At 40.0% G+C, this 57,671-nt stretch carries 52 protein-coding genes, 1 pseudogene and 1 riboswitch (2 of these 54 running past the window's edge); of the genes and pseudogenes, 40 read left to right on the top strand and 13 right to left on the bottom strand.

The features are described 5' to 3' along the window. The 4 genes from HMPREF1517_RS08255 to HMPREF1517_RS08240 form a co-directional block, all read left to right on the top strand. A protein-coding gene (locus HMPREF1517_RS08255) for a TetR/AcrR family transcriptional regulator (protein WP_037601042.1) crosses the window boundary here: on the top strand, positions 1 to 443 show its 3' portion. Its footprint begins 133 nt before the window's first position; only the last 443 of its 576 coding nucleotides appear in the window; the start codon falls outside the window, past its left edge; its stop codon occupies positions 441 to 443. Further along, complete coding sequence (locus tag HMPREF1517_RS08250) at positions 440 to 1,120, top strand: ABC transporter ATP-binding protein (protein WP_037601040.1); 681 nt, start codon at positions 440 to 442, stop codon at positions 1,118 to 1,120. The genes HMPREF1517_RS08255 and HMPREF1517_RS08250 overlap by 4 nt, the downstream gene beginning before the upstream one ends. A gap of 3 nt (positions 1,121 to 1,123) precedes the next feature. Beyond that, positions 1,124 to 2,269 carry an FtsX-like permease family protein gene (locus HMPREF1517_RS08245; protein WP_037601037.1) on the top strand — a complete coding sequence of 382 codons (1,146 nt, stop codon included), beginning with the start codon at positions 1,124 to 1,126 and terminating at the stop codon, positions 2,267 to 2,269. Positions 2,270 to 2,564: 295 nt separating this feature from the next. Beyond that, the gene (locus tag HMPREF1517_RS08240) at positions 2,565 to 2,825 is read left to right on the top strand and encodes a SemiSWEET family transporter (protein ID WP_002888017.1); all 261 of its coding nucleotides are present in this window, start codon (positions 2,565 to 2,567) and stop codon (positions 2,823 to 2,825) included. A gap of 107 nt (positions 2,826 to 2,932) precedes the next feature. Here HMPREF1517_RS08240 and HMPREF1517_RS08235 read toward each other — a convergent pair whose 3' ends face one another. Both HMPREF1517_RS08235 and HMPREF1517_RS08230 read right to left on the bottom strand, forming a co-directional pair. Next, positions 2,933 to 3,415, bottom strand: a complete 483-nt coding sequence (locus HMPREF1517_RS08235) for a glutathione peroxidase (RefSeq protein WP_014634708.1) — start codon at positions 3,413 to 3,415, stop codon at positions 2,933 to 2,935. A gap of 138 nt (positions 3,416 to 3,553) precedes the next feature. Beyond that, positions 3,554 to 6,697 (bottom strand): KxYKxGKxW signal peptide domain-containing protein, encoded by a 3,144-nt coding sequence (locus HMPREF1517_RS08230; RefSeq protein ID WP_014634707.1) that lies wholly within the window; start codon positions 6,695 to 6,697, stop codon positions 3,554 to 3,556. A 325-nt stretch (positions 6,698 to 7,022) separates the two neighbouring features. On the opposite strand from HMPREF1517_RS08230, the gene HMPREF1517_RS08225 reads away from it, so the two are divergent. The 3 genes from HMPREF1517_RS08225 (at position 7,023) to HMPREF1517_RS08215 (ending at position 11,702) form a co-directional block, all read left to right on the top strand. Then, a complete protein-coding gene (locus HMPREF1517_RS08225; RefSeq protein ID WP_037601034.1) occupies positions 7,023 to 8,408 on the top strand; it encodes an amino acid permease in 1,386 nt (461 codons plus the stop codon). A 74-nt stretch (positions 8,409 to 8,482) separates the two neighbouring features. Continuing rightward, positions 8,483 to 8,926, top strand: a complete 444-nt coding sequence (locus HMPREF1517_RS08220) for an ASCH domain-containing protein (RefSeq protein ID WP_037601031.1) — start codon at positions 8,483 to 8,485, stop codon at positions 8,924 to 8,926. 121 nt (positions 8,927 to 9,047) lie between these two features. Next, positions 9,048 to 11,702: a carbohydrate-binding domain-containing protein gene (locus HMPREF1517_RS08215; RefSeq protein WP_037601028.1), complete on the top strand. Its 2,655-nt coding sequence runs from the start codon at positions 9,048 to 9,050 to the stop codon at positions 11,700 to 11,702. 71 nt (positions 11,703 to 11,773) lie between these two features. On the opposite strand, the gene HMPREF1517_RS08210 is transcribed toward HMPREF1517_RS08215, so the two are convergent. The 3 genes from HMPREF1517_RS08210 to HMPREF1517_RS08200 all read right to left on the bottom strand — a co-directional run bounded on the left by HMPREF1517_RS08210 (position 11,774) and on the right by HMPREF1517_RS08200 (position 13,119). Next, entirely contained in the window at positions 11,774 to 11,971 is a 198-nt protein-coding gene (locus HMPREF1517_RS08210) for a CsbD family protein (RefSeq protein WP_008534959.1), read from the bottom strand. Positions 11,972 to 12,037: 66 nt separating this feature from the next. After that, entirely contained in the window at positions 12,038 to 12,670 is a 633-nt protein-coding gene (locus HMPREF1517_RS08205; RefSeq protein WP_037601025.1) for a DUF421 domain-containing protein, read from the bottom strand. After that, positions 12,667 to 13,119 (bottom strand): DUF3290 family protein, encoded by a 453-nt coding sequence (locus HMPREF1517_RS08200; protein WP_037601022.1) that lies wholly within the window; start codon positions 13,117 to 13,119, stop codon positions 12,667 to 12,669. Before HMPREF1517_RS08200 ends, HMPREF1517_RS08205 begins: the two co-directional genes overlap by 4 nt. 377 nt (positions 13,120 to 13,496) lie before the next feature. Between HMPREF1517_RS08200 and manA the strand changes: the two genes are divergently transcribed. The 3 genes from manA (at position 13,497) to msrB (ending at position 17,059) form a co-directional block, all read left to right on the top strand. Continuing rightward, positions 13,497 to 14,438: a mannose-6-phosphate isomerase, class I gene (gene manA / locus HMPREF1517_RS08195; RefSeq protein WP_037601019.1), complete on the top strand. Its 942-nt coding sequence runs from the start codon at positions 13,497 to 13,499 to the stop codon at positions 14,436 to 14,438. A 215-nt stretch (positions 14,439 to 14,653) separates the two neighbouring features. After that, a complete protein-coding gene (gene brnQ / locus HMPREF1517_RS08190) occupies positions 14,654 to 15,982 on the top strand; it encodes a branched-chain amino acid transport system II carrier protein (protein WP_037601016.1) in 1,329 nt (442 codons plus the stop codon). A 126-nt stretch (positions 15,983 to 16,108) separates the two neighbouring features. Beyond that, a complete protein-coding gene (msrB, locus tag HMPREF1517_RS08185) occupies positions 16,109 to 17,059 on the top strand; it encodes a peptide-methionine (R)-S-oxide reductase MsrB (RefSeq protein WP_037601012.1) in 951 nt (316 codons plus the stop codon). Positions 17,060 to 17,941: 882 nt separating this feature from the next. Here msrB and HMPREF1517_RS08175 read toward each other — a convergent pair. Together HMPREF1517_RS08175 and HMPREF1517_RS08170 are read right to left on the bottom strand one after the other, a co-directional pair. Next, positions 17,942 to 19,291, bottom strand: a complete 1,350-nt coding sequence (locus tag HMPREF1517_RS08175) for an MATE family efflux transporter (protein WP_037601008.1) — start codon at positions 19,289 to 19,291, stop codon at positions 17,942 to 17,944. Between the two features lie 63 nt (positions 19,292 to 19,354). Then, the gene (locus tag HMPREF1517_RS08170) at positions 19,355 to 20,188 is read right to left on the bottom strand and encodes a helix-turn-helix domain-containing protein (protein WP_037601006.1); all 834 of its coding nucleotides are present in this window, start codon (positions 20,186 to 20,188) and stop codon (positions 19,355 to 19,357) included. Between the two features lie 91 nt (positions 20,189 to 20,279). On the opposite strand from HMPREF1517_RS08170, the gene HMPREF1517_RS08165 reads away from it, so the two are divergent. Further along, positions 20,280 to 21,881 carry an ATP-binding cassette domain-containing protein gene (locus HMPREF1517_RS08165; protein ID WP_051412007.1) on the top strand — a complete coding sequence of 534 codons (1,602 nt, stop codon included), beginning with the start codon at positions 20,280 to 20,282 and terminating at the stop codon, positions 21,879 to 21,881. 122 nt (positions 21,882 to 22,003) lie between these two features. On the opposite strand, the gene HMPREF1517_RS08160 is transcribed toward HMPREF1517_RS08165, so the two are convergent. Continuing rightward, complete coding sequence (locus HMPREF1517_RS08160; RefSeq protein ID WP_014634693.1) at positions 22,004 to 23,272, bottom strand: nucleobase:cation symporter-2 family protein; 1,269 nt, start codon at positions 23,270 to 23,272, stop codon at positions 22,004 to 22,006. After that, entirely contained in the window at positions 23,272 to 23,853 is a 582-nt protein-coding gene (locus tag HMPREF1517_RS08155; protein WP_037601003.1) for a xanthine phosphoribosyltransferase, read from the bottom strand. Before HMPREF1517_RS08155 ends, HMPREF1517_RS08160 begins: the two co-directional genes overlap by 1 nt. Before the next feature lie 148 nt (positions 23,854 to 24,001). Then, positions 24,002 to 24,097, bottom strand: a riboswitch (purine riboswitch). 205 nt (positions 24,098 to 24,302) lie between these two features. On the opposite strand from HMPREF1517_RS08155, the gene HMPREF1517_RS08150 reads away from it, so the two are divergent. The 14 genes from HMPREF1517_RS08150 to HMPREF1517_RS08085 all read left to right on the top strand — a co-directional run bounded on the left by HMPREF1517_RS08150 (position 24,303) and on the right by HMPREF1517_RS08085 (position 38,124). Continuing rightward, complete coding sequence (locus HMPREF1517_RS08150; RefSeq protein ID WP_004182305.1) at positions 24,303 to 24,983, top strand: response regulator transcription factor; 681 nt, start codon at positions 24,303 to 24,305, stop codon at positions 24,981 to 24,983. After that, on the top strand, positions 24,973 to 25,950 hold the full coding sequence (locus HMPREF1517_RS08145) for a sensor histidine kinase (protein ID WP_156921852.1): 978 nt from the start codon (positions 24,973 to 24,975) through the stop codon (positions 25,948 to 25,950). Before HMPREF1517_RS08150 ends, HMPREF1517_RS08145 begins: the two co-directional genes overlap by 11 nt. Positions 25,951 to 26,091: 141 nt before the next feature. After that, entirely contained in the window at positions 26,092 to 26,850 is a 759-nt protein-coding gene (locus HMPREF1517_RS08140; protein WP_037600996.1) for an ABC transporter ATP-binding protein, read from the top strand. 1 nt (position 26,851) lies between these two features. After that, on the top strand, positions 26,852 to 28,852 hold the full coding sequence (locus HMPREF1517_RS08135; RefSeq protein ID WP_037600994.1) for an ABC transporter permease: 2,001 nt from the start codon (positions 26,852 to 26,854) through the stop codon (positions 28,850 to 28,852). A gap of 84 nt (positions 28,853 to 28,936) precedes the next feature. Then, the gene (locus HMPREF1517_RS08130; protein WP_037600991.1) at positions 28,937 to 29,431 is read left to right on the top strand and encodes a YkgJ family cysteine cluster protein; all 495 of its coding nucleotides are present in this window, start codon (positions 28,937 to 28,939) and stop codon (positions 29,429 to 29,431) included. Between the two features lie 12 nt (positions 29,432 to 29,443). Beyond that, positions 29,444 to 30,109 carry a hypothetical protein gene (locus HMPREF1517_RS08125; RefSeq protein WP_037600987.1) on the top strand — a complete coding sequence of 222 codons (666 nt, stop codon included), beginning with the start codon at positions 29,444 to 29,446 and terminating at the stop codon, positions 30,107 to 30,109. A 137-nt stretch (positions 30,110 to 30,246) separates the two neighbouring features. Then, the gene (locus tag HMPREF1517_RS08120) at positions 30,247 to 30,924 is read left to right on the top strand and encodes a hypothetical protein (protein ID WP_037600984.1); all 678 of its coding nucleotides are present in this window, start codon (positions 30,247 to 30,249) and stop codon (positions 30,922 to 30,924) included. A gap of 70 nt (positions 30,925 to 30,994) precedes the next feature. Beyond that, a complete protein-coding gene (locus HMPREF1517_RS08115) occupies positions 30,995 to 31,876 on the top strand; it encodes an ABC transporter ATP-binding protein (protein WP_037600980.1) in 882 nt (293 codons plus the stop codon). Then, entirely contained in the window at positions 31,873 to 32,610 is a 738-nt protein-coding gene (locus tag HMPREF1517_RS08110; protein WP_004182313.1) for an ABC transporter permease, read from the top strand. The genes HMPREF1517_RS08115 and HMPREF1517_RS08110 overlap by 4 nt, the downstream gene beginning before the upstream one ends. Before the next feature lie 10 nt (positions 32,611 to 32,620). Then, on the top strand, positions 32,621 to 33,070 hold the full coding sequence (locus tag HMPREF1517_RS08105) for a cytidine deaminase family protein (protein ID WP_037600976.1): 450 nt from the start codon (positions 32,621 to 32,623) through the stop codon (positions 33,068 to 33,070). Between the two features lie 142 nt (positions 33,071 to 33,212). Further along, complete coding sequence (locus tag HMPREF1517_RS08100) at positions 33,213 to 34,148, top strand: bile acid:sodium symporter family protein (RefSeq protein WP_013990402.1); 936 nt, start codon at positions 33,213 to 33,215, stop codon at positions 34,146 to 34,148. 351 nt (positions 34,149 to 34,499) lie between these two features. Further along, positions 34,500 to 36,269 (top strand): Hsp70 family protein, encoded by a 1,770-nt coding sequence (locus tag HMPREF1517_RS08095; protein ID WP_037600971.1) that lies wholly within the window; start codon positions 34,500 to 34,502, stop codon positions 36,267 to 36,269. A 10-nt stretch (positions 36,270 to 36,279) separates the two neighbouring features. Continuing rightward, positions 36,280 to 37,635 (top strand): J domain-containing protein, encoded by a 1,356-nt coding sequence (locus HMPREF1517_RS08090; RefSeq protein ID WP_037600968.1) that lies wholly within the window; start codon positions 36,280 to 36,282, stop codon positions 37,633 to 37,635. A gap of 3 nt (positions 37,636 to 37,638) precedes the next feature. After that, positions 37,639 to 38,124, top strand: a complete 486-nt coding sequence (locus HMPREF1517_RS08085; RefSeq protein WP_014634679.1) for a hypothetical protein — start codon at positions 37,639 to 37,641, stop codon at positions 38,122 to 38,124. A gap of 90 nt (positions 38,125 to 38,214) precedes the next feature. On the opposite strand, the gene HMPREF1517_RS08080 is transcribed toward HMPREF1517_RS08085, so the two are convergent. Genes HMPREF1517_RS08080 through HMPREF1517_RS08065 form a run of 4 tightly spaced genes read right to left on the bottom strand, consistent with a single transcriptional unit; the run spans position 38,215 to position 42,025 of the window. Further along, the gene (locus HMPREF1517_RS08080) at positions 38,215 to 39,498 is read right to left on the bottom strand and encodes a glycosyltransferase (protein WP_037600963.1); all 1,284 of its coding nucleotides are present in this window, start codon (positions 39,496 to 39,498) and stop codon (positions 38,215 to 38,217) included. After that, positions 39,458 to 40,114, bottom strand: coding sequence for a hypothetical protein (locus HMPREF1517_RS08075; RefSeq protein ID WP_037600960.1), 657 nt, complete (start codon positions 40,112 to 40,114; stop codon positions 39,458 to 39,460). Before HMPREF1517_RS08075 ends, HMPREF1517_RS08080 begins: the two co-directional genes overlap by 41 nt. Then, positions 40,107 to 41,249 (bottom strand): glycosyltransferase, encoded by a 1,143-nt coding sequence (locus HMPREF1517_RS08070; protein ID WP_037600957.1) that lies wholly within the window; start codon positions 41,247 to 41,249, stop codon positions 40,107 to 40,109. Before HMPREF1517_RS08070 ends, HMPREF1517_RS08075 begins: the two co-directional genes overlap by 8 nt. Beyond that, on the bottom strand, positions 41,246 to 42,025 hold the full coding sequence (locus HMPREF1517_RS08065; protein ID WP_037600954.1) for an SDR family NAD(P)-dependent oxidoreductase: 780 nt from the start codon (positions 42,023 to 42,025) through the stop codon (positions 41,246 to 41,248). The genes HMPREF1517_RS08070 and HMPREF1517_RS08065 overlap by 4 nt, the downstream gene beginning before the upstream one ends. A 261-nt stretch (positions 42,026 to 42,286) precedes the next feature. Between HMPREF1517_RS08065 and HMPREF1517_RS08060 the strand changes: the two genes are divergently transcribed. The 15 genes and pseudogenes from HMPREF1517_RS08060 to HMPREF1517_RS07995 all read left to right on the top strand — a co-directional run. After that, on the top strand, positions 42,287 to 43,561 hold the full coding sequence (locus HMPREF1517_RS08060; RefSeq protein ID WP_037600950.1) for a glycosyltransferase: 1,275 nt from the start codon (positions 42,287 to 42,289) through the stop codon (positions 43,559 to 43,561). Then, a complete protein-coding gene (locus tag HMPREF1517_RS08055; RefSeq protein ID WP_037600947.1) occupies positions 43,558 to 44,538 on the top strand; it encodes an NAD-dependent epimerase/dehydratase family protein in 981 nt (326 codons plus the stop codon). Before HMPREF1517_RS08060 ends, HMPREF1517_RS08055 begins: the two co-directional genes overlap by 4 nt. Continuing rightward, on the top strand, positions 44,513 to 45,328 hold the full coding sequence (locus tag HMPREF1517_RS08050; protein WP_037600944.1) for an MBL fold metallo-hydrolase: 816 nt from the start codon (positions 44,513 to 44,515) through the stop codon (positions 45,326 to 45,328). Before HMPREF1517_RS08055 ends, HMPREF1517_RS08050 begins: the two co-directional genes overlap by 26 nt. Beyond that, positions 45,306 to 46,568: a F390 synthetase-related protein gene (locus tag HMPREF1517_RS08045; RefSeq protein WP_037600941.1), complete on the top strand. Its 1,263-nt coding sequence runs from the start codon at positions 45,306 to 45,308 to the stop codon at positions 46,566 to 46,568. The genes HMPREF1517_RS08050 and HMPREF1517_RS08045 overlap by 23 nt, the downstream gene beginning before the upstream one ends. A 14-nt stretch (positions 46,569 to 46,582) precedes the next feature. Beyond that, on the top strand, positions 46,583 to 47,527 hold the full coding sequence (locus tag HMPREF1517_RS08040) for a 3-oxoacyl-[acyl-carrier-protein] synthase III C-terminal domain-containing protein (protein ID WP_037600938.1): 945 nt from the start codon (positions 46,583 to 46,585) through the stop codon (positions 47,525 to 47,527). Between the two features lie 206 nt (positions 47,528 to 47,733). Next, a complete protein-coding gene (locus HMPREF1517_RS08035; RefSeq protein ID WP_014632978.1) occupies positions 47,734 to 47,943 on the top strand; it encodes a hypothetical protein in 210 nt (69 codons plus the stop codon). A 10-nt stretch (positions 47,944 to 47,953) separates the two neighbouring features. Next, the gene (locus HMPREF1517_RS08030) at positions 47,954 to 48,133 is read left to right on the top strand and encodes a hypothetical protein (RefSeq protein ID WP_037600935.1); all 180 of its coding nucleotides are present in this window, start codon (positions 47,954 to 47,956) and stop codon (positions 48,131 to 48,133) included. Beyond that, entirely contained in the window at positions 48,126 to 49,007 is an 882-nt protein-coding gene (locus HMPREF1517_RS08025) for an ABC transporter ATP-binding protein (RefSeq protein ID WP_037600931.1), read from the top strand. The genes HMPREF1517_RS08030 and HMPREF1517_RS08025 overlap by 8 nt, the downstream gene beginning before the upstream one ends. Continuing rightward, positions 49,004 to 49,741 (top strand): ABC transporter permease, encoded by a 738-nt coding sequence (locus tag HMPREF1517_RS08020; protein ID WP_037600926.1) that lies wholly within the window; start codon positions 49,004 to 49,006, stop codon positions 49,739 to 49,741. The genes HMPREF1517_RS08025 and HMPREF1517_RS08020 overlap by 4 nt, the downstream gene beginning before the upstream one ends. Then, the gene (locus HMPREF1517_RS08015; RefSeq protein ID WP_037600924.1) at positions 49,734 to 50,828 is read left to right on the top strand and encodes a sensor histidine kinase; all 1,095 of its coding nucleotides are present in this window, start codon (positions 49,734 to 49,736) and stop codon (positions 50,826 to 50,828) included. Before HMPREF1517_RS08020 ends, HMPREF1517_RS08015 begins: the two co-directional genes overlap by 8 nt. Beyond that, positions 50,825 to 51,427, top strand: a complete 603-nt coding sequence (locus HMPREF1517_RS08010) for a response regulator transcription factor (protein WP_037600919.1) — start codon at positions 50,825 to 50,827, stop codon at positions 51,425 to 51,427. The genes HMPREF1517_RS08015 and HMPREF1517_RS08010 overlap by 4 nt, the downstream gene beginning before the upstream one ends. 135 nt (positions 51,428 to 51,562) lie before the next feature. Continuing rightward, positions 51,563 to 51,865, top strand: a pseudogene (locus HMPREF1517_RS10360) (transposase); the annotation flags it as partial. A 565-nt stretch (positions 51,866 to 52,430) separates the two neighbouring features. Beyond that, on the top strand, positions 52,431 to 55,178 hold the full coding sequence (locus tag HMPREF1517_RS08005) for a class I SAM-dependent DNA methyltransferase (RefSeq protein WP_037600915.1): 2,748 nt from the start codon (positions 52,431 to 52,433) through the stop codon (positions 55,176 to 55,178). Then, entirely contained in the window at positions 55,171 to 57,126 is a 1,956-nt protein-coding gene (locus HMPREF1517_RS08000; RefSeq protein ID WP_037600912.1) for a DEAD/DEAH box helicase, read from the top strand. Before HMPREF1517_RS08005 ends, HMPREF1517_RS08000 begins: the two co-directional genes overlap by 8 nt. Continuing rightward, positions 57,116 to 57,671: the start of a GIY-YIG nuclease family protein gene (locus tag HMPREF1517_RS07995; RefSeq protein WP_037600909.1), read on the top strand. The gene runs 581 nt beyond the window's last position; 556 of the gene's 1,137 nt are visible here — the first part of the coding sequence; it begins with the start codon at positions 57,116 to 57,118; its stop codon lies beyond the right edge, outside the window. Before HMPREF1517_RS08000 ends, HMPREF1517_RS07995 begins: the two co-directional genes overlap by 11 nt.

Below are 57,671 nucleotides of genomic sequence, written 5' to 3'. Positions count from 1 at the left end.
TTGGGCAATTTGCTAATATGGCTGAGTTACAAGCAGAGGTTATTGTTGCTGCAGAGATGGTAGTGGTGGAGTATATTCGCAAGGCTTTAGAAGATGAGAAGCCTTTTCGATCTGTCGGGGTTGCTTATATCCTTTTCGCCTCAAAAGAGCCCCAACTCTTTCAATTGCTTTTCCAAAATCCTAGCAAAGATCCGATTCGTCGTTTTCAAGATTTTCTTCCCATGAAGGATTATAGTTACCAATTGGTTCTTGATTCGATTGTTGCAGACTACCCTTTGACTGTAGAGGAGGCTGGTCGCTTGTACCAGCATCTATTTATCTACTCACACGGGATGGCCTCTATGGTTGCTTCTGGTATTTACCAGTTCAGCATGGAAGAAGTGATTGGATTACTGACAGAGGTTTGTCAATCTCTCATCAAAGAAATGGTAGGAAAGAAATGATTCAACTAGAAAATGTGCACAAAAGCTATGGCCAAACCAAGGTTTTAAAAGGGATTGATTTGCAAATTCAAGACCAGGATGATGTGGTTATACTAGGTCCTTCTGGATCAGGGAAATCGACTCTCCTAAACGTGTTATCAGGCTTAGAAAAGGTAGACGAAGGGCATATCCTCATTCAAGGACAAGATTTATCACATCTCACGGATGCTCAATTGACGGCTTTTAGACGTGAGAAGATTGCCTTTATTTTCCAGCAGTATTATCTATTGCCGAATCTAACGGTCAGACAGAATGTAAAGATGGGAGCTGATTTGGCAAACAATCATGATTTTTTGCAGATCATCGAGGATTTGGGGCTTGGCGATAAGCTGGACAAGTATCCGAGTGAATTGTCTGGTGGGGAACAGCAGAGAGTCTCCATTGCTCGGGCCTTGGCTAAAAAGCCAGAGATTCTCTTCTTAGATGAGCCAACGGGAGCCCTCGATGAAGAAACAGGGCGCAAGATTCTGGACTATATCTGGAAATTGAAGGAAAAGCTAGGCTTTACCTTGATCATGGTGACGCACAACCAAAATATTGCGGATATGGCTAGAGCCATCATTCGTGTCAATAGTGGCAAGATTACCGAAGTTGTGACCAATGATCAGCCTCAGACTGCCTATGAGATTGGATGGTAAGCCATGTTTTCAGTAAAAGATATTCGAAAATTAGTTGTCGTTAGTATCATTGGGGCTTGTGCGGTCTTTGTAGCCAATCTCTTCTTGAATTTTTACTTGGACATCGAGCAGTTGGAGATTTCGAAAACCAATCCCATCATTCAGACCTACTATGATGCCCAGGTTTCGCTTTCCTGGATGGTGGCCATGGTCAGTGGAGTCGTCTTGTCCTTGACGTCGGTCCTTCTCATGTGTTTTTATATCAAACAATTTGTCGACGACCACAAGGAACAATTAGGAATTTTAAAGGCTTTGGGCTATAGCAATGGCCAGTTGGCTAAACGATTTTGGGCCTTTGGACTCAGTTTTGGAGCTGGAGCGCTTCTTGGCTATTTTGCTTCATTTCTCATGATGGGACATTTTTATGACTTCCGTAATGAGAAGGGGATTTTGCCAGAAATCACCATTCATTTTCACTGGCAGCTCTTGCTTGCTTTGGTGATCCTGCCAACGACCTTCTTTATGGTTCTCGCGATTGGGTATGCTAGAAGACAACTACAAACACCGGCTCTTCGCTTATTGAAAAAGTCTCCAAGTCCGATCAAGGTCAAAAGGAGAAAGAGGGCTCCCAAGAAAGATAAATCCTTCCTAAAAGAGCTGTCCTCGTCACTGATATGGGGGAGAAAATCTATCTTGTTTTTTGTAGTCTTTGGCTCCATGTGTTTTGCGGCCATGGTTCAATTGTCCTTTGGCCTCAGGGATTACACAGATGATATCATCCAAACCATGATGATCATGATTGGCTTGATCCTTTCTTTCTCGATTCTCTTTTTGTCATTGGGGATTGTCGTCTCAGAAAGTCGTGAAACCTTGGCCCTCATGAAGGCATTTGGCTACACCAATCGTGAATGCCAAGGTCATATTCTCGCTCCCTATCGTTTTTGGGCTTATCTAGGATTTGTTCTTGGGACGGTTTATCAATACGGTATCATGGAAATCTTGATTGGTGTAATCAAAGATACAGTTCCTGAAAAGATTGAGCATAGCTTTGATTGGAATGTTTGCTTCTGGACCTTGCTTGGCTTTGCTGTGGTTTATGAAAGCCTGTTTTATCTATCCAACAGAAAACTCCAAAAGCAAACTATCAAAGAAGTACTCTTAGCTGAATGATTTATGACAGTAATCCTTAATATCAGTGCTTTTTGATGAGAAAAAATAGAAGATTCATTGACTTTAGACCTCTTAAAGAGGTCTTTTTCTCTGATGAAAACGCTACATAAGAGACTAAATGCACTATCACAATCTTGTGATAGTTTACATCTTCTTAACATTGTCCCGAAATTCTTGCATTCTCTATTGTTAAAGCGTAAGATAGACACTGTTTTAATTTTAGTGCATTAAAACATGTCTTGAAATATTTCTAGATGTACAAGGCAAACAGATTTTTATGAAAGAGGAGTCTCGAATGTCAGATAAACAAATGAAAACCCTTGGTTGGGTAGCGACTTTCATGTCAGTTATGATGTATGTATCATACGTACCACAAATCATGGACAATTTGTCTGGTCATAAAGGAAACTTTATCCAACCATTGGTAGCTGCAATCAACTGTAGCCTTTGGGTTTACTATGGTCTCTTTAAAAAAGAACGTGACCTTCCCCTTGCTGCGGCCAATGCACCAGGTATTATCTTTGGTTTAATTACAGCATTGACAGCTTTGTTCTAAAATAAAGCAAAATTTCTTTATATACTATTTTTCTTAACGCAGAAAACGAGAGCAGAACTAGCGACAGTCAGTGTTTGTCGTTCTAGTTTTACTCTCGTTTTTTGTTTTTAGTTATTAAGAAGAGTATTGATAGCTTCTTCCAATTTCAGTGGATCAGTTTTGGAAGAAAAGCGTTCGACGACTTTACCTTCACGGTTAATCAAAAACTTAGCAAAATTCCACTCAATTCTTGCCCCAAGTGGCCCAGATTTTTCTTTTTTTAGCCAATCAAAAAGTGGCTCAGCTTCCTTACCATTGACCTTGATTTTGGCAAATCGAGGGAAGGTTGTCTGGTAATTGAGGGTGCAGAAAGTATTGATTTCCTCAGCACTACCTGGTGCCTGACCCATAAACTGATTACAAGGAAAATCAAGAATCTCGAATCCTTGGTCTTTGTATTTGTCATAAAGTTCCTGCAAGCCCTGATATTGTGGCGTCAAACCACATCCTGTTGCTGTATTGACGATTAAGACGACCTTGCCCTTATAGTCTTTGAGAGACACGGGTTGGTCAGCTTGATCTGAAACTGTAAAATCGTATAAGGATGTCATAGAAAATCTCCTTTTATTTGTTTGAGACTATTATAGCAAAAATAGAGACATAAGAAATGTACTCTTACAGTAGAGCTTTTAGCATTTCCCCACCAAAAAAACCAAGACTTTCGTCTCGGTTTCAGGTTTCATCTCATCTTAAGACACCACATGTCCATCTTTATCGAAGGTATAGAGTTTACCGTCGATGAGGACAGAGCGGTTAGTGTATCTTTCACCTGTTTTAGGGTCGAAATAGTAGGTGTAATTATCAACTGTGACAAAGCGTCCTAGGACTTGTTTGCCTTCAGCGTCGAAGTAGAGGACCTTGCCGTCAACTTCTTGGAAGCCGGTCACTTTCTCACCTTTATCATTGTAATAATAGTTGTCGCCCTTATCGTAGACGATACGATTGCGGTAGGCAGGTTCACCCTTGCGGTCAGTAACTACGCCATTGTCATCAGCGTTATAGGCTCTGTCCCCGATGACAAAACGTCCTGTTTCAAGGTTTCCGCTATCTCGGAAGTAGTAGTCCTTGCCGTTGATGGTTTGCCAACCTGTCAGAGCAGCTCCGTCATTGCCATAGTAGCGTGTTGGGTAGTATGGAAAACGTGGAGAACCTTCGTAGTTGTATGATTTTGAAAAGGCGTTGCGTGTCATGATACCAGTCAGTTGGTCAAATTGGTAAATATTATTGTTGATTGCGACCTCAGTACCTTTAGCTTGGTGGCCATCGTCATAGAAATAGTAACTAACGCCATCAAAGGTCTTCAAGCCAGTGACCTTTTGGCCATTTTCATAGAGATAACTTGTGCCGCTAGGATCTGTCTGCAATTGGTCAAAGTGGATGGCTTTTTCTTTTGTCTCGTCAATACCCTTGGCATCAAAATTAAAGGTTACACCACGATAGGTAAGGGCCTTGTTAGTTGTTGCAATGGCAACGTTTGTGGTCACTTTTTGACCATTTGGTGCTGTGAAGGTCATAGGTGTTGAGTCGAAATGGTAGAGGTGTCCATGAAGAATATCCCATTCATCAAAAGTTGACCATTGTGATTGGCGGACGTTACTATATTTAGATCCAATAATCTTACCATCATATTGATAAGGACCTTCTTTGATTTTACCATCAGCATCTGTGATATAGACGCCTTTAAGTTCATAATCATTTTCACCAGTACGCTTGAATTCAGGATAGAGACCGTTTGTCAAGAGTTTTCCATCTGGGCTAAAGAGCTGAGAGTTGACGACTCCTGTGTAGAGACTTCCTTTAAAGGCATCATTATCAGAATAGTCGCTACCATAGTAACGGTTGCCATCAACTTCAAACCAACCTGTCTTGAAGGCACCATCACTTCCTGCGTAGTAGATAGTTTCAGAGAAGACACCGTAATGGTCAGTGGATGTATCATGATAAAAGGCGTTGCGAAGAACAGCACCAGTTTCGCTGTTAGCGAAATACTGGTTATCACCTAGGGTAAAGAAAGCACCTCGGACTTGTTGGCCCTTATCGTTAAAGTAGTAGAGGTCCTTGTTAATGGTTTGGAAACCAGTGACCTTTTTACCATTAGCATCATAGTAGTACCATTCTTGATCGCTACCTTGAACAAATTGGTTTCGATTTGAGGTTTGAGCAGTTTTAAGAGTCGCCACACCATTGCTATCAAAGTTATAGACCGTACCGTTTAAGGTAAGTGAGCGATTAACCCACTTGTCACCTGTATTTGGATCGAAGTAGTAGGTTTTGCCGTCAATGGTAACCAGTTGTCCCTTGGCTTGGACACCATATTCGTGGAAATAAAGGTTCTGACCGTTAATGGTTTGGAAACCAGACACGGCTTTACCATCAGATCCGAAGTAGTACCAAGAGTTATCTCTATTAACGAATTGGTTAGTTACTGGATTTCCATTATCTTTATCTAGATAGTAGATATCGTTATCGTAGTAAAGGAAGTCCCCTTTGACTTGTTGTCCACTATTATTGAAGTAGTGAAGGTTGCCGTCCACCGTTTGAAAACCGTGAAGCGCTTTACCATCTTTACCAAAGTAATACCAATTCCCTTTATCATCAGAAACATAACGATTGGTTACCATAATACCAGTCTTAGGATCAAAGTAATACTGTTGTCCGTTTAGGTTTTGAACGCTTGTCTTATAGTCGGATTGGCTACGGTCTAGGAATTCGGTTTGGAAACCAAATGGGGCTGAGAAGCCTTTAGTTGCCTTGTAATTGTCGAAGTAGTACCAGTTACCCGATTTATCTGAGACAAAGACAGAATCAGGTTGATTACCAGTAGCATCAAAGTAGTAAAGATTACCATTCTCGGTAACAAAGTCATCTTTTACCATCTTGCCATCTTTATCGAAGTAGTAGTAACCAAAGTATTTATGGTTTGCATAATCAAGATATTGGCGACCTGTCACACGACGTCCATTGTCTTTATCGAAATAGTAGCTATCACCATTAATAGTAACGATTTCGTTTTTAGCTTGTCGACCGTCTTCGTGGAAGTAGAGGTTAAATGTATCAATGGTCTGAGCACCAGTGACGGGTTTGCCATCTTTGCCGAGGTAATACCAGTTGTGGTTATTATCTTCGATAAACTGGTTGCGTTTGTTCGTTTCAGGGAAAACTGCTGTCAAACGACCTTGGGCATCAGCATTGTAGGCTTGACCATCGATGTTGATAGAGGTATTGGTTACCTTACGTCCATTGGCTTTGTCATAGTAGAAAGATTGTCCATTTTCAGTGATAATCTCACCTTTGGCTTGCTTTCCATCCTCGTGGAAATAAAGGTCGAAATGGTCAACGTTTTGGGCACCTGTCAGATTTTTCCCGTCTTTAAGGTAGTACCAGTTGCCTTCAGCATCACTCTTGAATTGACCGTCAGAAACGACAGTAGTTTCAACAGATTCTGGCGCTTGACTGTTTACTTCAGTGACTGTGCTAGCTGTTTCTGAAGTTGCAGTTCTCGTTTCGCCACTAGCCAAATTGTAAGTGCTACTTGCTTGATCTTCTTTAAGGACTGGCTGCTTTTCCGTTGTAACAGTAGCAGTTGTATCAGCTGCATTATTGGTTGCGACTTGATCAGCTTTTGTCGTAGCTACAGTTGTTTCTGTGACGACAAAATCAGGATTTTGGCTGACGCTCTCAGGTGTGCTTGCTGAGGTGACTTGATTCGCAGCTTGTTCGTCGGCAGAGACACCAACCCCAATCAATGAGGCACCAAGTGCCAAACCAGATACGGCAATGGTAACCCATTGTTTTTTCACTTTATGAAGTTTAAAATGAACTTTATTTTCCATAAAAGTTCCCCTTTTCCTTTTTAATGACCCCATTCTAACATCTTTCATTAGAAGAATCAAACGCATTCATAATATTTTCATATTTTTTCTAAAAATTGAAAATTCTTTCGAGATAAGGATTTTAGAAACAAAAATGAATGCTAAAGAACCACTTTAGCAAGTTTCTTTTGATAGAGATGTATGTAAAATTAAAAAGCAACCACTGGGAGTCCCCATTTTTGACATAGCATTCAACAATAAAAGTATAAAAATACAGAAAGGGGCCCTTTTAGGCCTAGAAATATGGTATAATAGTTCGGTATTTCGCACAAAATGGAGTATAAAAATGAGTATTTTTCGTAAAAAGGATGTCGGTCTCGCTCAGACTGAGATGAAACGACATCTGACCCTTAGGGATGTAGTCCTTCTGGGAATCGGTGCCATGGTTGGGACAGGAATCTTTACGATTACTGGTACCGCGGCATCGACTCTAGCTGGTCCTGCCCTGATTATTTCGGTCTTGATTTCAGCCGTGTGTGTTGGGATGTCAGCTATTTTCTTTGCTGAGTTTGCCTCACGTTACCCATCGGCTGGTGGTGTTTATGGTTATCTCTATGCTGTCTGGGGGGAGTATCCTGCTTGGATGGGTGGCTGGTTGACCATGATTGTCTTTATGAATGCCGTATCCAGTGTTGCCTCTGGTTGGGGTGCCTACCTCAAGGGGCTACTGGCTAGCTTTGGTCTTAAGTTACCTCAAGCTATCAGTGGACCTTTCAATCCCAGTCAAGGCACTTACATAGATCTCTTGCCAGTCTTGGTCTTGGTCTTGGTGACAGCTCTTCTTCTCATGAATTCTAAACAGGCTTTACGTTTGAACTCCCTCTTGGTAGTACTCAAATTTTCAGCCTTAGCAGTCTTTATTTTAGTGGGCCTCTTCCATTTGAATCCTAGCAACTGGGCAGATTTTGCACCATTTGGCTTTGGTCAGATTTACGGAGGAAAAACTGGGATTATGGCAGGTGCCTCTCTTATGTTCTTTGGATTCCTTGGTTTCGAGTCTATCTCTATGACGGTAGACGAGATTAAAGAGCCGCAAAAGAACGTTCCTCGAGGTATCGTTCTTGCCTTGATTATCGTGGCTTCACTCTATGCAGTGGTTTCGCTGGTCTTGACTGGAGTGGTTCACTATACCAAGTTGAATGTTGATGATGCAGTAGCTTATGCTCTTCGCTATATCGGTATTTCTTGGGCCGCCAACTACGTCTCTGTGGTTGCAATTATGACCTTGATTACGGTATGTATCTCAATGGCCTATGCCCTTAGCCGTATGGTTTATAGCCTGGCGCGTGATGGTTTCCTTCCTCAAACCTTCCAAAAGGTTTCAAAGACTAATAAGGTTCCACATCATGCGACGCTTTTGACAGGCGTTTTGTCAGCTATCTCAGCAGGTATCTTCTCTTTGGCCAATATGGCATCCTTGGTTAACATTGCGACCTTGGCTTACTTGGTCCTCTTGGCTATTGCCCTCATTATTCTTCGTAAGGACAAGGGATTGCCACAGAAGGATGAGTTTAAGGTTCCATTTGTTCCTGTCTTGCCTATTATTTCAATTATCGTCTGCCTCTCGTTTATGAGTCAGTACAGTTGGCAGACATGGTTAGCCTTTGGTTTGGCAGTGCTAATCGGTTCAGTTATCTATGCCTTTTACGGTTACAAACATTCTAAGTATTAAGATGAAAATGATAGTGCCATCTGGCCTATCATTTTTTGATATAATGGAAGGAAAGTAAAAGCAGGAGTAGATTGATGAAATCAGACCAGATGTGGCAAGCCTATAAGATTTTAAATCAGACAATCGGAGATAAGATTGATGCCTGGGCCTTTGGCGTGGAAGCAGATTATTTGGCAGAGCTCGTATTGATGGGGCAAAAGACAGCAATCAGTTCAGCTTTTGACTTGTATGCAGTGGGGAATGAACCATTGCCCAAGGAAAATGAACTGAGCGTCATTCTTGATAGTAAGGAGAATGCTATTTGTATTATTGAAACGACGAAAGTTGAGGTCATCCCATTTAAAGAGGTTTCTGAAAACCATGCCTACAAGGAAGGTGAAGGAGATCGAACCCTAGCTTACTGGCAAAAGCTTCATGAAAACCTCTTTAGCAAATGGTTGCATGAGGTTGGACTACATTTTAGTCAGGACAGTCTAGTTGTGTTGGAAGAATTTAGAGTTGTTTATCCTATAGATTGAAAGTTCCCATAGTTTTGGGGATTTTTTTTACTTTAAGGAAAGATTAACCTTTCTTTAAGTCTTGTCTTAGGTTTCTTGTGTTTAATAGAGGCATCTCAAAAGTAAGAAAGAGGTCTAACATATGACATACAAAGATACGAAACAAACACAAGAACGTTACGCCATTAAAAAATCATCAAAATGGAAAACAGCGGGTTCAGTCCTAGTAGCTAGCTTAATTTTTGGTAGCTCAGTCGTCCTAAATGACAGCAAGGTTTCAGCTGACGAGGCAAACACCGAATCAACACTCTCAACCGTTACGACAGGCGAAACCACTGCGGATTTAATTGAAGAAAGTACACTGACCGACAATACATCAGCTACTACTGAAACAAGCACAGAATCGGCTACAAGTACTTCAACTGCGGCTTCAACTTCAGACACTGATTCGTCAACAATAAGTACAACAAGTACGACAGAGGACACGATTGCTACATCAACAAGCAGTGAAACATCTAATCATTCAAGCACATCCTCAACTTCAGAAGCAAGTTCTTCAGAAACGGCTGAGAGCACAACTAGTGAAACGTCAGCATCTGAAACGAACAATGCAGATGAAAACACTAGCACTAATACAAGCTCAAGCACCACTGAAACCACTGCTTCCGAAACAGCTTCAGTTTTAACTAACAGTGCCTCAGACGCAGCTACTGAAACAACAACTGAGTCTAGCAGTACTGATTCAGATAGTTCAACAACTACAATTACTTTCAATGGGACAACTGCTGTGACTAGTGATAGTACAGCGGTAACGATTGAGGGAACAACAATTACAATCAACCAATCTGGTACCTACACACTTTCCGGTAATGGTTCAAGTTATACAATCATCGTAGCTGGTAGTGTGACTGATCCGGTTACTATCTACTTGGATGGTGTGACTTTAACCGATTCATCAATCACTTCAAATTCTTCTGCGGAGCTGACAGTGAATGTTCTTTCAGATAGTTCCATTTCATCAACCTCTGATAACGCAATTGAAGCGACTGGGGCTTTGACGATCACAAGTGGTACTGGAAGTACTCTGACCCTTTCAAGTACTGAAAAGCATGCCATCAAGGCTGACAGTGTAACGATTGACTCTGTAACACTTGATTTGACTTCTGAGGCCAAGGATGGCATCAATGCAACGACAGCTGTAACCATTAAAAATGCAACAGTCAATATTACGGCAACAGATGACGGTATCCAAGTTGAAGACGAAACTGATGTTAATAGTGGAGATTTGACGATTACCGACTCAACGGTAACCATTAATGCAACTGATAAAGGTATCACGGTTACAGATGAATTGACTATTGAAGGTGATTCAACTGTAACAGTAGTTGCAGGCGATGAAGGTCTTGAAGGACGTTACATCAACTTGACAGGTGGAACAATCAATATTACCGCTGGTGATGACGGTATTAATGCTACCGAATGGACGACCAAGGACAGCGCTGATACTTCAAGCTTAACCAATTCGACTTCTGACTTGGAAAATGAAGTGGGCATCAATATTGACGGTGCAACGGTAACTATCTTGGCAGATGGTGATGGTATCGACAGTAACGGTAATGTGATTGTTAAAAGTGGTTCTCTCTACGTCGCTCAGACAAGTGCAGATAATGCTGCTATCGACTACGATGGAACAGGTATTATTTCTGGCGGTACCGTTTGGGCCATAGGTAACCAAGGAATGGCTCAGGCCTTTACAACGGGTTCAAGCCAGTCTTATATCATGGCCAACATCTCTGGTAGTGCTGGAGATACCATCACAGTTACAGATAGTTCTGGAAATGTTGTAGCGACCACGACAGCAACAACTTCATTTGGAAATGTGGTCTTTAGTACCGAGAGTCTAACTTCGGGTGAAACCTATACCATTACGACATCAAGTGGTGCTAGTGTGACTGCAACAGCTACTGAAGAAGGCACAAACAATGGTCCTGGTGCTGGTGGCATGAGTGGGTTCCCAGGCGGTGGCTTTGGAAATGGCTTAGTGCCTGATAACTTTGGAGGCTACGGTGGACCGACTAGCTATGGCGGAAGCTCTATCAATACCGGAAGCGTTAACACAGCATGGGGCCAATCTGCTTCGACAAGTTCTGAGAATACAACTAGCACAAGTAGTACAAGTTCAACAAGCCAGACGGCTAATACTGGACGTCCAACCCCACCAAACTTTGCTAGTCAAACAAGTAGCTCAAACTCTATAAATATGAGCCCTACGACAAGTAACAGTGGTAATCAACCAGCTACCAATGCTCCAGCAATGACAGCGACAAACACAGCTTTATCAAATCAAAATACGCCAACATCAAATCCTTCAAGCTCTGAAGGAGCATCGCTTAAATCAAATACCTCTCTTGCTAACCAGCCTACAAAAGAGCAATCGACACAAACAATGACTAATGCGACAAGCAGTGCCCAACAACAAGCTCAAGAGACTGCTGAGAAATTGAATAAGATTCTTACTCAAAATCAAACTTCTGAAGCAGCAAAAGGTCAGACAAGAGAAGTTTCAAGTCAAAAGGAAAATGTAAGCTCAGTCGTACAAACTAATCTTGCTCAGAAACAAAATACCCAAACAAGCTCTAAGGCTAATCAGTCATCTAAAAGTTCACAAAGCAATCAAACAAGTAAATCAAGTCTACCAAATACTGGTGATGTGAGCAGTTTGGGACTAGGTGCATTAGGGGCTGTACTTATGACAACATCATTTGCAATTAAAGGAAGCAAGCATTCTCGTAAGTAATTCTAGTTAAGAACATAAAGAAAAACAGAAGCCCTCTTCAAAAAAGGAAAAGAGCTTCTGTTTATTTATTATTATTTTTTAGAAAAAGCATTTTTAAGGCCTTCAACAGCACCTTCAACGCCTTCTTTAACATCTTCGATACCGTCTTTTGCTTTTGCTACCACTTTTTCAACAGCACCTTCGACTTCAGTCTTTTTGTCGCCAGTCAGTTTACCAGCACCCTCTTTAAGAGCGCCTTTAGCTTGATTCAATTTATCTTCGATTCCCATAGTAGAACCTCCTTTTTATGATGAGACCATTGTAGACAATATTAAACGGTAATGCAAGTGATTTGTTTAATAAGTAACGACATTAATGTTTCCTTTATCGTATTCAGCAATAAAGATATCCGAAACGTTTTCATATCCTAATTTTTGAAGCTCTTCATTTAACCAATCTTCCGTTTTACCAATAGTATCAAGAATTTCTGTTTGAATGACCCCATCAGTAATGATTGGATATTTTGGATTTTCATCGCCAGAACGGACCACAATCAATTGGCCGTTCTGTTCAATAACTGCACGTTTAACCTCTTTGAGTTGAAAAATTCCTTGAGAACGTAATTTTAAAGCGACATCAGAAGCTGAAAGTCCTATAGAGCGACAAGCTTCAGGATCTAGTTGACCCTGTTTGATGATGACAGTTGGTTTACCGTCAATCAAATGTTTGATGAAGCGAATATTGGTGATGAGCCATTTAAGAAGTAAGATCAAAATAGTCCAAATAATCAGGATAACAATGTACTGAAGGATGGAAACGGTACTACTATAAATTGTACCACCGATGATTCCACCAAGAACAAAGTTCTGTACTTGGTCAGCAGCTGAGCTAGGTGCTAGGTTTCCTTTACCTGTTAAATTGATAACAAAGACGAGTGAAATAAGCCCCAAAGCTAGTTTAATTGCAACAGCAAGATAAAAAGATGTCATTTTTTAACCTCCACGAGTTCAACATCAGACTTGTAAAGTTTTATTTGTTCTAGCAAGTAGCTGTCAGGTTCTGAACCTGAGATGGCACGATAGTATTTGTTTCCAACTTTGAGGATAGCACCATCTGTAGTAGTAGAAGTATTGACATAAACTTTACTCTTATCAACGTCGAGATTTTTAGACACAATCTCGATAAAGTGAAGAGATGCTCTAAATTGGTCATTGTTTGATTGATTGCTTTGGAAATTACTGATAGCAATTAGAACCACGGCAACTAAGGTTAAAATAGAAATAATAGAGAGTTCACGAAACTTAGTATCATGGCGTTCTTTGAAGGCCTTAAAAGCAAATACGCCGGTCACTAAAATAAGTCCTGCAGTAATGGCAACCATAACCCAGTTTTGTTGGCTAATCTGACTTAGCACATAGTCGTAGGAATAGAATTTCATTGAGAGATTTCCTTTCATAATATCTCTAGTATTATTATTATAGGTTAAAAAGTCTTTAAATTCAATCAGTCTATCCGAAAAATGAAGGAATGAGTAGGATTCTTAAAGGAAATTTGCTATTGAAATGACTTGCAGCCATTAAGCCAAAATCTTGTGATTTCTTTAAGGACTTTGTTGATATTTTCACAAATTATGCTTATAATTGAGGTAATCAACAATCAGAACTTGCCTAAATTTTTCGAGAATCAGAAGTCTGGTAACTTAAAGAGATTGGTTATTTTATGTAAGACTTCACTGTTAATCTTTAAGAGAGTCAACACCTTTTCTTGAATTCCCAAAAATGTTAAGGCCTCTCGTTCCTAGAAAAAGGAGTAATTATGTCTGAACCATTATTTTTACAATCTGTTATGCAAGAAAAAATCTGGGGTGGCACGCATTTGCGTGATGTCTTTGGCTACGACATTCCAAGCGACCATGTCGGAGAGTACTGGGCTATTTCTGCTCACCCAAATGGTGTTTCTACTATTAAGAATGGTCGTTATGCCGGTCAAACTTTAGATGTTCTTTATGCAGAGCACCGTGAGTTGTTTGGCAATCGTCAAGAACCTGTCTTCCCACTTTTGACTAAGATTTTGGATGCTAATGATTGGCTTAGTGTGCAGGTCCATCCAGATGATGCTTATGGACTTGAACATGAAGGTGAACTTGGTAAAACAGAGTGTTGGTATATCATTGCTGCTGAACCAGGTGCTGAAATTATTTATGGCCACAATGCCAAATCAAAAGAAGAACTGCGTCAGCAAATTGAAAGTAAGGATTGGGAAAATCTTTTGACTAAGGTTCCAGTTAAAGCAGGTGATTTCTTCTATGTGCCAAGTGGTACCATGCATGCTATTGGTGCAGGTATCATGGTTCTTGAAACGCAACAATCTAGTGATACGACCTACCGTGTTTATGATTTTGACCGTAAAGATGATCAAGGTAACCTGCGTGAACTCCATCTTGAAAAATCTATCGATGTCCTTAATATCGGTGAGCCAGCCAACAGTCGACCAGTCACAACAAAAGTAGATGACCTCAAATCAACGCTCTTGGTAGCAAGTGATTTCTTCGCCGTTTATAAATGGGAAATCTCAGGTAAGGCTGATTTTGAAAAGACTGCTGATTACAGTTTGTTTAGTGTACTTGACGGTCAAGGAAGCCTCTTAGTCGATGATCAAGAATACCCAATTGCAAAAGGCAGCCACTTTATTCTTCCTAGCGATGTTGAAGCATGGCAAATTAAGGGAGATCTTGAATTGATTGTTAGTCACCCATAATCAAAATATCAAACTAGACGAGATGAGGATCTTGTCTAGTTTTTTCGTACAAGGATACAGAAAATTTGCAATTTTAAAAATCTTTCCTAATACGTTTCAATAGCTTGAAGTTCCAAACTAATCATGTCATACTAAATAAGTTGACTAAAATTATAATAAACAAGTTGTGTCTATTTGGGGCATAAGATCTTGTTTGTTTTAGATTGGAGAAACTTATGTTAAAAAAAGGAGGCCTTACAGCTTTATTGTTGTTTGGTATGTTCTTTGGAGCCGGAAATCTGACCTTTCCGCCTCAGCTAGGCTTTGAATCTGGAGGTCATTTTTGGCCTGCGATTGCAGGGTTTGTCCTATCAGGTATTGGTATTGCCATCCTAACGCTGGTGATTGGGACCCTAAATCCTAAGGGGTACATTCATGAGATTTCACAAAAAATCTCGCCTAAGTTTGCCCTAGTCTATTTGGCAGTCCTTTATCTGTCTATTGGTCCTTTCTTTGCCATTCCTAGAACGGCAGCAGCAGCCTTTTCGATTGGCTTCTCTCCTTTGATTGGCAGTGGACATACCAGCCTTTGGCTCTTTGTCTTTACCGTAATCTACTTTGCTTTAGCACTTTGGATTGCCATGAACCCATCTAAAATTCTAGATAGTATTGGACGTATCTTAACACCTGTCTTTGCTATTATGATTGTTATGGTTATTGTGGCAGGAGCACTTAAATACGGTGCTCACAGTCCTCAGGTAGCTAGCCAAGCTTATCAAGCTTCTGCATTTGGTAAGGGATTCTTGGAAGGCTACAACACCTTGGATGCCTTAGCTTCTGTGGCCTTCAGTGTAGTGGCAGTAGTCACTCTCAACCAACTAGGCTTTAAATCTAAGAAAGAGTATATCTCTACCATTTGGGTCGTTGGTTTTGTAGTGACGCTTCTCTTTGGTGCTTTGTATTTGGGACTAGCCTTTTTGGGCAATCATTTCCCACTCCAAGTGGCAGGCCTACCAAAAGATGCCAATATTGGTGCTAGCGTCTTGTCACAAGCCACACAAGCTATCTTTGGACCAGCTGCTCAGATTTTCCTAGCTATCATGGTGACAGTGACTTGTTTCACAACAACTGCAGGACTTATCGTTGCGACAGGAGAATTCTTCCACAAGGCATTTCCGAAAGTATCCTACAAGGCTTACGCCATTCTCTTTACCTTGATTGGGTTTGCGATTGCCAACTTGGGACTTAACAATATCATTGCTTTCTCAGTGCCAGTGCTTTTGATTCTCTACCCAATCACGATTACGATTGTCATGATTGTGATTGCCAACAAGTTCGTGGCCTTGTCTAAACCTGGTATGCAGGTTACAGTTGCGGTAGTAACGCTGATTGCCTTGCTTAGCGTGCTTGGCAGCCAGTTCAAGCTTGCAGGACTAAATGCCCTTATTAACTTCCTACCATTGTCAGGAGCATCATTGCCATGGTTGATACCAGCCATCTTGTGTATTCTCTTGTCTCTCGTCTTACCAGATAAGATTAAGAGCGAAAGCTTCGAAATGGAATAAACATAAAATCCTATCACAATGTGATGGGATTTTTTCTCCCTCAAGTCACTATAAGTGCGAAATCTTCTCAAAAGCGTTACACTTAAGGCGTGGAGATGAAAGTATCTATTGAAGGGAGTGTTAAAAATGTCAAATCTAAATAATCATATGATTTATCTTGCTGGTGGCTGTTTCTGGGGTGTTGAGGAGTATTTTTCACGTGTGCCTGGTGTGCTTGATGCGGTTTCGGGTTATGCCAATGGCCGTAGCGAGACGACTCGCTATGAGCTTATCGGTCAGACGGGTCACGCTGAAACGGTTCAGGTGACCTATGATGCTAGCAAGGTGTCCTTGCGTGAGATTTTGCTACATTACTTCCGTATCATCAATCCTCTGAGTAAAAACAAACAGGGCAATGATGTGGGTAGCCAGTACCGTACGGGTGTTTACTACACGGATGTAAATGATTTATCGACTATCGAGCAAGTTTTCCAAGAAATGACTGAGCAATACGGTCAGCCTTTGGCGGTTGAATTGTTTCCACTTCAGCACTTTATTCCTGCTGAAGATTATCATCAAGATTATCTCAAGAAAAATCCTAATGGTTACTGTCATATCAATGTCAATCAGGCAGCTAGTCCTGTTATTGATGCTAGTGCTTATCACAAGCCAAATCGGGAGGAACTTAAGGAAAGTTTGAGTCCAGAAGCCTACGCTGTGACTCAGGAGAATGGAACAGAACGGGCCTTTACGAGTCCGCTTTGGAATCAGTTTGAGCCTGGGATTTATGTTGATGTGGCGACTGGTGAGCCACTCTTTTCATCAAAGGACAAGTTTGATTCAGCCTGTGGCTGGCCAAGTTTCTCTAGACCCATTAGTCCTGAGGTAGCCAACTACAAGGAAGATCATTCTCACCATATGGATCGTATTGAGGTTCGTAGTCGTGTGGGCGACTCCCATCTAGGTCATGTCTTCCCAGATGGGCCAAGTGATAGAGGTGGTTTACGCTACTGTATCAATGGTGTAGCAACGCGATTTGTTCCTAAAGCTGACATGGCAAAAGAGGGCTATGCTTACTTGCTTGATCAAGTGGATTGATTAGGTATTCTGAAGGAATGATATTACTTACTAAAAAGAGGTTGGTTCCCCTTGGTTCTAACCTCTTTTTTCATGACAGAAGAAGATGTAAATAAGATGAAAGCCCTTTAAAGCTAACATAACATGTGATCTAACCGTTCAGGACAAAAAAGTGACCTTTCATTACATTTTTTAACAATTTAGGCAAAATTGTTTTACGTTTCAAATAAAAAAATAGTACACTATAATAGTGAGAAATCTGACAAGTGTAAATGTGTCCTTCTCCTTAGCTTTTGCTGGTTTTGGCGTCTGTAAACATTATTGTACTTTGTGTAATAATGAGTCTTCCCAACCTCCCAATATGATTTTATATGTCTTAACTTACCAAAACAAGACTAGCAAGAGAATACTAAGATATTTCCTTAAGAAGTAATGACAGCACTTGTTAGATTTTGTGATAACATTCAGATAGTCCTAAGGACTATTTTATTGTGCTAAACTTTTATAACGGAGATTATTATGGAATGGATGAATAAACTAATCATATTAATAGCCATTTGTGTCTTGTGGTTCTGGTCTTTTCTTTTACTTCCTAAAACAGGGGAGAAAGTAGTTTATCTTTATCATTTCCTAGCTCTATGTGGTTTAGTCATGATTTATGGTGCCCTAGTTGATCCAGCTGGTCTCTGTGATACTTTTTTCAATATTAAACATCTATGTTTTCATTAATGAATCCAGCTTGGTAATAGGTTAGGAAAATCTGAATATAATTAATCACTCATCAAAAGAAGCTTTCTGTGTATTGATAACAGTCTATCTGTTTTCAATATGCAGGAGTTTTTTTTCTGTATTATCGAGATTTGAGTATAGAAAAAGCAGTCTGACAAGACTGCTTCAGGGATATCACTGTTGTGATTCGTAACGTTTGACGATTCTATTTAAGCGCCATTGGTAACAGAGTCCACTGACGATAAGGCTGGCAATCAGGCCAATCCAGTAACTATAGGGACCGAGTCCAGTGACTTTTTCAAGCAGGAAGCCTACTGGGAAGGTGATGCCCCAGTAGGTTAGGACACCGAGATAAAAAGGCACCTTGGTATCCTTATAGCCACGGAGGATTCCTTGAAGCGGAGCCGCAAAGACATCTGCCACTTGGAAGAAGAGGCTATAGGTCATGAAAATGGCTGTCATTCTCAAAAATTCAGGCTCATGTCCGTAGAGTTCTGCCAAATCATAGCGCAAGAAGTAGAGGAAAATCAAGGTAAAGATAGAAAATCCAAGGGCTGTCAACCGTCCCAGCTTGCTGTAGCTCTTAACGGCATCCATGCGTTTAGCTCCAAATTCGTAAGAAATAATGATAGCCATAGCACTGGAAACACTGAGAGGAAAGGCATACATGAGGTTTGAGAAATTCATGGCTGCCTGATGACTAGCAATCACAAGGGATGGATACTTGGCCATAACTAGACCAACACCTGAGAAGATGGCGACCTCTGCAAAAACCGTTCCACCAATAGGGAGACCCAGTTTAAGTGCCTCAAGTAGAGAATTTTTATCAAGGGGTTGAACCTTTTCAATGTGGTAGGGTTTAACCTTCTTATGCTTTCTGATAACTGCGATGGAAATAAGGAGAAGGGCCCAGTAAGCCAATGAAGTTCCCAGACCTGCTCCGGCTCCCCCCAACTCTGGTAGACCAGCAATGCCATAGATAAGGAGAAAATTGAAGAAACCATTGAGAGGTAGAAGCAAAAGCATGAGGTACATGGACAGGCGCGTGAGGCCAAGCGCATCAAGGAAGGAACGAATCACGCTAAAGAGTAGAAGGGGAATAATCCCAAGACTCAAAAATCGTAGATAACCAAGGGCGACTTCTCTGACCAAAGGCTCCAGACCTAGATGATTCAAAACCAAGGGTGCCCCCAGAAAAACGAGGGCAAAGAGGATTAGTGATAGACCCAAAGCCATATAAAGAAATTGATAGAAATCAGGTGCCACTCGGTCCTTGCGACCTGCCCCTAGATGGTGTCCGATAATCGGAACCAAGGCAGAGACGATACCTGTTAAGAAGGTGAAAAAAGGACTCCATAAACTCGTTGCCATGGCTACCCCCGCCAAGTGTAGGGCATCGTATTGCCCAGTCATGGTAGTGTCCACAAAAGCTGCTGAAAAGTTGGCAAACTGATAGATCAGTATGGGCACAAAAATCTTGAAGAAAACAAGAAATCGCTCACGGAGAGAATGTGTTTCGTGCATTCTGTTTTCCTTTCTAAATTTTTCAAATTATATAATCATTGTACAACTGTTATCCAATAAAGTCTATAATTGACGGAAAGTTTGGTCCCATTCTCTCAAATTATCGTCATCTCCCATAAAAGCCAAGTAGTGGAGAATTTCTTTATGTATAGTCATTCCCATATTCTTATCGATAAATTTATAAAGGTATGCGGCTTTTAGTTCTTTAAGATAGAGTTTTTGTAACATGAAATAGTCTGGTAATTGAATAGTTTTTAGTTCGTTTATATAGTAGTCACTATCTTCTTGATTTCCGTAAAGAATGATTTGGAAAATACAACGACTGATAACTTCTAAAGTGATTCGATCTAAATTATTTCTAGGATTTTTATTGAGTATTGATAGGAATTCCTTAATGTAGATTTTTAGCGCATCTTCTGTGAAGATATCCTTTACCATATTCAGTAAATTAATATCGAGAAGTGTCCAAATATCAATCGAAAAGAAGTAGTTTTGAAGTTCTGTAGCAATATCTTGGTTAACTGAACGGTTTTGAAGTTTTGAAATCTGACAGTCAATACAAAGACTAATCAGATAATCACTATAATTGGTTTCTCCTAAAATGCGAAACTTTTCTGCGACTTGCTCCAGTGCTTCAAAGTCTAGATGATTTGAGGCTTGATTGAATTGATTAGCAAGTTTTATGTAGGTTTCGTCCACAAGATATTCTTGTCCGAAAAATTCATTATATTCGACTTTTAGATGTTTTAAAAGTTTGAAAAGAGTATCATTTGAGAGTGATGTTTTGTTATTTTCAAAGTCTGAAAGACTCGCTACAGATCCAGCTACTTGAGCGAGTCTCTGAATAGTGTATTTTCTCTGTTTTCGAATCTGTTTAAATTTTTGACCTTGTTCCATATAAAATTCCCTTATCGGATTTCCGAAATTTCAATAGTTGATACTATTAATAAACTAAAATAATAGTATCAAATTGAAGGAGGTAAAAGCAATGATTATTGAAAAAACTAAATCGGTTGCTGTGTCACTGCTTAGATTTATTAAGCTACTTCCTAAGAAGGAAATGGTACTTTATATCATTTTTGCGCTTCTTTATTCGTGTCAAGGCATTGTAATACCTATAATTATCCAGATGGCAGGTCATATAGATAGTAGTGATAGTCGGGATTTAATAGTTTTTACATTTTCGAGTATCTCTCTTTGGGTGGTTGTGTACGCTTTTATGTATATAGAGAATATTCTGCTTCGTTCTATTATTAGAGCGTTTAATGTAAGCCTATCAGAAAATATTTTAAAGAATCATGCTGCCTTTCCTAAAAACATATCCGATTCTGAGCTTTGCTCACTCTTGACACAAGATCTTGGAATTGTAGACCAGGAGTTCCTCCAATCTTTTCTTATCTCGCCAGTGTGGGGCGCCTCTGTCCTAGTATCTGTAATTTATCTGCTCAAACAAAATATTATTGTAGGTAGTCTTTTTACTGTAGGTGCCTTTCTGATGATTTTGCCTCAGTTTATATTTAAGAGAAAGTTAAAAGAGTCAGGAGAATTACTAAGTAGCTCAAAAGAGAAAAATTTAAGAGCTATTACAGACTTTGGTAAAGGGATTGAAACTATTATTTGCAACCAAGCAGAAAAAGAGAATGTAAAGCAAACTCTCATAACCCTTAGTGAGATGGAGACGACACAATTTAAGTATTATACACTTCATAATTTAGTTATGTTTTGGACAGGACCTCTGAAAGCTGTCGGCTTGATTGGACCATTTGTGATTGGTCTTGTCATGAAACAAAATTCAATTACTACACTTATTGCTATGATGTCTGCTTCAACATATCTTATTAACCCCTTACAACAGATTCTGGAGGCTATTGCAAGTATTCAATCAAGTCAAGTGATAAAAGATAAATTATTGACATTTGGAAGTGAGTCAGAAATTCCTTCAAAAGGGCTTCACATACATACTTTAGAAGAAATTCAGTTAAAAAACGTCACTAAATCTTATGATAATCAAGAGATTTTTCGAGATGTTACGGTTACTTTTTCATTGTCTCAGCATAATCTTATAGTTGGTGATAGTGGTATTGGGAAAACAACACTTTTTAGGTTAATATCAGGGCAAGATAAGGCATATAGTGGGGAAATCATTTTTAAAAGCATTGACGGAAGGGAGCTGACTCCAAATTTAGATAACATTGCAATTATTCATCAAAATCCCTATATCTTTCATACAAGTGTGCGACATAATCTAACTCTTTATCAAGATTGTTCTGACTCATTGCTCATTTCAACACTGAAAAAGGTTGGACTATGGGAGGCTTGTTGTCACCAATTAGACTATGAATTAACTGGAGATAACTTTTCAGGTGGTCAAATCATAAAACTGGAGATTGCGCGTGCTATTTTGAGAGGAAAGCAGGTTTTACTTGCGGATGAGATGATGGCTTCTTTAGATGAAGCAAGTTCAAAGGAAATAAGAAATGTCTTGAAACAGTTGCCTAATAGTATTATTGAAATTGCCCATCATTACAATCTGGAAGATTACGATGCTATTTATAGAATTGAAAATAAGTCAATCGTAAGAATTAAATAACACGAGATACTTTCAATAAAAGTTTGACAGAGTAGTTGCTTAGTCTTTTCTTTCGATTTACAAACTTGAAGATTTTAATTTCAAAGAAAACACCTAAGTCAAGCGACTCAGGTGTTCTTGTGTTATTTTTCTTTTTTGTTATGGTTCAAAATGGCATTGAGGACGATGGCAAGCAAGCTTGCAACCACGATACCGTTTGAGAAGAACATTTGGAAAGCATTTGGTAGGCTGTTGAAGAGGTTGCTGCCGTTAAGACCAACCCCTGCAGCGATTGATACTGCAGCAATCAAGAAGTTGTGTTCGTTATTGGCGAAATCAACACGCGCCAAGATTTGCATCCCTTGGATAGAAACAAAACCGAACATGACAAGCATTGCGCCACCAAGGACTGGGCTTGGGATGATTTGTGCCAAGGCACCAAACTTAGGAAGGAGTCCAAGAAGAACAAGGAAACCAGCGGCATAGTAGATTGGCAAGCGAGTCTTAATACCTGACAACTTCACAAGACCAACGTTTTGTGAAAAACCAGTGTATGGGAAGGTGTTAAAGAGTCCACCAAGGAGAACAGCCAAACCTTCAGCACGGTAACCGTTACGAAGGCGAGTGCTATCGAGTGGTTCTTTGGTAATATCAGAGAGGGCCAAGTAAACCCCAGTTGATTCAACCATAGACACAGTAGCGATAATACACATCATAATAATTGATGACAACTCAAACTTAGGTACCCCGAAGTAGAATGGCGTTGGCACGTGAACAATAGGTGCCGCAGCTACTGGTGAGAAGTCAACTAGGTGCATGCTTGCTGCGATAGCAGTACCGACAATCAAACCAATCAAGATTGAGATGGATTTGATAAATCCTTTAGTGAAAATATTAACTACAAGGATGATAAGAACGGTGATAGCAGCAAGGAAGAGGCTTTGACCGGTAGGCTTATCAGCATTATTCCCCATATTTCCGATAGCAACAGGGATGAGGGTCAAACCAATAGTTGTGATAACTGATCCTGTAACGATAGAAGGGAAGAGATTGGCTACTTTTGAAAAGACGCCAGAAACGAGGATAACATAAATCCCTGAAACGATAAGGGCACCAAACATAGCACCACTACCGTGTTTCTCACCAATCATAATAAGTGGTGCCACTGACTGGAAGGCAACCCCGAGAACAACTGGAAGACCGATACCGAAGTATTTATTAAGTTGAAGTTGGAGGAAGGTTGCTACACCACACATGAAAATGTCTGTTGAAATCAAGTAGGTTAATTCATGAGCTGAATACCCCAAGGCTCCAGCAATCATGATTGGCACCAGGATTGATCCCGAGTACATGGCAAGTAGGTGTTGCAGTCCTAGGACCGCTGCCTGCGAGTGTTTCTCTTTATTTTGCATTAGATGTCTGCCTCCTTAAATACGACCTGACCATTTTCAAAACGATCCAAACGAGCAAGTGAAACGACTGGGTAGCCAGCTTCTTCCAGAAGGGCACGACCATCTTGGAAAGATTTCTCAATAACGATACCAACCGCTTCGACGTGTGCACCAGCTTCTTCGATGATTTGAATCAAGCCTTTGGCAGCTTGGCCGTTAGCTAGGAAGTCATCAACGATGAGGACCTTATCTTCAGGAGTGAGGAACTTGCTTGCGATAGAGACAGTACTAGTCACCTGCTTAGTGAAGGAGTAGACCTCAGCCGTGAGGATCCCTTCATTCATGGTGATATTTTTAGCCTTCTTAGCAAAAATCATAGGGACATCCAAGGCCTCAGCAGCGTAGAGGGCTGGAGCAATACCAGATGCCTCGATAGTCACCACCTTGGTGATGCCTGCATCCTTGAACTTTGCAGCAAAGATCTTTCCAATCTCACGCATGAGATCAAAGTCCACTTGGTGAGTAAGGAAAGAGTCAACTTTGAGGATGTTCTCCCCAAGGACATTCCCATCTTTGAGAATGCGGTCTTCCAGTAATTTCATATTACCTCCTATAAAAAATATAACTAAAGTGTATTTTGATTTTTTCCAGATTCTATTAAGACTCTGACAAAAATCAAACCAATCGAATAACAGAAAAAGGCTTGCAAAGCAAGCCTTTAAAATCATAAAAAGACGATAAAACCTTTTGATGACTTTCTGACTTACTCATTGTTAGGTGTTACGGCACCTTGTAGAAACGTCACGCCGATTCGTGACATAAATAAGTAATGTTCTCATTATTCGATGAAGCTGTCGTTGGTTGATGATAAACCAACATCAACTCTATTATAATACTATATTTTCTTTGAAGACTCAAAGGATTTTTCCTATGAAAACGCACTATTTTAAAAGTTGGAAAATTCAATCTAACATTATTGTAAGATTTGCTGAGAATGGTCGTTTCTTATAGCATTTCTGTTATAATAGTGGGAAATGAAAGAGGTAGAGTTATGCATAAGATTTTATTAGTGGAGGACGACGAGGTTATCCGTCAACAAGTCAAAAAAATGCTAGAACAGTGGGGTTACGAAGTTGTTCTTGTTGAAGATTTCATGGAAGTATTATCTATTTTTGTAAAAGTAGAGCCCCACTTGGTTCTTATGGACATTGGTTTACCTCTATTTAATGGTTATCATTGGTGTCAGGAAATTCGTAAGGTTTCCAAGGTGCCTATTATGTTCTTGTCTTCCAGAGATCAGGCCATGGATATCGTTATGGCAATCAATATGGGTGGGGACGACTTTGTGACTAAACCCTTTGACCAAAATGTTCTCTTGGCAAAAATTCAAGGGCTTTTGCGCCGATCTTATGAGTTTGGAAAGGATCAGAGTCTTTTGGAATATATGGGTGTGATTCTGAACCTTAAGGCCATGGATCTGGTTTATCAGGGAGAAGTCGTTTCTTTGACCAAGAACGAGTTTCAGATTTTACAAGTTCTCTTCGACCATGCTGGAAATATCGTTAGTCGGGAAGACCTCATGAAGGAGCTTTGGAATAGTGACTTCTTTATTGATGATAATACCCTGTCTGTCAATGTGGCACGTTTACGTAAGAAGTTAGAGGCAGTTGGTTTGAAGGATTTTATTGAAACCAAGAAAGGTGTCGGTTACGGGTTGCGTCATGATGGATAAGCGTCAATTTATCAAATATCAGATTAGGTCTCGTCTACCTTTCTATCTTTTGTTTATTTTTAATGGAATCATCTTGGTTTTGTTTGCCTTTTTATTTGAAGAGGCAGCAGATATTCTTCATTATGCCTTGACCATACTGACATTTGTGGCTATCATCATAGTTATTTGGGACCTGGTTAGCTCTTATCAGTCTTATAACTTAGCCTATCTCTATGAGAAAATGACACCATCAAGTCCTTTAGAGTTTTATCTAGCTCAGGCCTTGGAAAATGCTAAGGAGAGTCAAATGGTTCAGAATGAGGAGGAGCGCAAGCGCTACACAGATTTGATGGACTACTATACCCTTTGGGTGCATCAAATCAAGACGCCAATAGCAGCCAGTCAATTATTGTTAGGGGATGTTACAGATAGTAAAACGAGGGCTCTCTTGGAGCAAGAGGTCTTCAAGATTGATGCCTACACCAATCTGGTCTTGCAGTATTTACGTTTGGAAAACTTTCATGATGATTTGCAGTTGAGGCAGGTTGCATTAGCCCCCTTAGTTAAAGAAGTTGTTAAAAAGCATAGCATTTTCTTTATTCAAAAAGGATTAACTATTAATCTACATGACTTGGATGTTGAGGTCGTTACAGATGAAAAATGGCTCTTGGTTATCGTAGAGCAGGTCTTATCAAATAGTTTGAAGTACACAAAGAGTGGTGGTATTGATATTTACTTCAAAGATAATAGGCTTTATCTTAAAGATACAGGGATTGGTATTAAAAATAGTGATATTTTACGTGTCTTTGAGCGTGGTTTTTCAGGTTACAATGGCCGCTTGACTCAGCAGTCGTCTGGGTTAGGTCTCTATCTTTCTAAGAAGATTGCTGATCAGCTTGGACATGAGATAAGTATTAGCTCTCAAGTGGGACAAGGAACCACCGTTTCCATTCATTTTCAAAAGCAGAAGTTGGCTATTGATTACTAACTTACAAAAGTGTAAGAAATAAGACCAGAAATGAAAGCAAGGGTTATGGTTGAGACCTTGCTTTTTCTATAAAATGGTATCAGAAGTTAAGTAAGAGGTTCCTAGAATCTCTTCTAAATCTATTAAATAAAGGAGCTTATTATGACATTACTAGATGTTCAACATGTTAAAAAAATCTATAAAACACGTTTCAAAGGAAATCAGGTTGAAGCCCTTAAAGATATCCATTTTACGGTTGATAAAGGTGACTATGTTGCAATCATGGGTGAGTCCGGGTCAGGAAAATCAACCTTGCTTAATATCCTTGCCATGCTTGATAAACCAACAGCAGGGCGTGTCTATCTGAATGGTATGGACACAGCAACCATCAAAAACAAGGATGCTTCTAGCTTCCGTCGTGAAAGATTAGGGTTTGTTTTCCAGGATTTCAATCTTTTGGATACCCTATCCGTTAAAGATAATATCTTGCTACCTTTGGTTCTTTCTCGTCGCCCACTTAAGCAAATGATGACACAAGTAGATGCAATCAGTCGTCAACTGGGAATTCATTCCTTACTAGAGAAGTACCCTTATGAAATTTCAGGTGGGCAAAAACAAAGGGTTGCGGTTGCGCGTGCAATCATCACTCAACCAGAAATCCTCTTAGCAGATGAGCCAACAGGTGCTCTGGATTCCAAATCTTCAGCGGCACTCTTAGATGTCTTTGATGCCATCAATACCACCGGTCAGACCATTCTCATGGTAACTCACTCGACGGCTGCCGCCAGTCGTGCGAAGCGTGTTTTGTTTATCAAGGATGGAATTCTTTATAATCAAATCTTCAAAGGAGATAAGTCTGAACATCAAATGTTCCAGGAAATTTCCGATACACTAACTGCAATGGCAAGTGAGGTGAACTAATATGTTTCGTCTAACCAATAGACTGGCTTTGTCCAATCTCATAAAAAATCGTAAGCTTTATTATCCTTTTGCTTTAGCAACCATTCTGGCTATTGCCATTACCTATATCTTTACATCTTTAACGCTTAATCCTCATCTGGATGACTTGACTGGGGCAGATGCTATCAAGATGGTTTTGGGGATGGGACTTGGAATTGTCGCCCTATCCTCTGGAATTATTGTTCTTTATGCCAATAGCTTTGTTATGAAAAATCGTTCAAGGGAGCTTGGTCTCTATAGTGTGCTAGGCTTAGAGAAGCGTCACCTCTTTAGTATGATTCTAAAAGAAACAGTGATTATGAGTTTTGTGACTTTGCTTCTAGGTATAGGTGTGGGGGCACTTTTCGATAAACTCATTTATGCTTTTCTTCAAAGGCTTATCGGTGAAAGTACTGGTTTAGTTTCGACCTTTCAAGTAATGACAATTCCTATTGTTCTTGTCATCTTTGTTTGTATTTTTAGTTTGTTGGTTTTGGTAAATGGTTTCCGATTGCTACGGCTTAATCCTTTACAATTAACTAAAGATGGCCTTAAGGGTGAAAAAAAGGGACGTTTTCTAGTGATTCAAACCCTTTTGGGACTTGGTGCTATGGGGTATGGTTACTATCTTGCTCTCTCTGTTCAGAATCCAGTAACGGCTATTATGAGTTTTTTTCTAGCTGTTCTACTGGTCATTCTAGGGACTTACCTTCTCTTTAATGCCGGGACAACAGTTGTTCTGCAACTCTTGAAAAAGAAGAAGAGCTACTATTACAAGCCCAATAATATGATTTCCATTTCCAACCTTGTCTTTCGGATGAAAAAAAATGCAGTTGGGCTGGCGACCATTGCCATTCTCTCAAGTATGGTTTTGGTGACACTTGTAGGTGCTGCAAGTATTTATGCTGGAAAAAAAGACTATCTGGCGAGTTCTGCTCCGCATGATTACTCAGTTACAGGGACGAATGTAGATTTAACAAGTACACGGAGAGCTATAGATGATTTCTTAGTACAGACGGGAAATCAGGTAAATAGAAAAGTGGAAGCAAGTTACCTCTACTTTGGTATCAAAGAACAAGAAAAAAACAAGCTAACCATCTTTTCTGAGAATGAAAGAAAAGTTCTACCAAAGTCAATTTTTCTTGTCTTCTCACAATCTACTTATAAACAATTAACAGGTAAAGACCTCAATCTGACTTCGAATCAAGTTGGCTTATTTACTAAAAATAAAATATTAAAAGATCAAAAGAGTTTGTCTGTCAACAGTCAAACCTACCAGATCCATGATAGCCTTAATGACTTTCTTAAAGGTAAAGTACCCAACCTCTTCACAATCATAGTTTCTGATTATAGCTACCTTGTTGTTCCTGATATGGATGATTTTCAAGAAAGTATCAAAGGAACAGCAACCACCCAAGCTACCTATGTTGGTGTTAATGTCAAAGACCCTTCACATGATGCCAAGAAAAATTCAGATTTGTTAGACAAAATCACGGATAAAGAAACACAACAGTTAGCTGGACAAACTACTGGCCTCCCTAAGTCTTACTTCACTGCAAATAGCCGATATGATGCAGAAGGCATGGTAAATGGCTTTGTTGGTGGAACCTTCTTTATCGGCATCTTCCTATCCATCATCTTCATGCTTGGCACAGTTCTCGTGATTTACTATAAACAGATTTCCGAGGGTTATGAGGATCGTGAGCGCTTTGTTATTCTTCAAAAGATTGGCTTGGACGACCTCCAAGTCAAGCAAACCATTGGAAAGCAAGTCCTTACTGTCTTCTTCCTCCCCTTGATTTTTGCCTTTATTCACTTGGCCTTTGCCTATCATATGATCAGTTTGATTGTGCGTATCATTGGAGTTCTTAATCCAAGTCTTATGTTAGTGGTTACTATCATTGTTTGTGGCGTATTCTTCCTAGCCTATATCTTGGTTTTCGTCCTAACGTCGCGTTCTTATCGTAGAATCGTATCAATGTAACTGACATAGAGTCTAGTTCAAGCTAGGCTCTATTTCTTTTATGCTATAATAGATGACAGAATTATAAATTATCGGAGAAAATACATGTCACAGACTATTGATGTCAAACGTTATGAGGAATTGGCACGTCAAAAGCAAGGGGAGCACCGAAAGTTTCTAGCACAACTCAAGAAGAAGGCTCCTAAAAATTTAGATAAGATTGTTCAGCAGGTACACAATGAAGTCTTTCAAGAAATTGATTGTACTCAGTGTGCCAATTGTTGTAAGACGCTTGGTCCCGACTTTACAGAGCAGGACATTACTCGCATTGCCAAGCATTTTCGAATGAAATTACCTGCCTTCGAGGAGCTGTACCTGCAGGTAGATGAGGATGGCGACAAGGTCTTCAAGTCTATGCCTTGTCCCTTCTTAGGGCCTGATAATCTCTGTGATATTTATGATGTCCGTCCTAAGGCCTGTGCAGCCTTTCCTCACACGGATCGTAAGAAAATCTATCAGATCAATCATCTGACTATCAAAAATACGCTTTTCTGTCCAGCAGCCTACCTTTTTGTGGAAAAACTCAAGGATAGGATTTAGAAAGGAACTGTTATGAAACGCTTTAATTCAGGTGTTATTACCTTACTTATCATTGCTGCCTATTTTATCGCAACAGCTTTTATTCCAGATTTGTATTTGGCCTTTAATTATAAATTGATTTTAGCCTTGCTTTTTGTGCTTTTGAGCTGGCAATCTAAGGGGAAATTTCTCTTTTTCTTGGGGATGGCTTTTCTATCGACCTATATCCATGACCTCTTTAGATTGGACTATTCAGAATGGACTCTCTTTGTAGGAATTCTTATCTTGGGAATTGCGGTGGACCGTTTGAGCAAGCCAAGTTATAAGAAGAACTTTTCTTACAAGGTGTCTAAAGAACATGAACGAGAGGTATTTGCTAAGACCTTATTTTCAGAGTCTGTTCAGGTGGTGACTTCACAAAATCTCGAAACTGTTTATGCCAATGCCGATTTTGGACGTTTGATCTTGGATTTGCGTCAGGCGCAGTTTATGACGGACCGACCTCAGATTGTTGTTCAGGCAAATTTTTCTCAGGTTATCATTCGAGTACCTAAGGATTGGCAAGTGGATACACACGGGCTTCATACAAGCCTAGCAGGAGTGAAAGGCTATGATAGTCTAGGAGAGCGAGAGTTATCAAGCACTACAGTTTCTCTAACAGGATCTGTATCCTTTGGACAGGTAACTATCAAACATTGAAAATAATGAAAGAGCGAAAGCTCTTTTTTTCTTGCAAATCCTTTTAATATAATATTGAATACGTTTACAAATAGTGCTATACTGATAGTGAAAATAATTGGAAAATTGCAATCATTTCTTTAGAAAGGAGTTTTCTTATGGAACGATTTAATCTTCGGTCCTTCTTGTTACTTTTACTAGCAGCTTGTTTTATCGCTAGTGCCTTTATTCCAGATTTTTGGATCATGGTCAACTATAATTTGGTCTTCTTCGTGGCTTTCTTTTGTTTTGGTATCTTGAATAGGCGACCTCTTCTTATTTTTCTTGGTTTGGCCTTCTTATCACCCTATGTTCATGACTTGTTAGACCTCGATTTTGCACAGTGGAATCTCTTTAGCGGTATCTTTCTAATAGGTTTGGCTTTAGAGTTGCTATATGGCCGTAGTCAAAAGAAAGGTCTCACTAAAGACTATAAGGTCAATAAGAACGACCAAGAAGGACCACATATTTCTGTTAAGACATATATGGCTGAGGATAGGTATCGCATCTATTCTCAAGAAGTCGAAACGGTTGATATGAATATGGCTTTCGGTGAGCTGTGGCTGGATTTGAGTCAAGCCAGCTTTGCATCAAGTCAGGTAGCAGTTCATCTTGATGCTAAGTTTGGTGAAGTTCATATTCGACTTCCTCATGGTTGTGTCATGGACACCACTGGAATCTCACATCCCCTATCATCTGTAAGGGTGGATCGTTTTGAATCTGATTTAGAGCAAGTTGAAACGAGACTTCATCTGAGCGGAAGTCTCTTCTGTACGGAGTTGGAAGTGGAGTATTAAGGGAGTCCAATGATATCAGCTCTATTGTCAATTAGCATGGTTCCTATACAAAAGAAAGGAAATCACAGGTATGAGCGAAACGATTATTCAAGTCACATCCCTTGGAAAACGCATCAAGGGAAAGACCATTTTAGAGGATATTAGTTTTGAGATAAATCAGGGAGATTGTGTTGCCTTGATTGGACCTAATGGGGCGGGTAAGACTGTCTTGATGTCTTGTATTCTTGGTGATAAAAAGCCCAGCAGTGGTCAGGTCCTCATTGATGGAAAGGCAGGTAAGGCCAAAAATAAAATCGCGGTTCTCCTCCAGGAAAATACCATTCCAAATAGTTTAAAAGTGGAAGAGCTGATTGCCTTCTTCCAATCTATTTCTGATAATCCCTTGACCAATCAAGAGGTTCAGGAACTCCTGCAATTTAAGGAAGACCAGTACCAGCAGTTTGCGGACAAACTCTCAGGTGGTCAAAGACGTCTTCTGGCTTTTGTCCTTTGTTTGATTGATAAACCTAAAATCCTCTTTTTAGACGAACCGACAGCGGGTATGGATACCTCCACTCGTCAGCGTTTCTGGGAGATTGTTAATGATTTGAAAAAATCAGGTGTGACCATTCTCTATTCCTCTCACTATATTGAAGAAGTGGAACACACGGCTGACCGTATCTTAGTCCTCCATCAAGGGAAACTTATCAGAGATACTACGCCATACGCTATGCGACATGAAGAGAAAGAGAAACAAGTCACTCTTCCAAGTAGCTTTGTTAGCATTGTTCATGGACTGCCAGATATCTATGAAATCACTGAAAAGAGGGATGTCATCAGCTTCATGACCAAAGATATCGAAAAGGTATGGCAAAGTCTTGAAAATTCGGGCTGTGGAATTTCTGATATTGAAATTCAAAATAAAACACTCTTGGATAGCCTATTTGATTCAACAAGGGAGGACAAGGCATGAAAGCATTACTAAAAATTGAATGGATTAAAACGTGGCGAAGTTGGCCAGTCTTTATCATGGGAATCGGGATACCTGTCGGATTTTTCCTCCTTTTTTCTAGTATCTTCTCAGCACCTACTCCAGAAGCTCAAAAAGAGTTTTTGCTGTCTTATATGCTGACCATGACTGGCTTCTCCATGTCTAGTTTTGGTTTGTTTACCTTTCCCTATATGTTGCAAGAGGACCGAATTGAACACTGGTTGACCTATATCGAGCACTCAAAGGTTAGTATTGCAGCTTATTATCTTTCTAAAATCTTTCGTGTGCTTCTAAACTTTATGGTTGCCATCATTGTGACCTTTTGTGTAGGTGCCTTTTTCCGAGATGTAGAGATGCCATTCTTTAGATGGGTAGGGTCAGGTGCTCTCTTACTTTTGTCCGGTCTGCTCTTTCTAGCTTTTGGTTTACTTATCGCTCAGATTAAATCTCAACAATTCATGTCTCTTGTGGCAAATATTATTTACCTTGTCTTGCCTATAGTGAGTGGTTCATGGGTTCCTATTTCCATGTTCCCTAAGTGGGTTCAGAGCATCTCTGAGTGGACACCTGTCTATCATGTCAATGAATTGGTCGTTAATTTTGCTATCAATGGGAAATTTTCATGGAAATCACTCCTGTTTATTGTAGCTTATACTGCAGTAGCAACAGGGCTTGCACTCTTTATCAAGTCTCAAAGGGAAAGTGATCGAGGTTAAAGGAGAAATAATGGATATTTGGCAGAAAATGTATGAAAAGGCTCAAGCCCTGTATCAGCCACAGGAAGTCTCAGACTTTGTCTATGCTAGACACGTTGTGGCTGCCGTTGAGGCTGAAGATGGGCAAATTTTCACAGGCTTTTGTATGGAAGGGACGTGTGGTGTTTTCCATCTATGTGCCGAAAGAGCTGCCCTTTTCAATATGTATCAAGAAACTGGTCAAACTAAGGTTAGGCGAATTATCGCCTTTCGTGACCAGCCGCCTCATGGTGGACCGTCTGGCATGCCTTGTGGGGCCTGTCGAGAATTTCTAATGGAACTGCATCCTGATAATCGTAACTTGGAGTTTATGGTTGACTACGAAACACGTCAAACCATTACTTTGGGCGAATTATTGCCACTGTGGTGGGGAGAAGAACGGGCTCAACAATTTGAAGAAAAGTCACAAGACAAGGCTTAAGGTTTATAGAAATCACAAAATCCTCGCATGTTAAGTGTGAGGATTTATTTTTTGAAATTAATTTCAGAAAATTCGAAATTTACCTTGAAATTCAAAATGAAAGTGCTATACTATATCGTGAAAATAGAAAGAAGGTTTCATTATGGAGTCACTTGTATCTTTTAGTAAATGGCTCAGCAAATGGTTTACTGTAGCTGTTATCCTCTGGGCGGCCTTTAACTACGCCCTTCCTGCAACTAGTAGTTGGGTCATTCCCAATACGGCTTATCTGCTTGGTTTGATTCTCTTTGGTATGGGGCTTACCTTGACAACTGAAGATTTTAAACGTATTGCTAAGCGTCCAATTCCAGTTGTTCTCGGGACTGTAGCCCACTATGTCATCATGCCTGGTTTGGCTTGGTTGCTTTGTATGATTTTCCATCTGAAAGGTGCGACAGCAGCAGGGGTTATCCTTGTTGGCTCTTGTCCAAGTGGGACTTCATCGAGTGTCATGGCCTTCCTTTCAGGTGGGGATGTTGCCTTGGATGTCTCTATTGAAACCCTCTCAACTCTTTTGGCACCACTCATGATTCCAACCCTCTTGTCATTCTTGGCTGGTCAGTACGTGAGTGTCCCTGCCCAAAGCCTCTTCCTAAGTACCTTGCGTATCGTGGTTGTCCCTATTATCTTGGGTGTGCTCGTTCACTCAATCTTTGGTAAGAAAATCGATGCCATCATCAAGATTATGCCTTTGATTTCACAAGCTGCCATCCTCTTGATTGTTGGAGCAGTTGTTTCTGCCAACCATGCCAATATTTTCACAGCAGCGACAGCCCTTGTTATCCCAGTTGTTATGCTTCATAACCTTTGTGGTTATGCCCTTGGTTTTGGATTTTCAAAAATCCTTGGTTTGGAAGAACCACAACAAAAAGCCATTACTTTCGAAGTGGGGATGCAAGACTCAAGTCTTGGAGCAACCCTTGCCATGAAATATTTCGTGCCACAAGCTGCCATCCCATCAACTATCTTCAGTATTTGGCACAATATCTCAGGTTCTATCCTTTCATCATGGTGGAAGAACCATTCAAAAAATAATTAAAAAGATAAATGAAAAGCTGACCTTGGGTTGGCTTTTATTTTTTAATAAAGAATCTTTTTCGAGACTTTCCTTAGGTAATGACGGACGTCAGCGAACTTCAAAGAAGTTCCATACCTAAGCTTAGAGTATAAGGTCTCGAAACTTCCGAACCCCTGAAGTTTAAGTTCTTCAGGGGTTTTTATCACAGCGGAAAGTCTCAGTTATACTCACTTCGTTCTCAAAGAGAATCATCTGTCATTCTTTGCTGACTTTCTTAGTTCATGGAACATTTGAAATTGTTTATTTACTTCTTGAAAAGGAAGTTTTTGACTATGTTATAATGGAAGGACAAAAGCAGTTTAGGAGAATGTTATGGCAACAATTGGTATTGATTTGGGAACGACGAATAGTCTAGCGGTTACCTATCGTGAGGGTGAGGTTGAGCTGATTCCAAATGGCTTTGGCGAATATTTGATGCCTAGCGTGGTCCATGTGTCTGATGATGTTTTGACGGTTGGAAAAATTGCGAAGGAACGCTTAGTGACTGACCCTGAGAATACGGTCCAACTCTTTAAACGTTCAATGGGAACCAATGAAATATTTTACCTTGATGGGGAAGCTTTCTCGGCAACGGATTTGTCAACTTTGGTGGTTAAACAATTAGTAGCAGATGCGGAGAGTTACTTAGGTGAAAAGGTAGATGAGATACTTATTAGTGTGCCAGCTTATTTTAACGAGAAGCAACGATCTGCGACTAAGGCTATTGGACAACGATTGGGCATTAAGGTAGAACGTTTGATTAACGAGCCTTCTGCGGCAGCTATTTCTTGTCATAAGATTGGTATGGACGAGTCTTTCATCGTTTTCGACTTTGGAGGAGGAACGCTTGATGTTTCTGTGGTTGATTGCTTTGATAATGTGATTTCAATTGTTTCCATTGCAGGTGATAACTTCTTGGGTGGTAGCGACTTTGATAAGGCTATCGCTGAAGATTTTTGTCAGTCTCAAGGGATTGATTTGGAGAAGCTAGATACCAAGCAAAAGTCTAGTCTCCTCTTGTCTGCAGAACGTTGCAAACTCAAGCTACAAAAGGAAAAACTGGCTGCAGTATCCTTGACCTACGATGACCAATATTACATGAAACAATACACTCAAGCTGAGCTTAAGTCCATTATTCAACCTGTTCTTGACCGTGTTAAGAAAGTCATTGGTAGAGCGGTGAGTGATAGTGGTTACAAGGCACATGAGCTGGATGCTTTTATCTTGGTCGGTGGGTCTAGCATGATGCCTTTAGTTCAATCTTATATCACGAATCTGCTCAATCTTCCTATTAAGCGTCTGAAGGATATGGATGAGTTGGTTGCGCGTGGTTTGGGGACTTATTTAGCTGTCAAAGAGCGTCAGGAGAAGGTCAAAGATTTGGTGATTACAGATATTTGTCCTTTCTCATTGGGAATCAGTGCCTATGACTCTGACTTTGATAAAAATATCTTTTCAAAGGTTATTAATAAATTATCTGTCCTTCCGACCTCTGCAAGCAAATATTATTATGCCAGTCGGGGACAGAGACAATGTCGCTTTATGATTTATCAGGGAGAATCGCTCGATCCTGAGGCAAATCTCTTTTTGGATGAGTTTATTATCGATGTTCCTGGGACTGCAACTAAGACAGAGTTTTTTGAAACCACCTTTACTTACGATATTAATTCCATGCTATATATAGAGGTTAAACTGGGGTCAACAGGCGAGACTAAAACGTATCGTATCGGTAGTCAAAGTAAAATCGAAGAAGTCGATAAGAGTGAGCACCTTGAGAATATCAAGCTTGTCTCTGATCAATTGTCCTTTGAGGTCGACTTTAAAACGCAATCTGAGCGGGCCTATCGTTTAGTCATGGAAATGCCTTATAAGATGCAATTACATTTTTTGTGGCAAATGGAAGATTTTGAAAAAAGCTATCAGCTAGCTATTAACAATATCAAGAAGCGAAAAGAGATTGTGAAACGCTACCAAGCTTATCTTGATAGCATTGAAAATATCATGTCACTAGATGATTTGGATATTTTCCGTCAAGAAGAAGCTGACCATGAGGAGACTGGTGAGCCCTTTGATAGGTCTGATGACCCTAATTTCTGGAGATAGGAGGTGACGCATGAATTTTTGGTCGATTTTGGGCATTCAACCAAGCAATAATCTTAAGGACATCAAGAGAGCCTACGCCAAACAAAGTAAGGTCTATCACCCTGAGGATGACCCTAAAAATTTCCAACGCCTTCAAAAGGCTTATCAAGAGGCCCTTGCCTGGCAAAAATCGCATTCTGAAAATGAGGATATGGATGCCGTCATAGGCCATAAACAGGCTGATGGCAGTGTGGCTGGTCTGGTATCTACCTCTCAGCTAGAAGCTTCCTTTACACAAGCTGCAGATGCTAGCAAGTCTAGTCAAAATCAAGAAAGTTTTGAAGAACTTGAGCTTACGGCTTCTGCGACGGAAGAAGTCGAAGACAAGCAAGTGACAGAACATGACTTTCAGCAGGTGATCTCTGAGGAAGAACAGGAACAGTTGGATGAGTTAGCCTTATCTGATATTCATGAAACGTTCAATCATAGTGAGCCTTATTCAAGGACTAGCGAGGACTCTGTTCTTAGAGAAGATTTAGCTATTAAGGATCAGGATAGTTTTCTTCAACTTGTTGAGGAGTATTATCTATGCAATCCTCTGACTATTTCTAAACTCAAAGGTTATATCAATCAGTGCTCTGATTTGGGATGGTTGGATGATCAGGATTTTGCCTACCGTTTGACTAAGACTATAGGAGCTATACTCGAAAGAGGCGGCCTGAAATATGAGACCTTGGAAGGGCTTGAAACGTTAGCCAAGGAGTTTGATTTCACATTGTTGGAGGCCTACCTTTGTGACCTCTTGGATAAGAAATACAAGCAAGATGTTTGGCAGGGACGTCCGATACGTCAAGTGACGGAAGTGACCGAGCCCACCCGAACAGGGCAAAAGATTATTGTCGTCTATTTTCTCATTATGGTCTGTGGTATCTTTTTCCTCGCCAATGGCTTTTTCACCCGAGAAATGCTGAAATCGCAACCTAAGAAGATACAAGTCATTACAGGGCTTACAGGAAATGAACTGGTCTCACAGGGGACGGTAGATAAAGCAGCATCTGCTATTTCTGATTTGGCTAAAAAGTCAGACAAGCCCATTTCTGACACTAAAAAGGTGGTCTACGACCAGGCCAGTTCAACCTTTGTGATTGAGGATAGCTCGACAGGACAGCGTCAAGAACTACCAGGTGTGACAGAAGTTTATGTTTTGCCGGTTTATGAAAATGGTCAAGAGACCAAGGGGATTGCAACAACAACTGACGGTAGCAATTGGGAACTTAGAGATAGTGACGGCCAAGTCCGTGGTCCAATTACTTTATTAGTTGCCATGTCATCAGATATTGCTATCAAGAGTGAAAATGGTAGCTACACTACGGTAGAGAAGGAGTAGGACATGAAAGATTTTATTTTAAGAAATAGTGAAAGAGTCCTCGCTCTCCTCCTTACAGGTATTTTCCTAGCTCTCTTGTATTTTGGAAATCAGAAAGGCTTACATCTCTGGTTTGAAAGTGGGCGTGAAAGTGGTAGTCTAGGCTTGGTGACGGGAATCTTTATCGTTTTTTTGCTTGGGCTTATCGCTATTATCTGGATATTAACGGATAGATTTCTCCTCTTTGTCTTAACCAAGATGGGTTATTATAGCGAGGATTGGTCTAAAGTTGTTGGTGTCATCATTGGAAAGAGAATTGCCAAAGCACCAAGAACAAGGGCTAATCATTTCTTAGTGGTTAAGGTTGGTGACACTAAACGTAACTTTTTCGTCAGCCAATCTAACTTTAATATTCTTGAAAAGGGTGATAGCCTTTGGCTACGGAAAGTCAGAGTGCATTATAAAGGACGTGTCGTCCGCACTTTTTACGAACTCGCTGATCGATATTAGACAGTAAGAAGCTGACCTTGGGTTGGCTTTTTATACTGACTAAAATTTACAAAAAAACTTAGGAGAGGACCTAAGTTTTTGTTAATAAGATTATTTATCTATGTTTAAGAGTCTTTCAATCTCTTGATAAAGTATTTCTGTAGGTTGATAGGCTTTGCTTATCTGAGTTAGAGAATGTAATTTAGGCCAATCTTTTTGAGAAATTAATGCTTGGAATAAATCTAAGACTTCAGAATCTGTCTTTTTTCGAGAGACAAGTCCTACCTGGGCTAACTCAGCTCGTAAGGCGTTGTCAAACTGATCAAAATCTTGAGGAAGAATAAGGCTAGGAATGCCTTGTTCGATACATCCCATTAGAATACCGGAACCAGCGTGATGTATCACAAAGTCCATTTTATCTAGAATGTCTGTGTAGGGCAGATAATCAAAAAGTAAAAGATTGTTATTTAGATGATGTGGCGGATTTTGCAAACCACTTGGGTTACCTAGTGTGACATAAAAATGATAGTCAGGATATTCTTGACTTAGTATTTGGGCCAATTTCACCATTCTTTCTTTTTCCCATTTTAAATGGGTGCCGCAAGTCACTAACACGCGTTTTTTAGAGGTCGTGAAATACTGTTCTTGTTCCTTGGGGAGTTTGTCAAAAGAAAGACAGCGATAACCAACCCACTTAAGATGGGGTGGAAAATCATCTCTAAACTCCAACTCTTTTATTCCCAGAGCCAGAATTGAATAAGGAGAATAGATGGTTTCTGTACCATCCTCTCTATAAAGTTTGAAATCTTGTAAATATTTAAGATTTCTTTTAACAAGTGCAAAGCCAATTCTTTTTGCCATGCGGATAATCTGCCTACCCAGCGCATCTCTACATTTGTAGAGGATTCCCTGATGGGGTTTCCACCCTCCTAAATAAGCAGGAGTGGTCGTGCGACTCTCAATAGCTACTGGACTTGGAATGGTCGTAATCCAGGGTATTCCCAAACGGTCTGCTAAAATACCAGCAGGAGCTGCAATGAAATCTGCAATAATCAAATCTGGTTTTCCATCGGACTCCCAAATTCGCTTGATTTCGTCTATAACTTCTGGAATTAGTTTGCTATTTGCGATTAATTGTTGGTACATAATATGTGGTTTTGCTTGCTTAGAGGTATTGGCGATATCTTCCATCACTGTCGGACGATCTGGAAATAAGGCAACACAGTCAAAGCCAATTTTTTCAACTAATTTCTTCTTTTGATAACCTGTGATGACACGTATTTGAAAACGAGGGTCTTCTAACAAGGGTTTCACCAGTGTCAAGGTCGGAAATAAATGACCACTAAATGGTACGCTAATCACATCTATCTTTATTACTTTGTTCAATCCAGTCATGAATGATTCCTTTCACATCTTCTTTGTATTCATAGCTATAATGATCCGAATCCACTAGGATATCCGCTTGGTGGGAATCCAAGAATTTAGAATATGGATCTTTTTTTCCTTTAATCACCAGTACCTCTAGTTTTTTGTTGTTTAAGAGTTTTTGGGAGACAGGACCAAGTGCGATTATGCGAAATCTTGGAAGGGTGACCTGATTCCCTAAACTTCTGAGCCACTGGGTCAGCATATTGACACCTGAACTCTTACAAACAAGAACTACTTCCTGAGCTTCCAACAAGGGAGACAAGTGCTCCTGTAACAACTTTTGGAAACGAAGGTTCAAAATCGTATGCCAATAGTAGATGATATTGGATGCAGAAGCTGACAAGAGGGATACTTGTGGAGACTTTATATGTTCAAAATCTTTATTGAAGGGAAAATTACTGGCTACCACTGAATAGCCAGATGGACAAATTGCATGGAGGAGGTCTAGTTGCCCAGCTGTCAGCCCGGCACAAGTAATATCACTGCTCCCACTAAGAAAGAGAACCAAGCAATCAGAGTCTAGCATGGTCTGATCAGGAGACAAAGCAGACAAACGGTCTAGATAGGACTTCATCTTACTCATAACGAATCTTTCCATCCGTCACTCGAATCTTCCGCCCCCGCCAATTAATCACAGGAGGTGTCATTAGAACATGGACAAACAGCCAAGGAAGCAGGAGATCATTCAGCACTTCGTAGGTGACTTCATCCAAGTGTAAGCGATTGGTTAGAATGCTTTGTCGATAGAGGAGCATCCAAACTGCCTTGAATACCAGTAAGCTTAAGGATAGAAGAAGATAAGGCCAACCTAAAATAAGACTTAAGATCAAACCTGGGAGAGGCAGAAAACTCGGTAAACCTATGAGGCTAAACAGCTTCCAGTCCAGGTGTTCTTTGAGATAGATAGAGCTAAAGAGAAGCCACCGCTTCATCTGGAGCAGGTATTGTTTAGCGTTTTTTATAGTGGTTCGAACATTACAGGTAACCCGCGTTTGGATAATGGATACTCCTTTACTCCTTAAAAAATCGGCCACAGCTAAATCATCACATAGATAGTCCTTAATCGCTGTGAAGAGCCCCTGATCTTTTGCAAGTTCTACCGGTAGGATATAAAACATCCCGTTGATGGAGTGATTTGCCTCAACTTCTGCCATGGTAAAATAGGTAATAAAAGAATTGCCATTAACGAATGCTGCAACCAGCTTGGACCAGAAATTACTTCTTTCTTGGTTATAGGGAATACCTGTCAGAATGACCTCTTGACCTAGATAGGTAGTCAGCTCACCCATTTTAGAAAAATCAATCACACTATCATCGTCCAAAACAATCAGATAAGGCCGGGTCAGCTCCTCTACAACCTGCTCAATCTTGTAACTCTTGGGATTAATTCCCTGAGGGACGTCTTCAATGAGAAAGATTCGGATACGTTGGGCAAATGACTCATCTTGGCAAATTTTGTTCGCTACATGCTGAGCTTCTGTGTCAGACTGGTCAATTAACCAGTAAAACTCAACTACTTTTGTTTGCTGGAGATTGGCCCGCAAATCACTCTCTAAACGAGGATCCCCAGAGAGGATGGGTTGGACCACTGTAAAAAGCTCTTCTGGGAAGTCCGCAATATGAGACTGGCCTTTTTTATAATAAATGAAGGACAACAACCAACGGATGAGAAATAAGAGAAGATAAGCAACGCCTAAAAATATAAATATAAATTTCATCTATTAATAAGTCCCTTTCGTAAATACCTTGCAAGGAGACAAATAATCCATCTTTGGGGAAGCAGACGACCTAGCAAAACGAGCAAGCGATAGCGAAGGCCGATAACAGCATAGGAAGTACCCCTTTCTATGAATCGAATCAACTGCTGAGCGACTTTCTCAGGCTTCATCTGCAAACGACTACCTCCTAGAGCATCAACTAGTTTTTGAGAGAAAATGGGCGTTTGGACTGGTCCAAGAAGGTAAAGTGCAATTCGGACCTGAGAATCTACATTTTTTAGTTCCTCCTGGAGAGCAAGAGTGTAGGTCTGCAAGGCAGCCTTGCTGGAACTGTAGGCTGCTAGATAGGGATGAGGAAAAAGAGCTGCCAGTGAAGAAAGTTGGACTAGCCGGATTTTCCGATTTTTCTGCACTAGCAATTTCATTAGCTGGACTGGAGCATGGTAGTTTACCTGCCAGAGCTCTTGTTCCTTTTCTGTGGCTAAATCACTTCCTATGGAGAAGCTAGCTAGTCCTGCACAATTGACCAGAAGGTCAGCATCTAATGCCTTTCCAAAATTCTCCAGTGCTTCCTTATCACACAGATTTAAAACCTTAATTGAAAGTTGTGCCTTGCTTCCAGCTAATTCATTTTGCAGTTGGACTAATTTGTCTGGATTTCGGCCTACTAGAACCAGAAAATCAAGATGTTTTGCCAGTTCAGTTGCTAGGTGACGTCCAATTCCTCCTGTAGCTCCCAAAATAATTGCCTTACTAAATGAGTCTGTTGTTTGCATAACTCTAGTTTATCAGATTTTACTGAGACAGAAAACTACCTCTCAATTCCTTTGGAAAGAATATTTGTTATGATGGAGGTAAGTTAGGGGATTCTTGCTAAAAAATATTGAAAAGTTCTATGTTAAAGTATTTGTGGCAAGCTTTGATTGATTAATGGATAAAAAATCTTACTGAAGAAGTGTATCTATTCAGAGAAAATGAGTTTAGATAGTATTTGGTTTTGAGTAGTTCTTTCAAAAAAAATTTGCTATGCTAATGTTATGGGAAAACTAAAAATTGACGTGGTCATCGTTCCATTAAGTGGGCACCTTTATCCAACCATGAATCTGCTAATGCCTTTATTAAAAAATCCTCGCTATGATATTCGTTTATTCACAGGACAGCAGAAACGTGCAGTAGCTGAGGCAGCAGGCTTTAAGGTTGTTACTATTCTTGAGGGTCATGAAATGGACTTTGAAAGGGTGGCTAATAATAAGGAGCAATTGGGCCTTTTTTCTGCTTATCGTCAACTATCAGCTAGTCTTGATATTATTAATCTTGTTTCCGATCAATTACTATCGGAATGGAAAGTAAGCCGACCTGATTTAGTCATTGCCGATTATGTCAGTTTGTCGGGTGGACTTGTTGCAGAGCAAATGGGGATTCCGTGGATAACGACAATGGCCACACAATTTGCTATTGAAACGACGGATGGTCCTCCTTGTTTCTTCGGAGGAATGGGAAGTCCGAAGAATCGCAATCAATTGATTCAACAACGGCTAGGCAGAAAACTGACTCGTTTCTTGAAGTATTCCGCCACTTTTTTATTACGAAATCGTTTAAAGCGTTATGGTTTTAAAATGTACAACCATAAGGGACAAGAGAGTATCTATTCACCGTATTCTATTTTAGGAATAGGAATGAAAGAGTTGGAGATAAAGAAAGGGTTCCCAGAACATTACCACTGGGTGGGTCCTACTGGAGGTTCAGTTGAGCGATGTGAGGATTATCCTCTTGATTTGTCGCCATTTGCAAATCGTAAAGTTGTCTTTGTGACTTGTGGGACCCAATTGGATTGGGCAAAGGACAATTTAATTTACCAAACGAAGCTGTTAGCTAAGTCTCATCCAGAGTGCCAGTTTTTTGTAACTTTAGGTCTTGGAGGGCAAGAATTCCAATGCCAAAAATTAATGGATAATGTTTCAGTGGTTTCTTATCTTCCCTACAATGAATACATTCCTCAGATGGATTATGTCATTCACCACGGTGGTTCAGGTATTTTTTTCCAATGTATTATAAATAAAAAGCCATCCTTAATACTTCCTCACGATTATGACCAGTATGACTATGCTATTCGTGGACTTGAGGCAGGTGTGGCTTTGACTGCCAAAAGAGAGGATGACAATGCAATTGGGCAAGCTTTTGAAGCATTGTTGGCTAAGAAAGATTGGTCTGAGCTAGAGGCTTTAAGTCATGCTGCCAAGTCATACCACCCTACCGAAGTAGTGGAGGGTGAAATAGCTCGCCTGCTGGCAGACAAGGAGAAAAAACAATGAAGAAAGTTTTAGTAACGGGGGCTACAGGTTTTTTAGGCAAATATGTTGTGGAGGAACTGGTTGAGCACGGTTATCAAGTCCGAGCTTTTGGTCGTAATTGTGCAATTGGCCAGTCTCTGGTAAATGCCTCTGTGACCTTTATTCAAGGAGATTTGACAAACCAAGAGGATTTGACTAAGGCTTGTCAGGAAATGGATATGGTCGTTCATGCCGGTGCTTTGTCAACGGTTTGGGGTCCTTGGGAAGACTTTTACCAAACGAATGTCTTAGGAACTAAATACATCCTTGAAGCTTGCAGTGAGGCTAATATCGAGCGCTTGGTATATGTGTCTTCTCCAAGTATCTATGCAGCGCCTAGAGACCAGCTAGATATCAAAGAAAGCGATGCCCCTCAGGAAAATAGGCTTAACAATTACATTCGAAGTAAATTGGCATCAGAAAAACTATTTAAAGATTATCCTGATGTGTCTAGTGTCATATTGCGACCTCGAGGACTTTTTGGGATTGGAGACACCAGCATTTTGCCACGTGTTCTTAATCTTAGTCAGAAGATCGGTATTCCTTTGATTGGTGATGGTCGCCAACTGATGGATATGACCTGTGTGGAAAATGTTGCTTTGGCTATTCGTCTGGCTTTGGAAACTCCTCAAGCAGCTGGAGAGGTTTATAATATTACTAATGGAGAACCTAGAACATTTAGGGACTTGATTGAAGAAACCTTGAGAGGTTTGGGCTATCCCATCCGTTATCGCAAAATCCCAGCTCCACTTGTGTCTGCTATTTCAAGTAGTTTGGAGTTTATTTATAAGAATCTAAAGCTCAAAGGAGAGCCAGCCCTAACACGCTATACCTATTATTTACTGCGCTATAGTCAGACTTTAGATATTAGCAAGGCAGAGTGTGACTTGGGATATCGGCCTAAAATAACGATTTCAGAAGGGATTGAACAATATGTCCAAGATTATCGAAAGCATTGATTATTTTCCTGCGGGATATTGTACTAGCTATACTGGTCTTTTGTTCAAGAAAGTCAAGAATAAAAAGATGACCTTTCCAGCCGGTGTCTTTCTAATCAAACACAGAGATAAAGGCTATCTGCTTTATGATACAGGTTATCACTACGATATTAAGACCCAGCTTCGCTATGGCTTGTATCGTTTAGGAACGCCGGTGCAGATGACAGAAAAGGATCAAATTTCAAACTTGTTGAAGGCGAAGGGGATTAGGCCTGATGACATTACTTATGTTATGCTTTCCCACCTGCATCCTGATCATTTGGGAGGGGCTGGCTTCTTTCCTAATGCGAGCTTCCTTCTGACTCAGGAGGTTTATGAGGTTTATCAGAAGCCTAAGTTGAAGGATTTGATTTTTAAGGAATTTTTGCCAACGTCTTTTGAGAAACAGGTAAAAGTAATCAAGGCTGATCAGCAAAACTCAACTTTTCCTTATCGTCCGACCTGTGATTTATTTGGAGATGGAAGTATCTTGGTAGCCTCTGTTGATGGTCATGCCAAGGGTCAGGCTTGTCTCTATATTCCAGATTATAATCTTTTTATCGCAGCGGACTTGTGCTGGGGTGTCGATTTGCTTCCTTATACTAAACAAATGCACATCATTCCGTCCTTGGTTCAGGATAATATGGCGGATTATATCAAGGGGACTGAGTTACTGGAGGACATCCTAAAAGATGGGACGGAAGTACTAGTTAGCCATGACCCTGTAGAAAGGATAGAGCGTATCTTGTATGAAAAAAATAACCTTTCTTAAAACCTTTATCCAAACCAGATGGCTTCACAACTTCAAAACGAGAGCAGCTTTAGAAGCTTATCAGAAAAAGCAATTATCTAACTATATGGATTTTCTAAAGCGAGAGTCTCCTTATTTCAAAAATGGTGTCCCTACTGACTTTGACCATATGGATAAGACCTTTATGATGGCGCATTTTAATGAGTTAAACACTCAAGGCATCGATCGCGATGAGGCTTTAGCCTTAGCTATTGAGAGTGAAAAGACTCGTGACTTCACCGAACTTAAAGGTGAAGTAGCTGTTGGTTTATCTTCAGGAACATCGGGACATCGTGGCCTCTTCATCACGACTGAGAAAGAGCGAAGCATGTGGGCGGCAGCTATTTTAGCTAAGATGTTGCCCAAGGGTCATCTTTTTGGCCACCGAATTGCCTTTTTCCTGAGAGCAGATAATGAACTCTACCAGACTATCAATACAGCATTGATACGATTAGAATACTTCGATATTTTCAAAAATACTGATGAACATATTGAACGTCTTAATCATTATCAACCGACGATTGTTGTGGCACCAGCTTCCATGCTGATAGAGTTGAGCAAGCGTCTTAGGGCAGGAGACTTGTCTATCTCACCGCAAAAAATTGTCTCTGTGGCAGAAATTTTAGAGGATAGTGATAGAATTCGCATTTCGAGTGCTTTTAAGCTCCCCATTATTGACCAGGTTTATCAAGCGACGGAAGGTTTTCTAGCCTGCACTTGTTCTGCAGGACATCTTCACCTCAATGAAGATATCATTTTTGTTGAGAAAGAGTATCTGGATGAACATCGATTTTATCCAGTGATAACGGATTTCAAGCGAAGCAGTCAACCTGTTTACCGCTACAAACTTAATGATATCTTGGTTGAAAATCCTGAACCTTGTTCATGTGGTTATCATTATACAAGGATTGACAAGGTCGAAGGTCGCTCCGATGACATCTTCTATTTTGAAGGTCAGGATGGAGGACAGGTGACAATCTATCCTGATTTTATCAGGCGTTGTATTCTCTTTGTGGAAAATGTTGGAGACTATCAAGTCAAGCAACATTCAGAGAAGATTGTTGAAGTCTGCCTCAGCCAACGAGACGAACAAGTAGAAGCAGCTATCACAGCTCAGTTTCAACTCTTGGCGCAGCAAAAACAGTTTAAGGTTCCGGAAATCCATTTTTCCGATTATCATTGGGATACCAGTCGAAAACTCAAACGTATTCAGCGTTTATGAAAGGATGAATGACAATGACAGAAGTAAAAAGACATGTTGAAATCGCAGGTTATGGCGTTTGTCTTCCAAAACAAACCGTACAATTCAAAAACCAAACACGTTATCGTGTTGTAGAAGATGAAGAAACACAGTTAGATTTGGCTGAAGTGGCTATCCAACGAGCTCTTGAAAGTGCCAATTTGAAAATTGAAGACATTGATTGTCTTGTCTCAGCCAGTGCAGTTGGTGTGCAGCCTATTCCTTGTACAGCAGCCTTGATTCATGAGCGCGTGGCAAAAGGACTTTCTATTCCAGCCATGGATATCAATACGACTTGTACAAGTTTTATCTCAGCTTTATCAACAATGTCTTATTTGATTGAGGCTGGTGAATACTATCGTGTTTTGATTGTATCCAGTGAAGTTGGAAGTTTGGGGCTTAATCCGAAACAAAAAGAAAGTTTTGAACTCTTTAGTGACGGAGCAGCAGCCTTTATCTTCCAAGCAAGTTCTCAAGACAAAGGGGTTATTGCAAGTCTTCAACATACCTGGTCAGAAGGTGCCCATGATACTGAAATCCGTGGAGGTTTGACTTCTTACCATCCTAAAAAATATTCAGAAAAGACAAAAACGGACTTTATGTTTGATATGAAGGGCAAGAAGATTCTCCTCTTATCAGCACATAAGCTTCCTGATATGTTCCAAGAATTCCAAGAGAAAACCCACTTAGCTCTCGCCGATGTGGACTACATCATTCCCCATCAAGCTAGCCGTGCCTTATCTTTGGTTATGGATAAATTGGGTATTGCCGAAGACCAATACCTTAATATAGTTACTGACTACGGAAATATGGTTTCTGTATCTGTTCCATTTGGTTTGGCTTATTCATTAGATCATGGATTAGTTAAAGAAGGAGATGTCGTCTACCTTTTGGGAACAGCAGCAGGTATGACAGTTAACATGCTGGCTTTAAAATTATAATGTCATTAGCAGTGTCAAGATTACGTAAGAACTTCTTTTTGCCCATAAATTCAGGTTGAGTTGACTGATAAGTCAGCTCTTTTTTCTTTTACGTCACATGACAAATGTCATGTCATGTCATGACATCTGGTGCTAAAAAGAGAATGACCAAAAAGATATACTTTAGTCATAACTTAGAAATAATAAAAAACGAAAGAGGTCATCTCATGAAAATCAAAACATCTTACCTTATCTACGCTGTCATCGGAACTGTCTTTGCTGGACTTAGCATGTTTACTGACATCTTTGAAAAAGGGAACTTTGAAGCTATCTTCTCAAATCTGGGCATGATTATTGGCTTGTCTATCTCAGCCTACATTCTCATCACGATGGCTAAAAGTTTTATCGACCTTGTCATTAAAGAATTGAAAAACTAGGAGGCCCAGTATGAAATTATTGAAAATACTAAGCATTATGCTCCTAGCAACAACTTGGACCATCCTCTTTGCTTATGTCCTACTTCATGGCAGCAGTGATATTCTCTATAGTATTATGGGCGTATCTGTTGCAGCTTGTTATGTTTTTCTAGCCTTCTACCAAAAGAAAGGAAATCACAAACATGAGTGAAACAATCCTTCAAGTCACAAATCTTGTTAAAAAAATCAAAGGGAAAACGATTTTAGACCATATTAGCTTTGAGGTAGGACAAGGCGATTGTCTTGCCTTAATTGGTCCCAATGGTGCTGGTAAAACGACCTTAATGTCCTGCATTCTTGGTGATAAGAAAGCCAGTAGCGGTCAAGTCTTTATCAAGGGCAAAACGGGTAAAGCACAAGATCAAATTGCGGTCCTTCTCCAAGAAAATACCATTCCTTCACAATTAAGAGTTAGGGAACTGATTACTTTTTTCCAAGATATTTCTGAAAATGGGTTATCTAAAGTAGAGATTCAAGCACTCTTACAATTCAAAGACGATCAGTATCAGCAGTTTGCGAACAAACTCTCAGGGGGACAAAAACGTCTTCTTGCCTTTGTCCTCTGTCTAATTGGCAAGCCTGATATTCTCTTTTTAGATGAGCCGACAGCAGGGATGGACACTACGACACGCCAACGTTTCTGGGAAATCATCAATGATCTGAAAAAGTCAGGTGTGACTATTCTTTATTCGTCCCACTATATCGAAGAAGTCGAGCACACAGCTGACCGCATTTTGGTCCTTCATCAGGGGAGACTCATCAGGGATACTACGCCACACGCTATGCGTAGCGAAGAAAAGGAAAAACAAGTCACCTTACCAAGTCGCTTTGCGCCAAGTCTTGACAAACTGGCAGCCATTTATGATGTGACTGAAAAACGTGATGTTGTAACCTTTATGACTAAAGATATTGAAAGTGTATGGAATAGTTTACAAGCTCACGGCTGTCGCATTTCTGACATTGAAATTCAAAACAAAACACTTTTAGATAGCTTATTTGATAGCACAAGGGAGGACAAGTCATGAAAGCACTACTTAAAATCGAATGGATAAAAACATGGCGCAGTTGGCCCGTCTTTATCATGTCTATCGGAATGCCCGTCGGATTTTTCCTCTTGTATTCAGGTATGGAAATGAGTCCTGACCCAGAGTCACAAAAAGCCTTTATCTTGTCTTATATGTTGACGATGACAGGATTCTCTATGTCCAGCTTTGGTTTCTTTACCTTTCCCTACATGCTTAGAGAGGATCAAACGGAGCATTGGCTAACCTACATCGAACATTCAAAAATCAGTATTCAGGCCTATTACCTCTCTAAAATCTTCCGAGTTCTTATGAACTTTATGGTTGCTATCATCGTAACTTTCTGTGTGGGAGCTTTTGTGCGTGATGTTAAGATGCCATTATCACATTGGCTCGGTTCAGGCGCTCTTTTACTCTTGTCAAGTCTAGTTTTCCTCTCCTTTGGCTTACTCCTAGCCCAAATTAAGTCCCAACAAATCATGGCTATCGTCGGAAATATCGTCTTTCTTGGACTTGCTATTATCGGTGGTTCTTGGATGCCAGTTACCATGTTTCCAATATGGGTTCAGCACATTTCTGAGTGGACACCCATCTATCATATTAATCAGTTGGTAGTCAATTTCGCAAAAAAAGGGGAATTTTCATGGAAATCACTCATTTTTATCTTGGTCTATGCTACAATAGCTACAGGCTTAGCCCTTTTTATCAAATCTTACAGAGAAAGTGACCATGTTTAGAACATACCAGAAAAATGATTTTGCTTATTTTGTTAGTCTGATTTTCCTAGTCTTCCCGATCTTAGGAGTTTTTGGTGGGTATTTTCCAGTTTGGACCTTAGTTTTGACGGGTCTGTTTACCATCGCTTATCTCCTTATGGTGTATTTGAAACAAGCCTATAGCAAGTGGATTCCCTTTCTGTGGTTTTACACTCTAGCTTACATTATCTTTATGTCCATGACCTTCCAGGGTGGCATGATGTGGTTTGTTTTTTTCAACGTCAATCTTCTCGTTTGGCGCTTTGAGGATAGCATATCATCTTATCGATTCTTTTCCTTTCTAGTGACCCTCTTGATTTTGACGTCATCATCCTTCCTATTGACAGACGATTTGAGTACCCACCTCATGTCTATGGCTATTACCTTATTTTCTTTGGGAATGTACTATTTTCAAAACCGTATACGTCAGGAGAGAAAGATGGAAGAGGCCCTTGCGGAGCAGAATCGGACCATTAATATCCTGTCAGCTGAAAATGAGCGCAATCGTATCGGTCGTGATTTGCACGATACCTTAGGACATACCTTTGCCATGATGAGTCTTAAAACCGAGTTGGCTCTGAAACAGATGGACAAGGAGCAGTATGAAGCTGCTAGAAAGAATCTGGAAGAATTGAACCAGATTAGCCGAGACTCCATGTACGAGGTGCGTGAGATTGTCAATAAGCTCAAATACCGAACGGTGGCAGAGGAGTTACTGGAACTCGAGCGACTCTTTGACCTATCAGATATCGTCTTGACCGTGGATAGTAGCCTTGACTTAGACAGCCTGTCACCTGTTAGCCAGTCGACCTTGTCCATGGTGCTTCGTGAACTGGCCAATAATGTCATCAAACATAGCCAGGCTGATAGCTGTCAGATTCGTCTAAGACGTGATCATGGTATTGTCCTTGAGTTTGAGGATGATGGTTGTGGCTTTGAGGAAGTCACTGGACAAGAACTACACAGTATCAGAGAGCGCCTGAGTTTGGTAGATGGAGACTTGGAAATTGTGTCTCAATCGCATCCAACAATCATTCGTGTGCATTTGAAAGAGGGAGGAAAAGCATGAAATTATTAGTTGCCGAAGACCAGTCAATGTTGAGGGATGCCCTCTGCCAACTCCTCATGCTGGAGGACGATGTTGAAGAGGTCCATGCAGCCAGTGATGGTCAAGAAGCCATTACTCTTTTGGAAAAAGAAGAGGTTGACGTGGCCATTTTAGACATTGAAATGCCAGTTAAAACAGGCCTGGATGTTCTTGAGTGGATCCGTAGTAACCAAAGAGAAACGAAGGTCGTTATAGTGACCACCTTCAAACGAAAAGGCTATTTTAAACGAGCCCTGGCAGCCCACGTGGATGCCTATGTGCTCAAAGAGCGTTCCATCAGTGACCTCATGGCGACCATCCATACCGTCCTAGCAGGCCAAAAGGAGTACTCGCCAGAGCTAGTTGAAGGTGTCGCCTTTGACAATAATCCACTTAGCCAACGCGAACAAGAAGTCCTGGCCATGGTTGCCCAAGGGTCAACCAACCAAGAAATCGCCGAAAGCCTCTTTCTCTCAAATGGAACCGTCCGAAATTACATGACAGCCATCCTGACCAAACTCGATGCAGGAAATCGAACAGAAGCCGTCCGCATTGCCAAAGAAAAAGACTGGCTGGGGTGAGGAGAGATAGATAAGAATGAAGTCACCAGATGGTGGTTTCAGATTGAAGAAAAGACCTCAGAAGTTATACTTATGAGGTCTTTTCTTGCTTCGAAGGAGTATAATAAAAGAAAAGGTATTTGATGAGGTGCCCACATGTTTCACAAAGAAAATCCTTAATAAAATCGACGACAAGTAGGATTCTATACGCTTGATGAACTTGTACCTAAAGACCATTTTCTAAGAAAAGTCGAGGAAACAATTGATTTTTCTTTTATTTATGATCTTGTCGAAGATAGTTATTCCTCGGATAATGGTCGCCCTAGTCTAGACCCTGTTTTATTAGTTAAGATTCCGTTGATTCAATGTTTTTATGGCATTCGTTCTATGCGCCAAACCATCAAGAACATTGAAGTAAATACAGCTTACCGTTGGTTTCTTGGCTTATCTCTGGATGATGCAGGAATTAATTATTGGTGATCTACTACCGTTTACTATGATTTTAGAACGTAAACCACCAAAATATAATGATAGTCTAATCCGAAAAATATTACTTAAGGTCTATAGGTTTATGCAAGTTTTTATAAGAAAAACGTCAGAATTAAGATTGAAAAATAGTCACGTCAGTTAAGTATCTCGGTTAAATAAAGTGAATCTAATATTTGTTACCCCACCTTTAGTAGAACTATGCTAAAGATTTTTTTGAAAAAAATTTGCATTCGAGGAAATATTTCATGCTTAGTGTAATCTTGATAGTTAATAAATGATATAATTAAAAGCAACAGTTGAACAGAGGTGAAGTATGTCAATTTCTTATAACAAGTTATGGAAGTTATTGATTGCTTTGAATATGAGCAAAACTCAACTCTGCAAAATATCAGGCGTCGGCCCTAATGTAATTGAATAACTCGGAAAAAATAAGTTAGTGGCCAAGGAATCATTTTTGAAAATTATGTCGACTTTGAATGTTGATGTCAGTGAAATAATTAGTTCATATGTTATAAACGTGAAGGATGTTAAATAAATGGCAAAAAATAAGGTTTTAAGCATTACTGAAATTGAAGATGGTGTAAAAAGATTACTTTCGAAAAATAGCGGGGATGATTTTATCACCCAATTTTTGGCTTTGTATGATATTCCTAAAACATCAATCACACGTGCAAAATCAAAATTCGATAAAGGTGGACCATTTATAATTAAGAATAAACTTCACTATGAAGAAATTGAAGGCGATGTCGTCATTGCGATTGATGCGATTGCTCAGTCAATTAAAGAACAAAAATCTAAACCACGATATATCATCGTAAACGATTATTCTGATATCGCTGCAATTGATACGAAAACACATGAAACGCTAAATATTCCAATTGAAGAACTGCCAGCAAATGCTGACTTTTTCTTAGCTTGGAATGGAATTGAGAAGGCTGATTATCAAGCTGAAAACCCAGCAGACCGTAAAGCAGCTGAACGTTTTGCAAAATTGTATGATGTGGTGGCAAAAGATAATCCAGATGCTAATGAACATGCATTTAACCTGTTCCTGATTCGCGTGCTGTTCTTGTTATTCGCAGAGGACACAGGAATTATGAATAAGGGTTCTTTCACAAATGTTCTAAAGACAAGAACACTTGAGGATGGTTCGAATTTTAATGAAGTCATAAAAGAGCTATTTGCGATTTTGGATATTAATGAGTTAGCCCGCAGCGGCAAAGATGAATGGTTACTCGAGTTTCCATATGTTAATGGAAAATTATTCGGTGAACCACATGTAGATTTGAACTTTTCAAAAGTTTCAAGAGAACTGCTTATTGAGGCTGGGGAACTATTGAATTGGAATGAAATCAATCCCGATATCCTTGGCGCAATGATTCAATCGGTTGCATCAGCCGAAGACCGTCATGTTGCTGGTATGCACTATACAAGTGTGCCGAATATCATGAAAGTCATCAAACCTTTATTCTTAGATGATTTGACGGACGCTTTTGAAGCGTTAAAAATTCGGAGTGAAGAAAACGAGTTGAAAGATATTACAGAAAAAACTCGTAACGATAATAGGAAATCAATCATTAACGAACTCGGTTCTTTATTGACAAGAATTTCCAAGATTAAATTTTTAGATCCAGCTAGTGGATCCGGAAATTTCTTAATCATTGCTTATAAAGAAATCCGTCGACTTGAAATCAAAATTTTACAGTTATTGGGTGATTTACAAGATAATGATTCAATGCCACTATCAGTTATTCATCTCGGGAATTTTAACGGAATTGAATTGGATGACTTTGCGCATGAGGTAGCAAGACTTTCTTTATGGATTGCTGAGCACCAAATGAACAAGGAGCTCGAAGAAGCAATTCCAGGGACCATTGCTGAGTTGTTGCCATTAAAAGATGCCGGTAATATAGTATGTGCTAATTCCCTAAGGATTAACTGGAATGATGTCCTACCTCATAAACCAGATGACGAAGTTTATCTTATGGGAAATCCCCCATATATTGGCGGAAAGAAAATGAAGAAAGAGCAGAAAGAAGATAACAAACTTCTATTTGAAACAAAAGTTTCAGGTTGGAAGAATATGGACTATATATCTGGGTGGTTCTATTTAGGGGCTGAATATATTAAGAATTCAGTCTCAAGAATGGCTTTTGTATCAACCAATTCAATTAATCAAGGTGAACAAGTATCGATGTTGTGGCCATTGTTGCTTGAACAATTAAGAATTGATTTTGCTTATCCTTCTTTTAAATGGAGTAATTCAGCTAAAGGGCAGGCTGCAGTAATCGTAGAAATTGTAGGGTTGTCAGATAAAAAGACAACACTCAATGTATCACCGAAAATCTATTCTGAAGACGGAACGGTGAGAATGGTTGACAATATTAGTCCGTATTTAACTTCTGGAGAAAATGTTTTTGTGAAGAAGCAAAGCCGTCCAATATCTAGTATTCCCAAAATGGACCTAGGAAGTATGCCTAAAGATGGTGGAAACTTTATTGTTGAGGAAGATGATTATCATGAAATAATAGACGAATACCCCGAATTAAAAACAATAATTCGCCCATATTTAGGATCAAAAGAATATATAAATGATGAACTTAGGTATGCCATTTGGTTACCAACGAAAGAAGAATATGATGAATACAAAAATATTCCGCTAATTAAAGAGCGAATTCAAAAAGTAAAAGAATTTAGGCTAGAGAGTGACGCGGAAAGCACTCGTGAGGCAGCCGACTACGCTTATGCGTTTAAGCAAAAAGGAAACCAAGTAAATGCAGATAAAGCGGGTATCAAATCAAGTATTGTCGCGCCTAGGGTTTCTTCGAGCAATCGTGAATACATTCCTTTTGGATATGTGGGTGGAGAAACTATTGTTTCAGACTCTGCAAATGTCATTTTTGGGGCTCCGATTTGGCTTTTGGCGTTAATTGAATCCAGAATTCATATGACATGGGTAAGAGCAGTCGGTGGAAGGCTTAAAACGGATTACCGATATTCTTCTAATGTTGTTTATAATACCTTTCCTATTCCTAGTCTTTCAACACAGCGAAAAAATGAAATGACTAGGGTAATGACCGAAATTTTGGATTTACGCGAATACGAAGGCGGTACATTAGCGGATTTATATAACAAAGATACCATGCCAGAATCATTACGCAAGAAGCACGAGGAACTGGATGGGATTGTTGATAGAGCTTATCAGCAACGTCCGTTTGAATCTGACGAAGATCGACTTGGAACACTACTAAAACTCTATCAGGAGATGACAACGAATGACTAGTAATTTATTTGAAATTAATTTTGATAAAAATCAATCGAAAACAACAAACGACCTCGGTATGCGTGAAATGCAAGAACGTGTTTATGAGAAACGTGCGTCGCAATACTTACTCGTGAAATCACCACCAGCTTCAGGGAAATCACGTGCGTTGATGTTTGTTGGCTTGGATAAGCTTCATAATCAAGGAATTAAGAAGGTTGTCATTGCAGTTCCTGAACGTTCAATTGGTAAATCATTTAAAGATACTGAATTATCAAAGTTTGGTTTTTATTGGGATTGGGAAGTAAAACCAAGTAATAATTTAACTATTGGCGGCGGCGAAAAATCGAAGGTTCAACATTTTGTTAAATTCATGAACTCGACAGATCCTAGTGATAATATCCTGATTGCTACACATGCTACGTTGCGATTTGCTTTTGAAGAGTTGGATGATTCACTGTTTGACAATACGCTTTTAGCAATCGATGAGTTCCATCATGTCAGCCGCGACGATAATTCTGTGTTAGGCAATGCCTTGCGTAGCATCATGTCAAACTCCAATGCGCACATCTTAGCAATGACCGGTTCATATTTCCGTGGCGACTCCATTCAGATTCTTGAACCATCCGACGAAGATAAATTTGATAAGGTCACTTACACTTATTATGAGCAGTTGGAAGGTTACAGATATCTAAAATCCTTCGCAATGGGTTATAGTTTCTATCGTGGAAAATATACAGATGCTTTGGATAAAGTAATTGATGTAAATAAAAAATCAATCATCCATATTCCCAATGTTAATTCTGGCGAGTCTACTAAAGATAAGTATGCGGAAGTGGATGAAATACTTGATTTATTAGCGGACGAAGGTAATATCACACAGAACGAGGATGGTATTTATGAAATTGAACATCCTGACGGAAAAAAACTATTAGTGGCCGACCTCGTGAATGAAGAAGGACGTGAAAAAGTCTCAGCCTATCTAGCAAATATTACGGATGACATTGAAGACCTTGATAAGCTTGATATCATCATTGCTTTGGGGATGGCAAAAGAAGGATTCGATTGGCCGTTTGCAGAATATGCATTGACAATTGGCTATCGTAACTCGTTAACTGAGGTGATTCAAATCATTGGTCGTGTTACGCGTGATAGTCCCAATAAGACTCATGCGCAGTTTACAAATCTTATTGCTCAGCCAGATGCACAGGATGATGAAGTACTCTTTGCGGTTAACAGCATCATGAAGGCAATTTCTGCTTCATTGCTTATGGAACAAGTGTTAGCTCCAGTTTACAAGTTTAAACCAAAAGATGATAAGCCAGACAAACCTGGCGATCTTTCAATTAGAGGATTGAAACCTGCTGATACTACGGAACGCACGAAAAAAATCATCGAAAACGATATGGAAGATTTGAAATCTAGTATTTTGCAGAGTCAAGATATTCAAAACGCCATTGTTTCAGGCGCTGATGCGAAGATGATTAATAAAACATTGATTCCCCGTGTTATCATTGAACGTTATCCTGATTTGACGAATGAGGAGCTAGAAACCGTTCGTCAGCATACAGTTGCCGATATAAATATTGCGGCTGGACGGACAACAACTTCAGAAGATGGTAGCCGCGAAATTATTAAGATGGCCGATCGTTTCATTAACATTGATGAATTGAATATTGATTTAATTGATCAAGTGAATCCGTTCCAACGTGCGTATGAAGTGATTAGTCGTGATATTGATGCACCGACTCTTCGGTTTATTCAGGATTATTTGTCATCAAATAAGTATGATTTTACTGACGAACAATTGGTTGCGGCCTACCAAGCTGCTAAGAAGTTCCGTGCAGAAAATGGTCGAAATCCTGATCGAAATAGTAAAGATGATGGTGAAAAATACTTGGCCTTTGCTTTGCTACGACTTGCTGAGATAAAACGTGAAAGAGAGGCAGCGAAAGAAGATGGCGAATAGTTTAGACAGCATCTTTGAAGATGACGCTTTTGATGATTTAACCAAGCAAGTTGAAAAGAAGAAAGTTGTAAAACAAGATCCCGAAGTTGCTAAATTTCAGGAGATCATAGACTTTGTGAATGAAAATGGACGAGAGCCGGGAAAAACATCTGAATGGTCTAGTGAACGTGCATTGTGGGCCCGTCTTAGCGGATTTCGGGGAAAAACTGAAAGAGCTGAGAAGGTTAAGAAGTATGATAATCTTGGTTTATTGGATAAGGAATTCGAACCTGATGGAGAGTTTCTTACTGATTCAGTTGAAATCGATGACGAGTTAAATCTGGATGATATCTTAGGGTCAGATGATATGATTGACGATTTTTCAGACTTGTTGGATGTTTCTCGATATCGTAGAACAGTGAATGCTGCAGATAAAATTGGTCGGAGAAAACATGCAAGTCATTTTGAAAAGTATAAGAGCTTATTCGATCAAGTGCATGCAGATATCGCATCTGGCAGACGAAAAATTATCCCGTTTGAACAGTATGATATTCACGAAAATAGAT

Source organism: Streptococcus sp. ACS2 (assembly GCF_000525585.1).
In the GTDB taxonomy this organism is placed as follows: domain Bacteria; phylum Bacillota; class Bacilli; order Lactobacillales; family Streptococcaceae; genus Streptococcus.
This window is presented reverse-complemented; position numbering and strand designations above follow the sequence as displayed.

Coding starts and splice junctions, on each gene's coding strand:
- HMPREF1517_RS08250 (WP_037601040.1), top strand. CDS start 440: ATGATTCAACTAGAAAATGTGCACAAAAGCTATGGCCAAACCAAGGTT.
- HMPREF1517_RS08245 (WP_037601037.1), top strand. CDS start 1,124: ATGTTTTCAGTAAAAGATATTCGAAAATTAGTTGTCGTTAGTATCATT.
- HMPREF1517_RS08240 (WP_002888017.1), top strand. CDS start 2,565: ATGTCAGATAAACAAATGAAAACCCTTGGTTGGGTAGCGACTTTCATG.
- HMPREF1517_RS08235 (WP_014634708.1), bottom strand. CDS start 3,415: ATGACATCCTTATACGATTTTACAGTTTCAGATCAAGCTGACCAACCC.
- HMPREF1517_RS08230 (WP_014634707.1), bottom strand. CDS start 6,697: ATGGAAAATAAAGTTCATTTTAAACTTCATAAAGTGAAAAAACAATGG.
- HMPREF1517_RS08225 (WP_037601034.1), top strand. CDS start 7,023: ATGAGTATTTTTCGTAAAAAGGATGTCGGTCTCGCTCAGACTGAGATG.
- HMPREF1517_RS08220 (WP_037601031.1), top strand. CDS start 8,483: ATGAAATCAGACCAGATGTGGCAAGCCTATAAGATTTTAAATCAGACA.
- HMPREF1517_RS08215 (WP_037601028.1), top strand. CDS start 9,048: ATGACATACAAAGATACGAAACAAACACAAGAACGTTACGCCATTAAA.
- HMPREF1517_RS08210 (WP_008534959.1), bottom strand. CDS start 11,971: ATGGGAATCGAAGATAAATTGAATCAAGCTAAAGGCGCTCTTAAAGAG.
- HMPREF1517_RS08205 (WP_037601025.1), bottom strand. CDS start 12,670: ATGACATCTTTTTATCTTGCTGTTGCAATTAAACTAGCTTTGGGGCTT.
- HMPREF1517_RS08200 (WP_037601022.1), bottom strand. CDS start 13,119: ATGAAATTCTATTCCTACGACTATGTGCTAAGTCAGATTAGCCAACAA.
- manA (WP_037601019.1), top strand. CDS start 13,497: ATGTCTGAACCATTATTTTTACAATCTGTTATGCAAGAAAAAATCTGG.
- brnQ (WP_037601016.1), top strand. CDS start 14,654: ATGTTAAAAAAAGGAGGCCTTACAGCTTTATTGTTGTTTGGTATGTTC.
- msrB (WP_037601012.1), top strand. CDS start 16,109: ATGTCAAATCTAAATAATCATATGATTTATCTTGCTGGTGGCTGTTTC.
- HMPREF1517_RS08175 (WP_037601008.1), bottom strand. CDS start 19,291: ATGCACGAAACACATTCTCTCCGTGAGCGATTTCTTGTTTTCTTCAAG.
- HMPREF1517_RS08170 (WP_037601006.1), bottom strand. CDS start 20,188: ATGGAACAAGGTCAAAAATTTAAACAGATTCGAAAACAGAGAAAATAC.
- HMPREF1517_RS08165 (WP_051412007.1), top strand. CDS start 20,280: ATGATTATTGAAAAAACTAAATCGGTTGCTGTGTCACTGCTTAGATTT.
- HMPREF1517_RS08160 (WP_014634693.1), bottom strand. CDS start 23,272: ATGCAAAATAAAGAGAAACACTCGCAGGCAGCGGTCCTAGGACTGCAA.
- HMPREF1517_RS08155 (WP_037601003.1), bottom strand. CDS start 23,853: ATGAAATTACTGGAAGACCGCATTCTCAAAGATGGGAATGTCCTTGGG.
- HMPREF1517_RS08150 (WP_004182305.1), top strand. CDS start 24,303: ATGCATAAGATTTTATTAGTGGAGGACGACGAGGTTATCCGTCAACAA.
- HMPREF1517_RS08145 (WP_156921852.1), top strand. CDS start 24,973: ATGATGGATAAGCGTCAATTTATCAAATATCAGATTAGGTCTCGTCTA.
- HMPREF1517_RS08140 (WP_037600996.1), top strand. CDS start 26,092: ATGACATTACTAGATGTTCAACATGTTAAAAAAATCTATAAAACACGT.
- HMPREF1517_RS08135 (WP_037600994.1), top strand. CDS start 26,852: ATGTTTCGTCTAACCAATAGACTGGCTTTGTCCAATCTCATAAAAAAT.
- HMPREF1517_RS08130 (WP_037600991.1), top strand. CDS start 28,937: ATGTCACAGACTATTGATGTCAAACGTTATGAGGAATTGGCACGTCAA.
- HMPREF1517_RS08125 (WP_037600987.1), top strand. CDS start 29,444: ATGAAACGCTTTAATTCAGGTGTTATTACCTTACTTATCATTGCTGCC.
- HMPREF1517_RS08120 (WP_037600984.1), top strand. CDS start 30,247: ATGGAACGATTTAATCTTCGGTCCTTCTTGTTACTTTTACTAGCAGCT.
- HMPREF1517_RS08115 (WP_037600980.1), top strand. CDS start 30,995: ATGAGCGAAACGATTATTCAAGTCACATCCCTTGGAAAACGCATCAAG.
- HMPREF1517_RS08110 (WP_004182313.1), top strand. CDS start 31,873: ATGAAAGCATTACTAAAAATTGAATGGATTAAAACGTGGCGAAGTTGG.
- HMPREF1517_RS08105 (WP_037600976.1), top strand. CDS start 32,621: ATGGATATTTGGCAGAAAATGTATGAAAAGGCTCAAGCCCTGTATCAG.
- HMPREF1517_RS08100 (WP_013990402.1), top strand. CDS start 33,213: ATGGAGTCACTTGTATCTTTTAGTAAATGGCTCAGCAAATGGTTTACT.
- HMPREF1517_RS08095 (WP_037600971.1), top strand. CDS start 34,500: ATGGCAACAATTGGTATTGATTTGGGAACGACGAATAGTCTAGCGGTT.
- HMPREF1517_RS08090 (WP_037600968.1), top strand. CDS start 36,280: ATGAATTTTTGGTCGATTTTGGGCATTCAACCAAGCAATAATCTTAAG.
- HMPREF1517_RS08085 (WP_014634679.1), top strand. CDS start 37,639: ATGAAAGATTTTATTTTAAGAAATAGTGAAAGAGTCCTCGCTCTCCTC.
- HMPREF1517_RS08080 (WP_037600963.1), bottom strand. CDS start 39,498: ATGACTGGATTGAACAAAGTAATAAAGATAGATGTGATTAGCGTACCA.
- HMPREF1517_RS08075 (WP_037600960.1), bottom strand. CDS start 40,114: ATGAGTAAGATGAAGTCCTATCTAGACCGTTTGTCTGCTTTGTCTCCT.
- HMPREF1517_RS08070 (WP_037600957.1), bottom strand. CDS start 41,249: ATGAAATTTATATTTATATTTTTAGGCGTTGCTTATCTTCTCTTATTT.
- HMPREF1517_RS08065 (WP_037600954.1), bottom strand. CDS start 42,025: ATGCAAACAACAGACTCATTTAGTAAGGCAATTATTTTGGGAGCTACA.
- HMPREF1517_RS08060 (WP_037600950.1), top strand. CDS start 42,287: ATGGGAAAACTAAAAATTGACGTGGTCATCGTTCCATTAAGTGGGCAC.
- HMPREF1517_RS08055 (WP_037600947.1), top strand. CDS start 43,558: ATGAAGAAAGTTTTAGTAACGGGGGCTACAGGTTTTTTAGGCAAATAT.
- HMPREF1517_RS08050 (WP_037600944.1), top strand. CDS start 44,513: ATGTCCAAGATTATCGAAAGCATTGATTATTTTCCTGCGGGATATTGT.
- HMPREF1517_RS08045 (WP_037600941.1), top strand. CDS start 45,306: ATGAAAAAAATAACCTTTCTTAAAACCTTTATCCAAACCAGATGGCTT.
- HMPREF1517_RS08040 (WP_037600938.1), top strand. CDS start 46,583: ATGACAGAAGTAAAAAGACATGTTGAAATCGCAGGTTATGGCGTTTGT.
- HMPREF1517_RS08035 (WP_014632978.1), top strand. CDS start 47,734: ATGAAAATCAAAACATCTTACCTTATCTACGCTGTCATCGGAACTGTC.
- HMPREF1517_RS08030 (WP_037600935.1), top strand. CDS start 47,954: ATGAAATTATTGAAAATACTAAGCATTATGCTCCTAGCAACAACTTGG.
- HMPREF1517_RS08025 (WP_037600931.1), top strand. CDS start 48,126: ATGAGTGAAACAATCCTTCAAGTCACAAATCTTGTTAAAAAAATCAAA.
- HMPREF1517_RS08020 (WP_037600926.1), top strand. CDS start 49,004: ATGAAAGCACTACTTAAAATCGAATGGATAAAAACATGGCGCAGTTGG.
- HMPREF1517_RS08015 (WP_037600924.1), top strand. CDS start 49,734: ATGTTTAGAACATACCAGAAAAATGATTTTGCTTATTTTGTTAGTCTG.
- HMPREF1517_RS08010 (WP_037600919.1), top strand. CDS start 50,825: ATGAAATTATTAGTTGCCGAAGACCAGTCAATGTTGAGGGATGCCCTC.
- HMPREF1517_RS08005 (WP_037600915.1), top strand. CDS start 52,431: ATGGCAAAAAATAAGGTTTTAAGCATTACTGAAATTGAAGATGGTGTA.
- HMPREF1517_RS08000 (WP_037600912.1), top strand. CDS start 55,171: ATGACTAGTAATTTATTTGAAATTAATTTTGATAAAAATCAATCGAAA.